Source organism: Tissierella sp., from assembly GCF_031460495.1.
Lineage (GTDB): Bacteria > Bacillota > Clostridia > Tissierellales > Tissierellaceae > JAVKTS01.
On record NZ_JAVKTS010000002.1, the window covers coordinates 1 to 57671 of the forward strand.

Genomic DNA, 57671 nt, shown 5'->3' on the forward strand with positions numbered 1-57671 from the left:
GAAGAGTTAGATGTATGGTAACAGCAGATCATACTAAAGAGCAATTAGACAGAGCAGTAGAAGTCTTTGAAGCAGTTGGAAAAGAGATGAATATATTAAAATAATCTAAAAGGGAGAAGATTCTCCCTTTTTCTTTTACATATTTGGGTCTAAAATATAAAAAAATGCTTAACCTATAATAGAGGTGGTATAGATGATAGTAGGAGCTTGTTCATTGAAATTGAGAATATATGAATCAAATTCTTTGAAGGATAAGAGACATGTAATAAAAAGTATAATAGGCAGGGTGCAATCAAGGTTTAATGTATCAATAGCTGAAATAGATTTAAATGATAGTTGGCAATCATCAGTAATTGGATTCGCTTGTGTTACTAATGACACAAATCATGCTAACCAAATCCTCTCAAATGTGATAAAATTTATAGATGAGGATGGTAGATTAGAAATAATAGACCATGAAATAGAGATATTATAGGTGGTGAAATAAAATGATGCTTTCAAAAGAAGAAACTAAAATAGTAATAAATAAGCTTTTAGAGAGGTTTCCAGATGCAAAAGCAGAGCTGGATTTTACGAATAATTTTGAACTATTAATTGCAACTATACTCTCAGCCCAATGTACAGATGTACAAGTAAATAAGACTACTAAGGTTTTATTTCAAGAATTGAAAAAGCCTGAAGATTATATAAAATTGTCTGTAGATGAATTGGGAGCAAAAATAAGGTCCTGTGGATTTTACAAGACTAAGAGTACAAATATACTAGAAACATGCAAACTACTACTAGAAAAATATAATGGTGAAGTGCCAAGTACTATGGAGGAGTTAACATCTTTACCTGGTGTAGGTAGAAAAACTGCCAATGTAGTATTGAGCAATGCCTTTAATACTCCAGCAATTGCAGTAGATACCCATGTTTTCAGGGTATCTAATAGGATAGGACTAGCTAATAGTACAAATGTCTTAGATACAGAAAAGGATTTAATGGATAATATAGAAAGAGAGATGTGGTCTAAGGCACATCATCTGCTAATTTTCCATGGAAGAAGAATATGCAAAGCAAGAAAACCATTATGTGATATTTGTCCAGTAACTGATTATTGTTTCTATTACAAAAAAGAGAGTAAATAATAGGGGGAAGGTGGTATTTTGAAGGGTGAACTAATATTTTCGCTAGATATTGGAACTAGAACTATTATAGGCATAGTAGGGGAGTATCTGGAGGATGAAAGTTTTAAGGTACTTGCATATACCGTAAAAGAACATAAAAAAAGAAATATGTTTGATGGACAGATCCATGATATTGAAGGAGTAGCCAAGGTAGTTAAGGATGTAGTAGTAGAACTGGAAGAAAAAACAGGCACTAAGCTAAGGGTTGTATCCATAGCTGCTGCTGGTCGAGCTCTTAAGACTCATAAAATAAGAGTGGAACAGACTATTGATGACTTAGAGATAACTAGAAATAAGGTAGAGGCTCTTGAATTAGAAGCTGTTCAAAGAGCCCAAGATGAGATGAACCAATTAGAGATAAATAAAATTCTTAAGTATTATAGTATAGGTTATACTGTAGTAGATTATTATTTAGATGAAAATAGAATGGAGTCTTTAGTTGGTCATAAGGGAGAGCGAATAGGAGTAGAGCTTTTGGCTACATTTTTGCCTCAAATAGTTATTGAAAGTTTATATACTGTAATATCAAGGGTTGGACTGGAAGTAGGTAGTATTACTCTTGAACCAATAGCTGCAATTAATGTGGCAATTAAGAAGGAGCTAAGATTATTGAATTTGGCCTTAGTGGATATTGGGGCAGGTACATCAGATATTGCCATCACAAAAGATGGTCAAATTATTTCATATGCCATGACATCTACTGCGGGAGATGAAATAACTGAAAGATTAGCTCAGGCCTATTTATTGGATTTTAATAATAGTGAAAAGCTAAAGGTAGAGCTTAGCAGAAAAGAAGAGCACGATTTTATTGATGTAATAGGGGTATCCCACAATCTAAGTACTAATGAAATTGTAAATACAATTTTTGATGTAATTGAAAAGATAGCTACAGAAATAGCAGATAAAATAATTGAGTATAATGGTAAAGCTCCCAGTGCAGTATTTCTAGTTGGAGGAAGTAGTCAAATGCCAATGCTAAAGGAGACCATAGCCGAAAAACTAGGACTGCCGAAAGAAAGAGTAGCAATAAGAGATACATCTGCGATTGAAAATATTGAAGGGTTAGAAGAGACTAATGGGCCTGATATGATAACGCCAATTGGTATTGCCATAGAAGGTGCTCAGGATAAATATAGAAACTTTATTAAAGTTACATTCAATGGAGAAGAAATTCGAGTATTTAACACTGAGGATATTAAAGTATCCGATGTTTTAGTATTGACTGGGTATAATCCAAGAGATTTAATGCCTAAGAGATCCGATGATTTTATATACTATATCAATGGCAAGAAAAGAATAATAAGGGGCAAAGAAGGTACCCATCCAGAGTTATTGGTAGATAAAAATTCAGGAAATTTAAAAACTAAATTAAGGGATGGAGCTGTTATAGATATTATTCCTAGCATAGTTGAACCTATTGAACCACCATACCTCTATGATATTGTATTAATGGACAAAACAATATTATTTGATAAAACAGAAATTGATCTTGTGGAAGAAATTAAAGTTAATGATAAGGTCATAGGTAGTAATATTAAGCTAAATAAAGAAGATAAAATTCAAGTTAATGAAATAAAATCATTTGGAAATCTAATAGATAGATATGGTAATGGATCAAGTACTGAAGAATACTTAATAAACGGAGAAAAACATCCATATTACTATGAGTTAAAGAAAGGCGATATAGTTTCAAGAATATCGATGGAAGAAGTCAATCATCATGTTGATAATACCATAGGAGATAATAAATTAATAAGATTAGTGATAAATGATAGCCAAATGGACATATACTATAAAAAAGACAAATTTGTCTTTGTAGATATTTTTGACCATATAGATTTTGATAGATCTTCATTAAAAGGGAAGTTAGTTTTGAAGGTAAATGGCAGAGATGCAGAATATATGGAAGACTTAAAGAATGGAGATAATATAAAAGTCTACTGGGAATAAAATAGCAATACTTTAGGCTGGAGGCTATAAATGAAAAAACCTATAATTGTTTCGATATTCATTGCTGTAGCAGTCTTAGCTACAGCATTAGGATCAGGATTTTATATTTACAAAACTATCCTCAATATAGATACTATATATAAAGGCATTTCAATTGATGGATATGATGTAAGTAATAAAACTATGGAACAAGCCTTAAAGTATATTAAAGAAAAAAAGGAAATGGAAATTCCCAATAAAAGCATGAATCTATTATATGAAGAAAAGATCTTTAATATAAAAATAACTCAACTGGGATTCTCATATAAATACGAAACTGCTGTAAAAACTGCATATAAACTTGGAAGGCAAGGAAATGTCCTTAAAAGATTAAGAGACATTATGAAGATTAAAAATGGAGTTGAAGTATCATTAAATTTTTCATACCAATATAGTAAGATAGAAGATGTAGTAAAAGATATTTCCCGACAAATAAATAGAGAGAAAACAGATGCTAGTATTGAGATACTTAATGGAAAAATTACAATAAATGATGAAATAGTCGGAAAGAAACTAATGTCAGATAAGCTGAGTAGAGATATTATAGAGAATATAAATCTACTTAAAGATATAGAAATTCCTGTAGAGGATATTCAGCCTAGAATTACAAAAGCATTTATATCTAGAATAGATGGCATAATAGGAGAATTTTCAACTTCATTTAAAGGTAGCAGTAGTGGAAGAATAGAAAATATTAAGTTATCCGCTAAAGCCATAAGCAATAAGTTGATTTCTCCAGGTGAAGAAGTATCATACAACAATACAACTGGACCGAGAGAATCGAAAAATGGTTATAAGGAAGCCAATGTAATCATAGGAGGCGAGCTTACACCTGGGCTAGGTGGAGGGGTTTGCCAGACATCCACAACTATGTATAATGCTTTATTACTTGCAGACATTACAATTCTTGAACGACATCCACATTCTATACCAGCAAATTATGTACCATATGGTCAGGATGCTGCAGTTGCTTATGGTTACTTAGATTTAAGATTTAGAAATGATTTTGATTTCCCTATTTATACTTATGCCAAAGTAGTAGGATCCAGTGTGCATATCTATATTTATGGAGATACCAAGGCAAAGGATTATCAGGTTAAGATTAATCCAGTGATAGTAGAAAAAATATATGCAAAGACTGAGGAAATATATGATGAAAAATTATCACCAGGTACTAAATTAGATATTCAAAAAGGTAGAACTGGGTATAAAGTTAATACCTTTAAATCCATAATAAAAAGCGGGAAAGTTGTATCAAAAGAGCAAATAACTACAGACCATTATAGAAAAAAAGATTATATTTATAAAGTAGGTCCCCTATTACAGAACACGATAAAAGATGATACAATAATAGATGAGAACATTAGATAAAGAAAGGAAGCAAATAAAATGGAAGAAATAAGTGCACTATATGATAAAACTATTGAGTGTCCTGTATGCTCAAAGGAGTTTACTACAAAAAAAGTACGGCTTTCAAAGCTAAGATTAGTTAAGAGAGATGAAGATTTTCTAAACTATTATAGTACTGAAAATCCAATAAAATATCACATATTTGTATGCCCTCACTGTGGGTATGCTGCAGCTGATAATAATTTTGAAGCTATTAAAAAGGATCAAAAAGGAATTATTATTGATAATATTACTTCAAGATGGAAACAACGAGATTTTGGTGGAGAGAGAGATTTAGATGAGGCAATTGAGTCATATAAATTGGCTTTAGTTTCAGGAACTTTATTAAATGATACAAAATTGGAGCAAGGAAATAATTGCCTAAATATAGGTTGGCTATATAGACTTAAAGAAGAAAAAGATCAAGAAATGAGATTTTTAAGATTAGCTAGAGATCAATTTATAGATGCATATAATAATGAATCCTTATCAGGAACTAATATGGATGATAGCAAATTGTCCTATTTAATAGGAGAATTATCAAGGAGATTAAATGAAGCAGAAGAATCTTTATCTTGGTTTAACACTTGCCTGGGGCTTGCATCAACTAAAATGAATCCAGCATTAAATGAAATGGCTAGGGAACAATGGAGATTGATAAGAGAGATGTAGAAAACAAGAGCTAACTTTATTATTATAAAGCTAGCTCTTATTTTATGTATTTATAGTAAAGTAGATAGTTGATTTCGAAAAATAGATATGGTATGATTTACAAAATGATAAAAAATAGATTAGTGTTATAAAGAGAAATGGAATCTAAAGTTAATAACTTGGAGGCGAATATGAATAGGCGGGGTAATTTAAATTTAGGTAATCAGATTAAGGATATAGTTCAGGACGCGTTGAACAATGGAGATTTCAAAACATTGAATCGCGAGATTGAGAGCGTTGTTAAAGGTGCACTTGATGAGGTAGGAAGGTCAATTAATAGGAAACAAGTGAATAATCATAATTTAAGCAATGGAAATAATCAAATAAATAGCAAGAATACTATTATTAATTACAGTAATGTTCCCCAAGGGAATATTCAGAGAAAGCCAGTTCCAAAGTTAACAAAGTTCACAGTTCCTATGGGACAGGTATCAAGTGTATTGCTTACTGTATTTGGGATTATAGGTAGTACAGCTTTCGGAATAGCTGTATTTGTATTGCTCATATTAGGTTCTGTCATGGGTGGAATATTTAATACCATTGCTATGGGACTATTACCTTGTTTTATTGGATCTGTAATTTTATCAATGAATGGCAGTAGGATTCGTAAAAGACTAAAGAGATTTCAACGATATGTGTCAAAGATGAATGGCCGCAATTATGCCCTGATTAAAGACCTTTCATCAGTAGCAGGTTGGAATGATAAAGCTACTGTGAAAGATTTGCAAAAGATGATTTCTATAGGTATGTTTCCAGAAGGGCATATTGATGATAAAAAAACCTGTTTTATGTTAAATAACGAATGCTACGAGCAATATCTTGAGCTACAAGAAGGTATGAAAATGAAGGAGTTGGAGAAGCAAGAAAGTCAGAAACAGGATGCTATACAGGGAGAAAATAATAAAGATGATAAGTTAAAACCTGAGATTAGAAAAGCAATTGATGAAGGACGACAATTCGTCACGGAAATTAAAAATGCAAATATCGCAATTCCAGGTGAAGAAATCTCACTTAAGTTAGATAGATTGGAAGAAATAACAGGAAAGATCTATGATTATGTGGAGATTCATCCAGAAAAGTTTAATGAAATAAAGAAGTTTACTGAGTATTTCCTTCCTACAACATTAAAACTGGTAGATGCTTATAGAAAATTCGATCACCAACCAGTACAAGGAGAGAATATTTCAAGCGCAAAGAAAGAAATAGAGGAAACAATGGATACCATTAATATTGCCTTTGAAAATTTATTGGATGGTCTCTTCGAGGATGCAGCAATGGATATATCAACTGACATATCTGTATTAGAAACTATGTTTGCACAAGAAGGATTAACAGAGAAGAATATGAGAGTTCAAAAATAAAATTATGGAGGATAAAAATGAATAATGAAATACCAACATTAACTTTTGAGCCTTTTAACGATGATGAATTAACTCAAGAAATACCAAGTGGAGACATAATCAGTAAGGATGATATCCAGATTAAAAAGCATGTATTTGATGAAAGCATCCTTTCACCTGAAGAGAAAAAGATTGTAGAGGATTTTGCAAATCAGATTGATTTAAATAAATCAAATCAAATCCTTCAATATGGAGTTGGAGCACAAAAGAAAATTGCAGATTTTTCCGAAACAGCTTTAGGCAATGTAAAAACTAAAGATTTAGGTGAAATCGGTGAAATGCTTTCTGGTGTTGTAACTGAGTTGAAAAGCTTTGATGTAGAAGAAGAGGAGAAAGGATTTTTAGGCTTCTTCAAAAAGACATCCAACAAACTTACAGCAATGAAGGCAAAATTTGATAAGGCAGAAGTTAATGTCAATAAAATCTGTGAAGCATTGGAAGCCAATCAAATACAGTTGCTGAAAGATATAGCTATGCTTGATAAAATGTACGATCTTAATAAAACATATTTTAAAGAACTATCTATGTATATATTGGCAGGTAAAAAGAAACTGGCTAAGGTTCAGGAGGAAGAACTACCTGCCCTAATAGAGAAGTCTGCTGCCAGTGGCTTGCCAGAGGATGCACAGGCTGTTAATGATTTAACCGCAATTTGTAACCGTTTTGAGAAAAAGATTCATGATTTAGAACTAACTAGAATGATTTCGATTCAAATGGCACCACAAATTCGTCTAGTTCAAGGCAATGATACTATAATGGCTGAAAAGATTCAGTCTACAATTGTAAATACAATTCCACTATGGAAAAGTCAGATGGTTTTAGCTTTGGGCGTTACTCATTCAGGACAGGCTGCAAGAGCTCAAAGAGAAGTAACAGATATGACAAATCAACTCTTAAGAAAAAATGCTGAAACACTTAAAATGGCAACTATTGAAACAGCAAAGGAATCAGAACGAGGCATTGTGGACATTGAGACACTTCGCATTACAAATGAGTCACTAATATCCACCCTTGATGAAGTTATGCGTATTCAAATAGAAGGTCATCAAAAGAGGAAGGAAGCAGAAGTCGAGCTAAATAGGATTGAAGAAGAACTGAAAACTAAGCTTTTAGCTATAAGAGGCTAATGGAAGTCTCAAATATGTATTAAAATTGAATAATTCAGATCTAATTTCTGATGCAAATAGAACAGCCACCTTTACTGATATAAAGGTGGCTGTTTTTTGTTTTATTGATTTAGATACAAAGTTCGACAAACTATTTAAGGAACTTATGATATATTGTTTTAGAAGTAAGTGAGCTAATGGCAATAACAATTGAACTATAATTTATTATATGTTTTATTTAGTCAAATGATTCAATTTAGTTTTACTAAGAAATATCGTTAACAGAATATGTAATAAATAATAAGTAGGAGGGATATCTTGGAAAAATATAAAGTTTCAAATAAGGATCTTATTTTATTTATAACAATTACTTTTGTTTTAACAATTCTAATGGGATTTGCAATGGGAGCCGCATATACTAGAGCTTCTGTAGACTCTTTCCCCTTAGTACAAATGTATTACCCTGCAATAGGTGCTATGGTTACTTTATTATTAAATAAAAGGTTAAGAAAAGAATTACCAAAGAATTTCTTTAGTATATTCTTGTTTTTTACAATAACATCTATTCTTTATCTTTTATTCTCTATATTTATATTACACAAAGACCCAAATGACCATTTAACATTTTGGTTATTTATAGGAAGCATTTCTTTAATTCTTGGCTACAATATGGATAGTGAGACATCAATAGAAAGCTTTGGTTTAAAATTCATGATAAACAACAAATCAGCACTTATTAATACTTTATTGTTTGTAGGGATATATATGATTTCTTTATTTATTGTGCCACTGTTCACTGGAGAAGTCAGTAGTTATATTGAACCATTTAAGACTTTGAAAACATGGTTTATGTTATGCTTGTTACCTCTTTCATTTCTAACTAACTTTCCACTATTCTTAGGTGAAGAATATGGATGGAGATATTTTCTACAACCAGCACTTCAAGAACGAATGGGAAAGGTCAAGGGAGTAATAATTCTAGGGATTATTTGGGGAATTTGGCATTTACCAATAAATATGTTCTATTATAGTCCAGAAACACCATTTCATTCTATTATAAATCAATTAATAGGTTGTATTGCCTATTCAGTTTTCTTGGGATATGTATATATGAAGACTGAAAATATATGGGCTATATCTATGATTCATTTTCTTAACAATAGTCTTGGTAATGTATTATATGGAGCAACAGGAACTAATCTAGTATATACATGGGATGCAGTTCTACTCAATCTAATTATTTTCTCCATATTGTATTTGCCATTCTTGTTAGCTAAGGAGTATAGAAAAGTGGATATGGAGGATAAGGAATTGGTTGAATAATTAACTTAAGACAGTCTTAAAGAGGTGTTGCATATGATGGGTAAAAGCAAATTTGAAAAATTAACAGATAGATTAGTAAAGATGTCAACATGGAAAGTAGTTTTATTAGGCTTTGCTATGGTAATGACTATTACTTTTCTTCAACAAGTTGCTTTTCATCTATGGGGTACAATAAAAGTTGAAGATTTAAGATATATGTTTACAGCTGAAGGGTTAGAAGAACAGGTACATTTTTCCAGGGCATTTCTTATAGGTGTAATATATGTACCACTAGTTGAAACATTAATTTATCAGGTATTAATATTGAAAATTTTCTTTTACTTAAACTACGAATTTGAATATAAAATTGGATTGCCAGTTATAGTATCTGCACTAATATTCGGTTTTGCGCATTGGCGAATTCCATCCACAATAATAGATAGTATTATTAAAACAATATGTAGCTCTTTAATTGGTTTAATCCTAGCTTATAGTTATGCTGTTTTCCATCTAAGCGATCGAAAAGCTATTATAAATACAGCTATAATTCATGGATTACTAAATTTATACTCAGCTACACCAGCACTGTTATTTATACGAATATATGATATGTTTAAAAGTTTACTTAATTAAAGTAAACATTGTATTGCCAATCCTCCTATGATAATATAAGGATGAAATATTAATTAATTCTTGCTATTAAAAGGAGATGTAAATAATGAATCCGAAATATTATTCTTTTGAAACACCTATGGGTAAAATGAAAGTATTCTTTATAGAGGATGGTATAATAGCCATTTCTTTAACTGAAGAAGAGGACAACCTTAGATATATTAACAAATATTATGGTAACCCAATTGAAGTAGATAAAGGGGATTATAATTATCATCAAGAAATAGTTAAATATTTAGAGGGAAAAATTAAAGAATTTACTGTAGCTTTTTCATTTAAAGGAACAGAATTTCAGGAAAAAGTCTGGAATGGGCTACTAAGTATTCCTTATGGTGAGACTAAAACCTATAAGGAACTTGCTGAAATAGTAGGTTCTCCAAAGGGGTCTAGGGCAGTAGGTGGTGCTTTAAATAAAAACCCAATTGCTATAATTGTACCTTGTCATAGGGTAATAGGTAGTAATGGCAAATTAGTAGGTTTTGCTGGTGGATTAGATATGAAGGATAAATTATTGTCTTTAGAAAAGAATAATCTTGATAATTAGATTCAAGTCTGATATTATGTAACTACAATAGAATAACTTTATAGGTGTTCCATATAAATGGAACTTAAAAGGGAAAGTGGTTAGATGCCACTACAGCCCCCGCTACTGTAAATGGGTACGAAACCAACAAATAGCCACTGGGAAACCGGGAAGGTGTTGGGATTAGGATGATCCATAAGTCAGGAGACCTGCCTGTATTTAAGCCTCGGAGGGAGGGATGAGAGAATTCATAAACTTATCCTTATTTAATAGGCATAAGTTTTTTTGTTATGTAGGAGACTAAAGTGAAAATTGGAGGAAAAAGATGAAGAAATTTAGAGGAATTACATTATTCTTATTATTGATGCTAGTAGCAGTAGTTATGGTTGGCTGTGTATCAAAGGACCAAAATAAAGAGGAATTAAAGGTTGAAGGAATAGAGAAAAATATAGATGATAATAGTGAAGACAAAAATGAAGAAGTTCAATCTTTCCCTGTAGAAGTTGAAGACAGTTTTGGCAATAAGGAAACAATAGAAGAAGAACCTATGAAAATAGTTTCCTTAGCTCCAAATAATACTGAAGTATTGTTTGCATTAGGCTTAGGAGATAAAGTAATTGGAGTAACTAGTTATTGTGATTACCCTGCAGAAGCTGCAACGAAAGAAATAATTGGAGATTACAGTGGAAATAATTTAGAGAAAATTGTAGAGTTAAATCCAGATTTAGTATTAGTTTATGGAGCAGGAAAAGAAGAAGAAGTAAAAATATTAAAAGATGCGGGGATTAAAGTACTTGGTTTTATGCCTGAAAACATAGATGCAGTTATAAAAGATATTGAGACAGTAGGAAAGGCAACAGGAAAGAGTAAGGAAGCAGCTGATCTTATTGAAGCAATGAATCAAAAGAAAAATGATATATTAGATAAAGTAAAAGGACAAGAAGAATTAAAGGTATTCTATGAAATATGGCACGACCCTCTTATGGCAGCTGGTAAGGGATCATTTATGGATGAACTTATAACTTTAGCAGGTGGAAAAAACATAGCTAATGATGCAGAAGGCGCTTATCCACAATATGATTTAGAGCAATTAGTTGAAAGGGATCCAGAAGTATATTTAACAGCTCAGGATATGCCTGATAAAACTGTAGAGTCTATAAAATCAAGAGTAGGGTACGAAAATATTTCAGCCATTAAAAATGATAGAGTATATTTATTTGAAGGAAATGAAGCAAATGTAGTATCTAGACCTGGACCTAGGATAATTGATGCTTTAGAAATTGTAGCAAAAGCTATTCATCCAGAATTATTTAAGTAAAGTTGGGATTTAGATGAAATTAAATATAAGCAAGTCCAGATATAGTTATATATTAATACTATTGTTTATTGTACTAGTATTATTAGTAGGATTTTTTTCAGTAATAGGTACTGCTAATATAAATATTGTTGATACTTTTAGAATTGTAGGTTCAAAATTACCTATTATTAAAAATTATGTAGATATTTCAGATATTGAAAAATCCCATCAAACTATAATCTGGGCGATTAGACTTCCTAGGGTACTATTAGGTGTCTTAGTGGGTTCAAGCTTATCCATTGCTGGTGCTGCTTTTCAAGGAATATTTAAAAACCCAATGGCTGATCCTTATGTAATAGGTATTTCATCTGGAGCAGCCCTTGGAGCTAGTATTGCAATAGTCCTAGGAATAAATATATCCTTTATAAACATATCCACTATATCAATTTTTGCATTTTTAGGTGCATTGGGAGCTGTATTTATAGTATATAATATTGCAAGGATAAAGAATAAGGTTCCAGTAACGACCTTGCTTTTAGCTGGTGTAGCCATAGGGCAATTTTTAACAGCTATTATGTCTTTTATTATGGTTATATACAGCAAGGATATGGCAAAGATTATTTATTGGACAATGGGTAGTTTAGCAGGTAAGGGCTGGGATCCATTGATAAAAATATCAATTCCAGTATTTATCTCAATGGTCTTAATTAACTTTCATGCCAGAGATTTAAATATTATGCTAACTGGAGAAGAATCAGCTCAGAGTATGGGAGTAAATGTAGAGAAGACTAAAATTTATGTATTAATATTAGGAACTTTTATGGTTTCAATGGTTGTATCCATAGCAGGTATTATTGGATTTGTTGGACTTATAATTCCTCATATAGTAAGGATTTTGCTTGGACCGGATAATAGAATACTACTTCCTGCGTCAGCGCTAGTAGGCGGAATATTTATGGTGGCAGCTGATACAATAGCTAGAACAGTTATCAGCCCTGTTGAAATTCCAGTAGGTATCATAACTGCACTATTTGGAGGGCCATTTTTCTTATATTTACTTAGAAAGAGTAAAAAACAATGATTTAATGTAAGCTTAACTGTTAATTGTTAACACCGGAGGTGTTAGTATGTATGCACTTGAAGTCAAAAACTTAAAATTTGGATATAGTAGAGAGTTAATCTTAAAAGATATTTCTTTTAATGTGGAAAAAGGAAAATTCATAAGCATTATAGGACCTAATGGTTCAGGTAAATCTACTCTTTTGAAAAACCTTAATCGTATTTATACTCCTAGAGGAGGAAAGGTTTTTTTAGATAATATCGATATTAAAAAGATAAGGACTAAGGAATTAGCAAAAAAAATTGCATTAGTGCCTCAAAATACCAATATTGATTATGAATTTACAGTAGAAGATATAGTACTAATGGGAAGGCATCCTTATAAGGGAAGATTCCAAAAAGAAGATGAAAGTGACTATGAAATAGTCAAGGAAGCTCTAGAATTAACTAACACTCTTCACTTAAAGGATAGGATTATTACTGAGTTATCTGGCGGGGAGAGGCAGAGAGTTATAATCGCTAAAGCTTTAGCTCAAAATCCTTCTATTATCTTATTAGACGAACCAACATCTCATTTAGATATAAATCATCAAATCGAGATACTGAACCTTTTAAGGAAATTAAATAAAGAAAAGGGAACTACTATAGTAGTCGTAATTCATGATATAAATTTAGGGGCAAGATACTCTGATAAAATAATTATGCTTAATGAAGGTGAAATCATAGGTATAGGAAGTCCAGAGGAAGTCATTACCAAAGAAAATATTGAGCATGCGTATAATCTAGAGGTTGCCATAGAGAAAAGTAAATATACAGATACTATTTATTTAACTGCCTTATAATAATTGTAAATAAAACCTTTCTATTAATAGAGAGGTTTTTTAAAGTCTTTTAACATTTTTTTGAAGCTTTTATTATTATTAAGTTTATGTTATATTAAGTAATTGAGGGAGTGAAATATATGACATATAAATTGATTGCTATTGATATGGATGGTACTTTATTAAATAGCAATAATGAAGTATCTGAAAGGTCGAGAAGAGCAATAGAAATGGCAAAGGAGAAGGGTGTTCATATAGTTATATCAACAGGTAGAATATTAAAATCAGCATTATTCTATTCAAATGCATTAAAATTAAACAACCCAATAATTGCGAGTAATGGAGCAATAATTGTAGATGAATCTGCTAATATTATTTATAAGAAGCCTATTGAAAAAGATTTGGTGAAACAAATAGTGAACATTGCTAGAGAAAAAAATATATACTATCATTTTTATGATGAATCTAGATTTTATTCACATCTAAAAGTTGAAGAGGTACTTGCATTTTATAGTGAAGGGAATGGCAAATTAAATATTGACATGACAGTATTTGAAGATGTGGAGGAAATACTACAAATAAAAGATATAAACATATATAAATTCTTATTCGTTGATAATGATAGAGATAAACTAAATAATCTTAGAATGGAGCTAAACAAATTAGAAAAAATAGGTACATCAAGCTCCTGGAATAATAATATCGAAGCGATGGGACTAAATGTTTCAAAGGGAGAGGCTTTAAAGGAACTATGTAATAGGTTGAATATTAAGCCAGATGAGGTTATAGCCATTGGAGACAGTGAAAACGATCTTTCTATGTTAAAATTTGCCAAGTTAGGTGTAGCTATGGGAAATGGTGATGAGAATATTAAGAAGCAAGCAGATTATATAACGGACTCAAACAATGAAGATGGAGTAGCTAAAGTAATAGAAAAATTTGCATTATAATGGGGGATGAAAATTAAATTATGGCATTACATATAGTACTGGTGGAACCAGAAATACCTCAAAATACAGGGAATATTGCTAGGACCTGTGCATTAACTGGTGCAGCACTTCATTTAGTTAGGCCCTTAGGATTCTCTGTAGATGATAAAGCATTAAAAAGAGCAGGGCTTGATTATTGGAATTTAGTTGAAATACATTATTATGATAGTTTTTCTGAAGTATTGGAGAAATATCCTAATGGAAGTTTTTATTTTGCTACAACAAAAGCAAAACATAGATATACTGATATAAATTATAAAGATGAATCGTTTTTTGTATTTGGAAAAGAAACTAAAGGTTTGCCAAAGGGATTATTAGATGATAATATTGACAAGGGAATTAGAATACCCATGAGGACAGACATAGCAAGATCTCTTAATTTAGCTAATTCTGTAAATATAATATTATTTGAAGCTTTGAGACAATTAAACTTTCCAAATATAGAATAATATTTTATTTAATTATCAATATAAAAAACTACAAAAATATGATATTATATGACTAGAATAAATAGGTCAACAAAAGATTAAATAGGTTAATAAATTATTTAGGAGGTTAGTTATGGATATTGCGCTACCAGTGCTTGGTGGACTTGGGCTATTTCTATATGGAATGAACATAATGGGAACAGGTTTGCAAAAAGCAGCAGGTGATAAACTAAAGAGATTAATAGAGGTACTTACTAACAATAGACTAATGGGGGTATTAGTAGGAACATTAGTAACTATGGTTATTCAAAGTAGTTCTGCCACTACAGTTATGGTAATAGGATTTGTAAATGCAGGAATTATGTCTTTAACCCAAGCGGTAGGAGTTATAATGGGTGCTAATGTTGGTACAACAATTACTGCTCAATTAATTGCATTTAAGTTAACAGATTATGCACCTTTAGCAGTAGCCATAGGTGTGGCGATTTGGCTTTCAGCTTCTAAGAAAAAATCTAAAAATATAGCTGAGATATTGATTGGATTTGGTATTCTTTTTATTGGGATGGAAATGATGGGAGATGGATTAAAACCATTAGCTAATAATCCAGTTTTTTCTGAAGTAATGAAAAAATTAAACAATCCAGTTTTGGGAATGTTAGTTGGCCTTGGAATGACTACACTTGTACAAAGTAGTAGTGCTTCTATAGGTTTATTGCAAGCATTGGCAGGACAAGGATTGCTGAACATCAATATGGCTTTTCCAATACTATTTGGAGATAATATTGGTACGACTACAACAGCTATGATATCATCAGTTGGAGCAAATAAAACTGCAAAGAGAGCTGCTGTTATCCACTTTCTATTTAACTTAATTGGTACAATTATATTTATGACTATCTTAAGGGTGCCAATACAAGCTTTAGTTCTAAAGATATCTCCAAATGATATTCAAAGGCAAATTGCTAATGCCCATACATTATTTAACCTAATCAATATAATTATACAATTACCATTTGCTAGTTTATTAGTTAAAGCAGCTACATTAATTGTTCCGGGAGATGATATAAGAGAAGTCAAAGAAGGTAAATTCCTTGATTTAAGAATTATCGAGACTCCTTCCATAGCATTGGGTCAAGCAAGAAAAGAAATTATTAGGATGGGAAAATTTGTAGAAGACAATCTAGTTAAATCTAGACAAGCCTTAGTAGAAGGGCAATATGAAAAAATAGAAACAGCATTGGATCAAGAGCAAAAAATAAACAAATTGCAAAAAGAAATAACCGAGTATTTGGTAGCACTATCAAATGCACCAATGACGGATGATGAACATAAGCAAGTTAATGTTTTCTTTAATAATATTAATGATATAGAAAGAGTAGGAGACCATGCTGAGAACATAATTGAACTAGCTGAAGAAAGAAAAGAAAATAATTACCAATTTACAGATGAAGCAATAGCTGAATTAAATGAAATGTTTGATAAATGTCAAGAAGGATTAAATAAAATAATAGAGGCTTATAATACTAATAATGAATCCTTAGCCAAAGAAGTATTAGCTATCGAAGAGGAAGTAGATGCACTAGAAACAAGGAATAGAACTAATCATATTGATAGACTAAACAGAGGAATGTGTTCTACAGGTCCTGGAATTTTATACTTAGATGTTATGTCTAATCTAGAAAGAGTATCAGATCATTGCCATAATATAGCATTATATGTTTTAGACAACTATAAATAAAAAATAATTAAACATTAAAAAAATCTATAATAAATGGGGTTGTATATTTATAGTTTATATTATATAATGTATATGACTGATAAATATCTATCAATATAAATTCATACACTGGATGATAAATACGGGAGAGACCATTTTATGGCGCCGAAGGAGTAAGTTAAAGAATTAACCGATTCTTAATGAAACTCTCAGGCAAAAGGACCGTATTTTGACAGCACTCTGGAAAGCGCTAGCACCGAAGGAGCAACCCAAGCAATTGGAGAATCTCTCAGGTAAATGAACAGAGTAAATAGGTTTATTAGACCTATTTATTCTGTTTTTTGTTTTTTATTTTATTAAATTGGGTAAAATGAAAAGGTAATAATTAAATTTATATTATAGCTACATAATAAATATTTACAAGGGAGGAAATTAAATGGTTTATGATGTAATAATCATAGGAGCAGGTCCAGCGGGTTTAGCAGCAGGACTATATGCATCAAGAGCAAGACTAAACACTTTAATCATCGAAAAGGAAGGTGACGGTGGACAAATTAAAACAACTGATGAAGTTGCTAATTATCCAGGGTCAATCGAAAATGCAAGTGGACCATCTTTAATAGCTAGAATGGTAGAACAAGTTAATGAATTTGGTGCAAAAAGAACAATTGATGAAATTAAATCCGTAGAATTAGAAGGTCAAATTAAAGTTTTAAAAGGTACTAAAGAAGAATATCAAGCAAAAACTGTTATCATTGCAACAGGTGCAACACCAAAACTAATAGGATGTCCAGGAGAAAAGGATTTAACAGGTAGAGGAGTTTCTTATTGCGCTACTTGTGACGCTGCTTTCTTTGAAGACCTTGAAGTGTTTGTAGTTGGTGGTGGAGACTCAGCTGTTGAAGAAGCAATGTATTTAACTAAATTTGCAAGAAAAGTAACTATCGTTCATAGAAGAGATGAGCTAAGAGCAGCTAAATCAATTCAAGAAAAAGCTTTTAGCAATGAAAAAATGAATTTCATGTGGGATAGCGTTATTACAGAAGTAAAAGGTGATGGAATTTTAGAGTCCATGATAGTTAAAAATGTTAAAACTAATGAAGAAACAGAAATATTTGCAGATGAAGATGACGGTACATTTGGAGTATTTGTATTCGTAGGATATAATCCAGCTACAAAATTATTTGATGGCTTAATTAATATGGAAAATGGGTATATTATAACAGATGATAATATGAAAACGAATATACCAGGAGTATTTGCAGCAGGAGATAACAGAGTTAAATCACTTAGACAAGTAGTTACTGCTACTGCTGATGGGGCAATTGCAGCTGTTCAAGCTGAAAAGTATATAGATGAAACATTTGAAGCTTAATAGCTTAAAAGCTAAAAAATATTAGGAGGTATTATAAATGATAGAACTAGATAAGGATAATTTTGAATCAGAGGTATTACAAGGAGAAGGATATATTTTAGTGGATTTTTGGGGACCTACTTGCGAACCTTGTAAAGCACTTATGCCACATGTTCATGAGTTTGAAAAGACTTATGGAGATAAAATCAAGTTTACATCTTTAGATATTACAAAAGCTAGAAGATTAGCTATTGGACAAAAAGTTATGGGACTACCTGTATTGGCTATATATAAAGACGGAGAAAGAATTGATGCAGTAGTAGCTGATGAAGCGACAATAGAATCCGTTGAAGAATTGTTAAAGAAGTATTACGCTTAATTAACCCAGTTTTTGATTCTGGGCCTAGTGCCCAGAATTGAGATATATAGATACTTGCTAAAAAAAAGAGGAGGTGAATTTATGCGTCTGGAATTAGGCCATGTGCTAATTAAAGATGTTCAATTTGGTGCTGAAACCAAAATTGAAAATGGTGTATTAACTGTTAATAAACAAGAATTAATCGACTTAATAAGAGAAGATGAACACCTTGCATCAGTAGACGTTGAAATCGCAAAACCTGGTGAAAGTATTAGAATTACACCTGTTAAGGACGTTGTAGAACCAAGAGTTAAGGTTGAAGGTCCAGGGGGAGTTTTCCCAGGAATTTTATCAAAGGTTGATGTTGTAGGTTCAGGAAAAACTAATGTTTTAAAAGGTTGTGCAGTTATGACAACTGGTAAAATAGTAGGTTTCCAAGAGGGTATTGTTGATATGACAGGACCTGGAGCTGAGTTTACTCCGTTCTCAAAGACAATAAACCTAGTAATGAAATGTGAACCTGTTGAAGGATTAAAACAACATGATCACGAAAGAGCAGTAAGATTTGCAGGATTTAAAGCTGCTGCATACCTTGCAGAAACTGCAAAATCATTAACACCTGATACAGTGGAAGTATATGAGACAGACACATTATTAGAAGGAATTAAGAAATATCCTAATCTTCCAAAGGTAGGATATGTTCAAATGCTTCAAACTCAAGGATTACTTCATGACACTTATGTTTATGGAGTAGACGCTAAGCAAATTGTACCAACTATAATGTATCCAACTGAAATCATGGATGGTGCTATTGTAAGTGGTAACTGTGTATCAGCTTGTGATAAAAACACAACTTATCATCAAATGAATAACCCAGTAATTCATGATCTTTTAGCAGCTCATGGTAAAACTGTTAACTTTGTTGGAGTTATCATTACAAACGAAAACGTTTACCTTGCAGATAAAGAAAGATCATCAAACTGGACAGCTAAACTTGCTGAATACCTTGAGCTTGACGGTGTTATAATTTCACAAGAAGGTTTTGGTAACCCAGATACCGACCTTATTATGAATACTAAAAAAATCGAAGCAAAAGGTATAAAAACAGTAATAATTACTGATGAATATGCTGGACGTGATGGCGCGAGTCAATCCCTAGCAGATGCTGATGCTTCAGCTAATGCAGTAGTTACAGGTGGAAACGCAAATGAAATAATCGTATTACCACCTATGGATAGAATAATTGGAACTTTGGATTATGTTGATATAATAGCTGGTGGTTTTGACGGAAGCTTACAAGCTGACGGAACTATCACTGTAGAAATTCAAGCTATTACAGGAGCAACAAATGAAGTAGGTTTCAATAAAATGTCCGCAAGAGGATTCTAGTAGGATATATATGTAGGAAAAATAATAGTTATTACAAAATAAAGAAAGGAAGTGGCAAGATGTCAATTTTTAACGAAAGTACAAAAGTTATTATTATTGGCGATAGAGATGGTATACCAGGACCAGCTATGGAAGAATGTGTAAAGACCACTCCTGCAGAAGTAGTGTTTTCATCTACTGAATGTTTCGTCTGAACGGCTGCAGGTGCAATGGACTTAGAAAATCAAAAGAGGGTTAAAGACTTAACTGAAAAATACGGAGCAGAAAACATGCTTGTATTAATCGGTGGAGCTGAAGCTGAAGCAGCAGGATTAGCAGCTGAAACAGTAACAGCAGGTGACCCTACATTTGCAGGTCCATTAGCAGGAGTCTCGTTGGGACTTAAAGTTTATCATGCAGTAGAACCAGATTTCAAAGAATCAGTTGATTCAGATGTATACGATGAGCAAATTGGTATGATGGAAATGGTTCTTGAAGTTGATGAAATAGTTGAAGAAGTAAAGGGTATAAGAGAAGAATTCAGCAAATTTTAATTAAACATAAAATCCCGATACGAAATATATGAGAGGAGGGGAACAAATGGGGAAAATTAAAGTAGTACATTATATAAATCAATTCTTTGCTGGAATTGGTGGAGAAGAAATGGCTGACCATAGACCAGAAGTTAGAGAAGGAGCAATGGGACCTGGTTTGGCTCTTCAAGCAGGATTCAAAGATGAAGCAGAAATAGTTGCTACAGTTATATGTGGTGATGGATATTTTGGTGAAAACTTAGAAGCTGCTGAAAAAGAAGTTCTTGAATTAATTAAACAATATAACCCAGACTTAGTAGTAGCAGGACCAGCATTTAATGCAGGTAGATATGGTGTTGCAGCAGGTACAGTTACTGAAGCTGTACAAAACAAATTAGGTATCCCAGCAGTAACTGGTATGTATGTTGAAAACCCAGGTGCTGATATGTTCAAAAAGGCAGTTTATGTTGTTTCTACTAAAAACTCAGCTGCTGGTATGAGAGATGCAGTTAAAAATTTAGTGCCATTAGCACTTAAGATAGCTAAAGGCGAGGAAATCGGTTCTCCAGAAGAAGAAGGATATTTACCAAGAGGAATTAGAAAGAATTATTTCACTGATAAGAGAGGTTCTGAAAGAGCAGTTGATATGCTTGTAAAGAAACTTGCTGGTGAAGAATTTGAAACTGAATTCCCAATGCCAAACTTCGATAGAGTAGATCCTAACCCAGCTGTATTAGATTTATCTAAGGCTACAATTGCTATAGTAACATCAGGCGGTATTGTACCCCATGGCAACCCAGATCGTATTGAATCATCATCCGCTCAAAAATATGGTAAATATGATATTGACGGTGTAGATGATTTAAAAGAAGGAGAATGGGAAACTGCACATGGTGGTCATGACCCAGTATATGCAAACATAGATGCAGATAGAGTTATTCCAGTTGATGTATTACGCGACATGGAAAAAGAAGGTAAAATTGGAAAACTACACAGATATTATTATTCAACAGTAGGTAATGGTACAGCTGTAGCAAGTTCCAAAAAATTCTCTGAAGAATTCAGTGCAGAAATGAAGAGAGACGGCGTAGACGCAGTTATCTTAACTTCTACCTGAGGCACTTGTACACGTTGCGGTGCAACAATGGTTAAAGAAGTTGAACGTGCTGGCATTCCAGTAGTTCATATATGTACTGTAGTTCCAATATCATTAACAGTAGGAGCTAATAGAATAGTTCCAGCAATAGCTATCCCTCATCCATTAGGAAATCCAGCATTGGATCCTAAGGAAGAAAAAGCTTTAAGAAGAAAAATAGTTGAAAGAGCATTAGAAGCTTTAACAACTGAAGTAACTGAACAAACTGTATTTGATGTAAAAAAATAATTAATATATAATATAAAAGGGTGATTTTATCACCCTTTTATAAAAAAACGGTACATACCAAAATTTATGGAGGTGGACATATGAATTATTCAGTAGTAAAAGGAACATCTTATGTATTGGTGCATGCGCCAGATATGATTATTCAAAATGGTACAACTCAGACAACGGAAAGATACTTACATCCAGACTCTGAGTATTTAAAAGAGTTACCAAAGTATATACGTAGCTTTGAAGCAGCAGTTAATTATCTTCCAAATCAAGTATATATTGGAAATCATAAGCCAGATGAATTAAAATTAGTTGAGCAACCATGGTTCGATAAAGATGTAGCTGATGCTAAAAGAGATGGTAAATTTGGTGAAATAATGCCACAAGATGAATTTTATGGACTAATTAAGATTGTAGACGTATTTGATCTTGTACTTCTTTCAAAGGAGTTTTCAGCAGAAATTAAGCCAAAACTAGAAAAACATCCATTAATTAAGGATGAATTTGTAGCTAAACTAAAAGAAGGTCACGATATAGCTGATATCGAAAAGTTTGTAAATGAGCAGGATGCAGAGGGACTTTACAATGGTGGTAAATTAGTTGGATGTGTAAAGAGAGCTCATGATGTAGACGTTAATTTAAATGCACATGTAATACTTGAAAACCTTGTATCAAAGGCTTCTGGTGTATTAGCCGCTTGGCACTTATTAGCTAAAAACAATCTACAACCTGAAGAGGTAGAGTATGTAATTGAGTGTTCAGAAGAAGCTTGTGGAGATATGAACCAAAGAGGTGGCGGAAACTTTGCAAAGGCAATAGCTGAAATGGCTGGTCTAACAAATGCTACTGGTTCTGACTTAAGAGGATTCTGTGCTGCACCAGCTCATGCTTTAATATCAGCTGCTTCACTAGTTCAATCAGGTACTTTCAAGAAAGTAATGATAGTATCAGGTGGATCAACAGCTAAGTTAGGTATGAATGGAAAAGACCATGTTAAAAAAGACATGCCTGTTTTAGAAGATGTAGTAGGAGGATTTGCAGTAATTGTTACAGAAAACGATGGTATTAATCCGATTTTTAGAAATGATTTAGTAGGAAGACATACAGTAGGTACTGGTTCATCACCACAAGCAGTAGTTACTTCATTGGTTACAGTGCCTCTTGATAAAGCAGGATTAAAAGTTACAGATATAGATAAATACTCAGTAGAAATGCAAAACCCAGATATTACAAAGCCAGCAGGAGCTGGAGATGTTCCAACAGCAAACTACAAGATGATAGCAGCAATAGGAGTTAAGAGAGGGGAACTTGAAAAAACAGCTATAAATGATTTTATTCAAAATCATGGTATGGAAGGCTGGGCACCAACTCAAGGACATATTCCTTCAGGAATTCCATTTATTGGATTTGCTAGAGAAGAAATGTTAGCAGGAACTATGAATAGAACAATGGTAGTAGGAAAAGGATCTTTATTCTTAGGTAGAATGACTAATCTATTTGATGGTGCTTCAATAGTTATAGAAAAAAATCCTGGAAAAGTAGATTCAAATAAAGGTGTATCCGAAGAAGAAATCAGAGGTTTTGTGGCAGAAGCTATGAGAGATTTCGCTGCTCATCTACTAAAGGATTAGAGGTGATATTATGGTAGAGAATAACATAAAGGGTATGATAGGAAAGGTATTTAATGATATTGCAGATGCTATGCAAACTGGCCAATTTGGTGGTAGGGTTAGAGTTGGAGTAACTGTAGCTGGATCTGAGCTAGGTATTGATAATATCGTGAAAGGAGCAGAACTTGCTCAAGCAAGAGACAATAGTATAGAAGTAGTTTTAATTGGACCAAAAGTAACTTCAACTCTAACTCAATATAATGTTGAAGGTGAAGATGCACAACATAAAAAGATGGAAGAGCTACTTGATAGCGGTGAAATAGGTGCTTGTGTTACTATGCATTACAATTTTCCTATAGGTGTTTCCACTGTAGGTAGAGTTGTAACTCCAGGTCATGGAAAAGAAATGTTCTTAGCTACGACTACTGGGACATCTTCTCCTCATAGAGTAGAAGGTATGGTTAAAAATGGTATCTACGGTATTATAGCCGCTAAGGCTATGGGTGTTTCTAATCCAACAGTAGGTATATTAAATTTAGACGGTGCTAGACAAGTTGAAAGAGCATTTAAAGAATTAGCATCTAAGGGTTACCCAATTAATTTTACAGAATCAGGCAGAGCAGATGGTGGTAATGTTATGAGAGGTAATGACCTTTTAACAGGTACTCCAGATGTAATGATTAATGATACTTTAACAGGAAATATTTTAATGAAAGTATTCTCCTCTTATACAACAGGTGGATCCTATGAATCACAAGGATATGGATATGGACCTGGTATTGGAGAAGATTATAATAGAACAATCCTTATACTTTCCAGAGCATCTGGTACTCCAGTAGTTGCAAATGCCCTTGGATATGCAGCTTCTTTAGTTAGAGGAAATGTAGCTGAAATTGCAAAGCAAGAATTTGGGTTAGCGAATAAAGCAGGTCTTAAAGATATCTTAGCAGGACTTACAAAGGATACAAAAAAAGCAGAATCAAAAGAAGAAAAAACTGTAGTTGCACCAGAAAAAGAAACTGTAACTGGTACAATAAATGGCATAGATATTATGGAATTAGAAGAGGCTGTAGAATCTCTATGGAAAGCAGGTATATACGCTGAATCCGGAATGGGATGTACAGGACCTATAGTAATGGTAAACGAAGCAAAGTTAAATGAAGCAATTAAAGCATTAGCAAAAGCTGGATATGATGTAGGAGAAGCTGATCCTTGCTAAATAATTACTCCAAGGAAACTTGGAGTTTTTTATTAGCACATATAGTAAAATTCCTTTGTGTAATTTATACAAAGATTTTTAGCAGTCGAAAATCTATTATTCAATATAATAGTTGTAATTTTTTTAGGTAAGAGTTATAATTAAGTCAAAGACGCTAGTCAAATGAATTATTAGGGGGGCATAAAATGAAAAAGGTATTAGTCATTACTTTAGCAATTATGTTAGTAGCTATGAGTTTAGTAGGGTGTTCAGGAGGGGCAGCACTTAATGGTCCAGATATTACATTAATTACAGACAAAGGGAACATAGATGATAAGTCATTTAACCAGGGTTCCTGGGAGGGTGTAGTAGAATTTGCTAAGAAAGAAAAGATACCACATACTTACATCAAACCTGAAGAGGCTTCAGATGATGGATATCTAGCAGCTATTGATCTTGCAGTAGAAGGCGGGGCTAAGGTAATAGTAACACCAGGATTTTTATTTGAAGTTGCAGTTTACCAAGCACAAACAAAATACCCAGAAGTTAAGTTTATTCTTCTAGATGGTACACCACATACTGCTGATTATTCAGATTTCCTAACCAAAGAAAATGTTGCATCTATATTATATGCTGAAGAAGAATCAGGATATCTTGCAGGATATGCTGCAGTTATGGATGGATTGACTAACCTTGGATTCATGGGCGGTATGGCTGTTCCTGCTGTTCAAGCATTTGGTTACGGATATCTTCAAGGAGCAGAAGATGCAGCTAAGGAGTTAGGGCTTGCAGATGGAGCAATAAAGACTACTTACCATTATACTGGTAACTTCGACGAAACTGATACAAATAAAGCAACTGCAAAAACAATGTATCAAGAAGGCGTAGAAGCAATATTTGCATGTGGTGGTTCAGTTGGTAAGTCAGTAATGTCAGCAGCTAGTGAAGAAGAAGCGAAAGTTATTGGTGTTGACGTAGACCAAAGATATGACAGTGAAACTGTAATGACTTCTGCTACAAAGGGTCTTGCAGCTTCTGTAATAGCTGTACTTGAATCTATTTACAAAACTAATAGCTGGGATACTTATGGTGCGAAAACAACATATTTCAACGCAGCTAATGATGGTGTTGGACTTCCAACTATAGTTATAGGAGACGACAAGGCAGATGCATTTGATAGATTTAATTCTTTTAACAAGGAAGCATATGAAGATGTATTTGCAAGACTTGCTAATGGCAGCATTAAACCTATCAGAACAATAGATGTTGAAGATGCATCAGGCTATGCTACTGCAGAAGAGCTTGTAAATTCATTAAGTCTTACAAAAATTTCAGTTACAACAAGATAGTTAGAGAAATTTAATTACCTGCAATATTGTTATAAACCTTATGCAAGTAAAAATAATACAATGGGGGAAGGCTAAAACTTTCCTCCATTTTCATACTGAAAAATTATATAAGTTTAGTTATTTGATGGGAAAAAATAAAAATAATAAGAAGAGGTTAACGTGGAAAATTATATTGTTGAAATGCTTAATATTACGAAAGAATTTCCAGGTATTATTGCTAACGATGATATTACCTTAAAATTAAAAAAGGGAGAAATACACGCTCTACTAGGAGAAAACGGTGCAGGTAAATCCACCTTGATGAGTGTGCTCTTCGGACTTTATCAACCTGAAAAAGGGGAAATAAGGAAGAACGGAGAGTTGGTAAAGATCAACAATCCCAATGATGCCAATGCATTGGGGATTGGAATGGTTCATCAGCACTTCAAACTAGTGGAGATCTTTACTGTCCTTGAAAATATTATTCTTGGTGTAGAACCCAATACATTAGGCTTTCTTGAAAAAAAAGAAGCTAAGAAGAAGGTTATTGAACTAAGTGAGAGATATGGACTTAAAGTAAACCCAGATGCCCATATTGAAAATATATCAGTAGGGATGCAACAAAGAGTTGAAATTTTAAAAATGCTATATAGGGATAATGAAATTTTGATTTTTGATGAGCCAACTGCTGTACTTACTCCACAGGAGATCAAAGAACTTTTACAGATTATGAAAGGATTTGCTAATGAAGGTAAATCAATTCTTTTCATTACCCACAAACTTAACGAAATCATGGATGTTGCAGATAGATGTACAGTTCTACGCAAGGGTAAGTTTATAGGAACTGTAGATATCAAAGATTCATCTAAAGAAGAGCTTTCAAGGATGATGGTAGGTAGAGATATTAATTTTAGTGTAGTCAAGGAAAAAATGCCTACTGGTGATGTAGTGCTTTCAGTAAATAATCTTACTGTTCCATCTAAAATTCACAAAAATAATGCAGTTAAAAATGTGTCTTTTCAAGTTAGAGCAGGTGAGATAGTATGCCTAGCAGGAATTGATGGCAATGGACAAACAGAATTTGTTAATGCACTAACGGGTCTAGATAAAGTTGCTTCAGGTAATATTAGTTTATGTGGTAAGGATATAACCAAAGCACCAATTAGAAATCGTTCCATATTGGGTATGAGTCATATTCCGGAAGATAGGCACAAGCATGGGCTTGTTCTAGATTATAAATTAGAGGAAAATTTAGTACTTCAAAAATATTGGCAACCTGAATTTCAAAAAAACGGGTTTATTAAATTTGATGCAGTGAGAAAATATGCAGAAAATCTCATAGAAAAATATGACATTAGATCTGGTCAAGGACCAGTTACCATAGCAAGAAGTATGTCTGGTGGAAATCAACAAAAGGCAATAATTGCAAGGGAAATTGATAAGGAACATGAATTGCTAGTGGCTGTACAACCAACAAGGGGTTTGGATGTAGGAGCTATAGAATATGTCCACAAACAACTTGTAGCAAGACGAGATGCAGGCAAAGCAGTATTATTAGTGTCTCTGGAATTAGACGAAGTAATGGATGTATCTGATCGTATTTTGGTAATATATGAAGGTGAAATCGTAGGGGAGCTTGATCCAAAGACAACTACTGTACAAGAACTTGGACTTTACATGTCAGGAGCAAAACGCGATACCATAAAGGAGATTAACGATGCAGGATAAAAATAATTCAATAAATAAAAATAAATTTAATCTGAGAAACATAACACATAGTGTTGGATTTTCCTCCCTATCATCTGCGCTAATGGCTATTTTTCTGGGCCTAGTTTTTGGATTTGTTGTAATGCTTGCCGCTGCACCAGGAAGTGCAATAGCAGGATTTAGACATATAGTTTTAGGAGGATTTAATCGTATAGGTAATGTTTTTTATTTTGCAACGCCAATTTTAATGACAGGTTTAGCTGTAGGTTTTGCATTTAAAATGGGATTATTTAATATAGGTGCCTCAGGACAATATACAATGGGTATGTTTTTTTCCCTTTATGTTGGTTTTATGTGGGATTTACCTAGTGGAATACATTGGATAGTGGCTATTTTAGCTGGAATGCTGGGAGGTATGCTCTGGGGTTTTATTCCTGGTTTTTTTAAAGCCTTTCTAAATGTAAATGAAGTAATTACATCAATTATGTTCAACTATATTGGTATGTATTTAGTTGATATGCTAGTTCAGGGAAATTCAATTATGTATAATTCTACTATGACTAGAACCAACTATTTGCCATTAAATGCGCAAATTCCATCTCTGGGTGTTGCTGGGTCCAATGTAAATCTAGGAATTATATTTGCAATAATAATTGGATTCATTTTATACATTATCTTGCAAAAAACCACTTTCGGATATGAATTAAAGGCAACAGGATTTAATAAGTATGCTAGTGAATATGCTGGGATGAAGGGAAAAACAAATATAATGATTACAATGGTAATAGCTGGTGGACTAGCGGGTCTAGGGGGTGCATTTGCAATACTTGCACCATCTGCCATAGCAGGAAGTAGTATGACCTATGAACCTATTAATATTATTGCTGCTGCTGGATTTAATGGTATTGCTGTTGCACTCCTTGGGAATTCTCATCCATTGGGAATCATTTTATCATCAATCTTTATCTCCCATATACAGCGTGGAGGTACACTGGCAAGCCTTGTTGGATATAAGCCGGAGATAATAGATGTTGTAATAGCTATAATTATTTATTTTTCTGCATTTGCTATGATAATGAATTCTGCACTAGCTAGTTTCTTTAAAAAACGTATTGAAAAGAGACATCCAGTTCTTGAAACTATAGAAGATAAATCTGTAGAGATGAAATCAGATAAGATGCCTGACAATAATACAAAGGAGGCAGAATAATGGAAACTGTATATTATTTAATACAAAACATGCTTCCTGTAGCTATTCCACTGCTCCTTGTAGCACTAGGTGGTATGTTTAGCGAAACATCTGGAGTAATAAACCTAGCACTTGAAGGAATTATGCTTTTTGGAGCTTTCTTTGGAGCCTTATTTGTTTATGCAGTTCAAGAATCAGGTATGGGTCCACAAACGATTTTACTTATAGGTATGATAATAGCCGCTATAGCAGGAATAATATACTCACTGTTATTATCCTTCGCTGCAGTAACTATGAAGGCAAATCAAACTATTACAGGAACTTCTCTAAACATGCTTATACCGGCAGCAATTTTGTTATTTTCAAAGATGTTCTTCAATAGTGATGGTATTACAACTAGGATGAATTTTTATATTCGAAAAATGCCTGTACTGGGTGATATTCCAGTATTAGGACAATTGTTTTTCCAAAAAACATATTTAACAGTTGGCATTGGTTTAATTTTTCTGATTATATCTGCTATTGTGTTTTATAAGACTAAGTTTGGACTTAGACTTCGTGCATGTGGAGAGCATCCCCATGCAGCTGATTCAGTAGGTATAAATGTTCATAGAATGAGATATGCAGGTGTTTGCATATCAGGTATATTAGGTGGCATCGGAGGATTCTTCTATTCTGTAGGAGTTATGGATGGTAATGTAAATGGGCATACTGGTGTTGCTGGATTTGGATTTCTAGCTTTAGCAGTAATGATATTCGGTCAATGGAAACCAGGCAGAATCTTTTTTGGAGCAATATTTTTTGCATTCCTTAGAACTTTAGCTTATTCAGTTTCTTTGATACCATTTCTTTATAATCTAGGTATCAATCAAACTTACTACAAGATGATGCCTTATATCGCTACAATGATAGTTCTTGCGTTTACATCTAAGAAATCAAGGGCTCCAAAAGCCGAAGGTATTCCATACGATAAAACTCAAAGATAATTTAAAAGAATGTAATATAAAGACAAGGTTAATAAAAATTCCTTGTCTTTTATTTTGTGCTTTTGTAAACATCTGATATAATAGAGGTATAGAAATTATATCTAGAGAGGATTGGAATAAATGAGACTTAGCTATGATTTAACCCTTGAACAATCACAAAAACTAGTGATGACACCAGAACTAAGACAAGCCATAGAACTACTTCAATTCAATAGCCTAGAATTAAAGGAATATCTAGCAAATGAATTAGAAGAAAATCCTATGCTTGAATCATTAAGTTCCACAGATGAGTTTGAGAATCTAGACAAATATACAGAAGATAAGGAAATAGATTGGAAGGAATACTTAGAAAAATATGATGATATTAGTTATAGACCACAAGTAGATAAAAATCTTAAGGATTATAATTATGAATCTTTTGTATCATACGAACCTACTTTAAATGAACATTTAATGTCTCAGCTTAATCTTGTATGTTTAGGGAATAAAGAATGGAAAATAGGCGAGAATATAATACATAATATAGATGAAAATGGATATTTAAAACTATCTGTAGCAGATATTTCAGATTATATGCAATGTAGTATAGAAGAAGTTGAAATTATATTAAAAGTAGTACAAACCTTTGAACCCCTAGGAGTTGGAGCTAGAGATCTAAGAGAATGTCTATTGATTCAAGTAAGAGAAAGAAAAGATTATGAGAGCTATGTAATACCAATAATCCAAGATTATTTAGAGGATCTTGGGCATAACAAAATACAGAAAATTGCTAAAGAACTTAATCTAGATTTAATGCAAGTTCAAGAAGCATGTGATTATATAAGAGGACTGGAGCCTAAACCTGGCAGAAGTTTTTATAATAATGATGAGATTAGATATGTAGCTCCAGATGCTAGTATTGAGTTAATAGAAGGGGAATTTGTAGTTGTTTTAAATGATACAGCAGGACCCAAATTAAATATTAATTCCTATTACAGAGAACTGATGAAAACAGGAAATGATAAGAATACTATAGAATTTCTTAACGAAAAGTTTAATTCAGCAATGTGGATAATCAGAAGTATAGAGCAAAGAAGATCTACAATTAAAAAAGTAATAGAATCAATATTAAAATTTCAAATAAATTTTTTTCTAGAGGGCGAAAAATCATTAAGACCATTAACTTTGAAAGATGTGGCTGAGGATATAGAAATGCATGAGTCAACCATATCAAGAGCAACTAATGGTAAGTATGTGCAGACCCCTAGAGGATTATTTGAATTAAAGTATTTCTTTTCATCAGGATTATTAGGGGATGATGGTGATATATCATCAACTAGTATTAAATCCACATTGAAGGAGTTAATTGATAGTGAGGATATTAAAAAACCTTATAGCGATCAGAAAATATCTGAAATATTAAAATCAAAAGGTATAAATATATCGAGAAGAACAGTAGCAAAATACAGAGATGAATTAAATATTATGTCCTCTTCCATGAGAAGAAGATATTAGAAATAAATTGTATTTTCGTATTGCATTAAAAACTATACTAATATATACTAAGGGTAGTGGAATTAATATTCTACTATTTCTTTATCATTTGCGGGACAAATAATACACGGAGTGGGACAAGAATAATCCCATGTCTTTGATTAAATTTTCTAATCAAGAGGTGATGAATTGGATACATTAGAATTACTGAAAATAATATCCCCAGAAATGATAGAAATAATCGAGAAAAGATACCAAATTCTTAGATCTGTTTCTTATAATCAACCAATTGGAAGAAGAACTTTAGCAAATGAATTAAACTTTAAGGAACGAGCAGTTAGGGATGAAGTGGATATGCTTAAATCCCTAGGATTATTAAGTGTTGATATAATGGGTATGTATATAACTGAAGATGGAAAAAAGATTTTATCAGATATTGATTCAATTTATTATAGACTAAAAGGCATACCAAAGCTTGAAGAGCAATTAAAAGATGTATTAGGGATTAAAAAAGCTATAATAGCCCCTGGGAACTTAAATGATAATCGGATGGTTCTCAAAGAAATGGGTAAAATTACTTCAAGGATGCTTAAAAGTATCATTCAGCCTAAAGATATTATTGGCATTACTGGTGGTAGTACAATGGCAGCTGTGGCAAAGGAAGTTACATTTGATAATAAACCTAGAGATATAATGGTTATACCAGCGAGAGGAGGTTTAGGATCTGAAGTAGAGACTCAGTCCAACTCAATAGCTGCAAAACTAGCCGAAAAGCTAGGTGGATCATATAGATTATTATATGTCCCTGATAGTATTGATGAAGAAACATTACAGCTAATGCTAAAAAACAAAGATATTAAGGAAACTATGGAAAAGATGGATAATATGAATATTCTAGTTTTTGGCATAGGTAGAGCTGATGTAATGGCCAAAAGAAGAAATATGCAAGATGAAAAAATAGGAGAATTAATTCATTGTGGAGCTGTAGCTGAATCATTAGGTCATTATTTTGATATAAATGGAGAAGAAGTCTTAGAATACAAGACAATTGGCTTACCCCTTGAAAAGTTTAAGCTATTGGATAATATTATTGGAGTAGCAGGTGGTGAGGATAAAGCAGAGGCAATACTGGCTGTATCTTCTTTAAATAAAAATATGACATTAATAACAGATGAATCATCTGCAAGAAAGATATTGGAAATCGTATAAAAAGCTAAATTATAGCTATTAATATAAAAAAATCTTAAGGAGGAATTTTTATGTCAATGAAAGTTGGATTAAGTGGATTTGGTAGAATTGGTAGAGATGTATTAAGATCTTATGCAGAAAATGGTGTAGACGAATTTGAGATAGTTGCAGTTAATGCATCTGGTAGTCTTGAAGATTTAGCACATTTATTTAAGTATGATACAATGTATGGAAAATTTGATGGTACTATAGAGGTAGCAGAAGATGGATTTATAATCAATGGTAAAAAAATCAAAGTAGTAGCTCATAGAGATCCAGTTGAAATTCCATGGAAAGAGCTTGGAGTAGAATTAGTTATAGACTCTACAGGTGCATTTAGAGACAGAGAAGGTCTATCTAAACATATAACTGCAGGTGCAAAGAAAGTAATAATTACTGCACCAGCTAAGGATGAAGATATTACAATTGTATTAGGAGTAAATGAAGATAAATATGAACCAGCAAAACATCATATTATTTCCAATGCTTCATGTACAACAAACTGTTTAGCACCAGTGGCTAAAGTTATATTAGAGAACTTTGGAATTAACAAAGGATTGATGACTACAATTCATGCATATACAAATGATCAACAAATACTAGATAAAAGACATAAAGATCTTAGACGCGCAAGAACTGCAGCACAAAATATAATCCCAACTACAACAGGAGCTGCAAAAGCTGTAGCATTAGTATTGCCAGAACTAAAAGGTAAATTGAATGGTTTCTCAGTTAGAGTTCCAGTACCTACAGTTTCAATGGTAGATGTAGTATTTGAAGTTGGAAAGGGAACTACAGCAGAAGAAGTTAATAGAGTATTAAAAGAAGCTAGTGAAGGAGAACTAAAAGGAATATTAGGTTATTCAGATGAACCACTAGTATCTTCAGATTATATAGCAGACCCTCGTTCCTCAATCGTAGACAGTCTATCAACTATGGTTATAGACAATATGGTTAAGGTAGTATCATGGTATGATAATGAGTGGGGATACTCAGAAAGAGTAGTTGACCTAGCAAAATTAGTAGCAAATAAATAGATTAACAAATAAGTTCGGTTTCTGGTGCCAGGCACCAAAAACCGAACTTATTCAAACATTTGTTATGGAGGGATGGGAATGCTCAATAAAAAATCATTAAAAGATTTAAATTTTTCAGGGAAAAAGGTTTTAGTAAGATGTGACTTTAATGTACCCATGGATGAAAATGGAAAAATTACAGATGATATAAGGATAACTAGTTCCTTGCCAACTATAAATTTTTTAACTGATAAAGGTGCTAAAGTAATACTTATGTCACATTTAGGTAGACCTAAAGGAGAGCCAAATAAGAAATATTCTTTAAAAGCAGTAGCAGATAGACTAACAGAATTACTTAATAAAGAAGTTATATTTGCAGAGGATGATAATGTTGTATCAGATATAGTAAAAAAGAAAATAGATACCATGAAAAATGGTGATGTTGCCTTACTTGAGAATACAAGATTTAGAAAAGAAGAGGAAAAGAATGAGGAAAACTTCTCAAAAGAATTAGCATCTCTTGGTGAATTATATGTGAATGATGCATTTGGAACTTCTCATAGGGCACATGCATCTAATGTAGGGGTTTCTACCTATTTACCGTCCGCTGTTGGCTATTTAGTTGAGAAAGAGATATCTATCATGGGTAAGGCTCTTGAAGCACCGGAAAGGCCATTTGTGGCTATTTTAGGTGGTGCTAAAGTATCAGATAAAATTGGGGTAATCGAAAACCTTATAAATAAAGTAGATACAATAATAGTTGGTGGAGGCATGGCTTATACCTTTTTAAAGGCACAGGGTCATGAAATAGGTAAATCACTATTGGAAGAAGATAAGATAGACTTGGCAAAGAGTTTATTGCAAAAGGCCAAGGAAAAAAATGTACAATTAGTTTTACCAGTAGATACTGTTGTTGCAAAGGAATTCAAGAATGATACTGAATATAAGACTGTTGAAATAGAAAAGATTCCAGAAGACATGATGGGATTAGATATTGGTGAAAAATCCATAAAACTATTCTCAGATGAAATATTGAAGGCGAAAACTATAATTTGGAATGGACCTATGGGAGTATTTGAAATGGACAACTTTGCAAAAGGAACTAACTCTATTGCAAAAGCAATGTCAGAAACAGATGGAATTACCATAGTAGGTGGTGGAGATTCTGCTTCTGCAGTGGAAAAGGCAGGCTATGGACAAAAGATGACCCATATATCCACAGGAGGAGGAGCTTCCTTAGAATTATTAGAAGGGAAGATTCTACTAGGAATTGAGGCAATATCTGAAAGATAAAGAGGAGGTAATATTAATGCGAACTCCTATAATCGCAGGAAATTGGAAAATGAATAATACTATAAAAGAAGGACTTCAATTAATTGAAGAGATAAAATCTCAAAAATTAATTGAAGAAGTTGAAGCAGTAATATGTTTACCCTTTACTATGCTTCAAGCTGGTAAAAAAGCCATAGAAAATACTAATATAAAATTAGGTGCACAAAATATGCATTGGGAAAATAATGGGGCTTTCACAGGAGAGGTATCTCCATTGATGTTAAAGGAACTAGGTGTTGAATATGTAATACTTGGTCACTCGGAAAGACGACAATACTTCAATGAAACCGATGACAATGTAAATAAGAAAATTAAATCTGCACTAATCCATGGTATTAAGCCAATAGTTTGCGTAGGTGAAACCCTAGAGCAAAGGGAAGAGGAAATTGAAAAAGATGTGGTAAAATCTCAAATCTTAAATGCCTTTGAGGGAATAGAAGGAAAAGATTTAGATAATATAGTAATTGCCTATGAACCAATTTGGGCAATTGGAACAGGTAAAACTGCTTCATCAGATGATGCCAATTATATGCTAGGTTTCATACGGGAGACCATTGGTAGCAAATATGGTGACAAGAAAGATATAATTAGGATACAATATGGAGGATCTGTAAAACCAAGCAATATAAAAGAATTGATGAATAAAAATGAAATAGATGGTGCTTTAGTTGGCGGGGCTAGTCTAAAGGCTGAAGACTTCGTTAGTTTAATAAATTATTAATGGAGGAAGATATGGTTAAAACACCAGTCATGCTAATAATACTTGATGGATTTGGTATAGGAAAGGAATATGCTGGGAATGCAGTAAAATTAGCTAGAACACCTAATATAGATAGATTGTTTGAAGAAAATCCAAATACTACTTTAGAAGCAGGTGGCTTATTAGTGGGATTACCAGCAGGACAGATGGGTAATTCTGAGGTAGGTCATTTAAATATTGGGGCAGGGCGAATAATATATCAAGACTTTACCAAAATATCTAAATCTATAGTAGATGGAGATTTCTTTGATAAAAAGGAATTTTTAGGTGCGATAGAAAATGCAAAGCAAAATAACTCAAAATTACATTTAATAGGTTTGTTATCAGAAGGAGGAGTCCATAGTCATAATACACATTTATACGCATTATTAGAATTGATGAAAAAACATGAATTTTATGATGTTTATGTACATGTAATACTAGATGGTAGAGATGTATCACCTACTTCTGGAAAAGAAGATATAAAAGCTCTAATGGATAAGATGGAAGAAATAGGAGTAGGTAAGATTGCCACAATATCTGGAAGATATTATGCAATGGATAGAGATAAAAGATGGGATAGAACAAAATTAGCTTATGATGCCATGGTACTTGGGATTGGCGATGAAAACAGTAACCCTTTGCTAGTTGTGGAAAAATCCTATGGTGAAGACATTACCGATGAGTTCATTATTCCTACTGTTATAAAAGAAAACAGTTTACCAGTAGCCACTATAGACACTTCTGATTCTATTATATTTTTTAATTTCAGATCAGATAGACCAAGGCAACTAACTAGAGCCTTTGTAGATGAGAATTTTGGTGGATTTGAAAGAGAAAAAAAGGTTGCAACATTTTTTGTTACTATGACACAATATGATGAAACTATAGGAAATGTTCATATAGCCTATACAAATGCTTCGCCTATTAATACATTAGGACAGTATATAAGTAATAAAGGTCTATATCAACTTAGAATTGCGGAAACTGAAAAATATGCCCATGTAACTTTCTTCTTCAATGGAGGTGTGGAGCCACCTTTTATCAATGAGGATAGAGCCCTTATCCCTTCTCCAAAAGTAGCAACTTATGATCTAAAGCCAGAGATGAGTGCTATAGCTGTAAAAGATGAGGTAATAGCTAGGTTGAAAATGGATAAATATGATTTAATTGTTTTGAATTTTGCAAATGCAGATATGGTTGGCCATACAGGAGTAGTAGAAGCAACAGTAAAAGCCATAGAGACAGTGGATAGTTGCTTAGGAGAAATAATAGAACTTTTATTAGAAAAAGGTGGAAAGGCTTTAATTACATCTGATCATGGGAATGCAGAAATGCTCATAGATGAAAATGATGGCAGTCCTATAACTTCACATACAAACAATAGAGTACCATTAATATTAGTTGGAGAGAAGAATGTTAAATTAAATGAAGGCATATTAGCAGACTTAGCTCCCACAATATTAGAATTAATGGGGCTGGAAAAACCAGAAGAAATGACAGGGAAATCATTAAAGAAAGGATGATAAATATGAGTATAATAACAGATATTTATGCAAGAGAGGTACTTGACTCAAGGGGTAATCCAACAATAGAGGTTGAAGTATGGACTGAAAATGATGCACATGGTAGAGCTTTAGTTCCTTCAGGAGCTTCTACAGGTATATTTGAAGCTGTTGAATTAAGAGATGGAGATAAAGGAAGATATTTAGGTAAAGGTGTTATGAAAGCGGTAGAAAATGTTAATAATATTATTGCAGAAGAAATAATAGGCATGAATGTATTTGAGCAATCCGATATAGATAAAATAATGATTGAATTAGATGGCACACCAAACAAAGGAAAGTTAGGAGCAAATGCTATACTTGGAGTATCATTAGCAGTAGCAAGAGCAGCAGCTGATGAATTAAACATGCCATTATATCAATATATAGGCGGAATAAATGCAAAAGTGCTTCCAGTTCCTATGATGAATATTTTAAATGGTGGGGAGCATGCAGACAATAATGTAGATATCCAAGAATTTATGGTAATGCCTGTTGGAGCAGTTAATTTTAGAGAAGCATTAAGAATGGGAGCAGAAATATTTCATAATCTAAGGATAGTTCTTAAATCAAAAGGATTGAATACAGCTGTAGGTGATGAGGGTGGATTCGCACCAAACTTATCAAGTAATGAAGAAGCATTAAAGACCATAGTTGAAGCTATTGAAAAAGCAGGATATAAACCTGGTGAAGAGATAATGCTAGCATTAGATGTAGCTGCTTCAGGAATGTATGATGAAGATAAAAAGGTTTATAATCTTCAAGGAGAAGGTAGAACCCTTACAGTAGAACAAATGATAGATTATTACGCAGACTTAGTAGATAAATATCCTATAATCTCCATAGAAGATGGCTTAGCAGAAGATGATTGGGATGGATGGAAATTGCTAACTGAAAGACTTGGGGATAAAATCCAGTTAGTAGGTGATGATTTATTTGTAACTAATACAGAAAGACTTGAAAAAGGTATAGATTTAAATATTTCAAACTCAGTATTGGTTAAATTAAATCAAATAGGTACCCTTACAGAAACATTAGATACTATAGAGATGGCAAGAATAAATGGATATACAGCAGTTGTATCTCATAGATCAGGTGAAACAGAAGATACTACAATAGCAGATTTGGTAGTAGCAACAAATGCAGGCCAAATAAAGACAGGAGCACCTTCTAGGACTGATAGAGTTGCAAAATACAATCAATTACTAAGAATAGAAGATATGCTAGGTAATAGCGCAGTATATAGAGGAAAAAATACATTTTATAATTTGAAAAAATAGTAGAATAAGGGGGCGTAGATCAATGATTTAATCTTTTACAGAGTTAATCTATCTATTGATTTTATGCTCCTTCTATGTTAAAATAGTAATGTTTATAGGGGATATGGTTATATCTACTTTATTTGTTGGAGGTGTAAATATGACAACATTATTTTCAGTATTAATTCTTGCATCAAGTTTATCTTTGATAGTTTCTGTAGTATTACAAGAAGGCAATGATGGTGGCCTAGGAACAGTAGGGGGAAATTCATCAGATTCATTATGGGGCAAATCAAGAGGTTCAAGCCGCCAAGACATGCTTAAAAGAGTAACAGTAATATCAGCTGTTATCTTTTTAATATCAGCTTTAATACTAGCAGCTAAATAACGAAGGAGGAGTAAAAAAATGAATATGGCATTAATTGCAGCGCCAGTAGTTGGTATATTGGCGTTATTATTTGCTTTTTATAAAGCAAAAGGTGTTGAGAAGGTTAAACCAGGAAATGCTAGAATGCAGGAAATAGCAAAATACATTCATGACGGTTCTATGGCTTTCCTTAGTAGACAATACAAATCATTAGCAATTTTCGTTGTAGTACTTTTTATTATTTTAACATTTGCACCAGGCCTTGGAATTAAAACTGCACTTTGTTTCTTACTTGGAGCGTTATTTTCAATTGCAGCAGGATATTTTGGTATGCAAGTGGCTACAAAAGCAAATGTAAGAACTGCAAATGCAGCGATGGAATCTGGTATGACAAAGGCATTAAATGTAGCATTCTCAGGTGGGGCGGTAATGGGAATGACTGTAGTAGGTTTAGGGCTTTTAGGAGTAGGAGTACTTTACATAATATTTGAGGATGCAAATATTATAACAGGCTTTGGATTAGGTGCTTCATCTATAGCATTATTTGCTAGAGTAGGTGGAGGGATCTATACTAAAGCAGCAGATGTAGGAGCAGACTTAGTAGGTAAAGTAGAAGCTGGAATTCCAGAAGACGATCCAAGAAACCCTGCTGTTATTGCAGATAACGTAGGAGATAATGTTGGAGATGTAGCAGGAATGGGAGCTGACTTATTTGAATCCTATGTTGGAGCAATTATTTCAGCTATTACTTTAGGTATTGTAGCTTATGGAGAAAAAGGAGTTTATTACGCTCTTGCACTTTCAGCTGTAGGTATTATTGCTTCAATAATTGGTGTTTACTTTGTTAGAGGTGACAAAGACCCTCAAAAAGCATTAAATAGTGGAACATTAGTAAGTTCATTGATTACTGTAGTAGCTGGTTTCTTTTTAAGTAATTATATATTAGAATCATATAAGCCATTTATAGCAATACTGTCTGGATTAGCAGTAGGACTTATTATAGCTAGAATAACAGAATATTACACATCTGGAGATTATGGTCCAGTTAAAAAGATAGCTAAAGAATCAGAAACAGGAGCCTCAACAAATATCATTGGTGGACTTTCAGTAGGTATGATGTCGACTGCTGGACCTATTATTGTAATAGCTATTGGTATCTTAGTAGCTTATTATGTATCAGGTGGATCAACTAATGCAGCTCAAGGGTTATATGGTATAGCTTTAGCAGCAGTAGGTATGTTATCAACAGCAGGTATGACTATAGCAGTAGATGCTTATGGTCCAATTGCTGATAATGCTGGTGGAATTGCAGAAATGTGTGAGTTACCAGAAAATGTTAGAGAAATTACAGACAAACTTGACTCAGTAGGAAATACTACAGCAGCAGTAGGTAAAGGATTTGCAATAGGATCAGCAGCTCTTACAGCTCTTGCACTATTTGCTTCTTATACTCAAGCTGTGGGATTAACTAGTATAGATTTAACAAAACCAACTGTTATTGCAGGTATGTTTATAGGTGGTATGTTACCATTCCTATTCTCAGCAATGACTATGGATGCAGTAGGTAAAGCAGCTTTTGCCATGATTGAAGAAGTTAGAAGACAATTTAGGGAAATGCCAGGTATCATGGAAGGAACAACAACTCCTGATTATGCTAATTGTGTAGATATAAGTACAAAAGCAGCTCTTAGGGAAATGATAATTCCTGGATTATTAGCAGTAGTTGTTCCAGTAGCAATAGGTTTATTATTAGGTGCAGAAGCATTAGGTGGACTTTTAGGAGGTTCATTGGTTACAGGTGTATTGATGGCTATATTCATGTCAAATGCTGGTGGAGCATGGGATAATGCTAAGAAATATATTGAAGCAGGAGCTCACGGTGGTAAAGGTAGCGAGGCTCACAAAGCTGCAGTTACTGGAGATACTGTAGGAGATCCATTCAAAGATACTTCTGGACCATCACTAAATATCTTAATAAAACTTATGACAATAGTAGCATTAGTATTTGCTGGATTATTTGGTAACGGTTTGTTATTCTAAAATAAAATCCCTCGAAAGAGGGATTTTTTTAATTCTGTAATAATATGCTATAGTATGTTATAATTATATAGATATAGGACATTATGACTATAAAAAAGGTTGGTTATTTATGGAGATTGTAATTGATAATTTAAAGTTAAATTACATAATAGAAGGTACAGGAAATGACATAATTGTATTGCATGGTTGGGGTGCCAATATAGATACTGTTATGCCCATAGTAAATATACTAAAAGATAAGTTCAGAGTACATGCTCTAGACCTACCTGGATTTGGTAAGAGTGAGGAACCAGATAAGCCTATAGACTCTTTTAAGTATGCAGAAATAGTAAAAAATTATATAGATAAGATGGGGATAATGAAAGTTACTTTAATAGGTCATTCCTTTGGAGGGAAACTATCTATTATTTTAGGTAGTAAGTACCCAGAGTTAGTGGATAAAATTGTGCTTGTAAATAGTGCAGGATTAAAACCTAAGAGAGGTCCTAAATATTATGTAAAAGTTTACAGCTTTAAGACATTAAGATTTATATATAAAAGGCTTTTTTTCTGGTTAAATAACCAAGAGAAAATGGAGAAATTCTACAGTAAGTTTGGATCAACAGATTATAAAGATGCTTCAGGTGTTATGAGAAAGATATTGGTTATTGCAGTAAATGAAAATTTGCTACCATTACTAGAGAAAATAAAAGCTCCTACATTACTTATATGGGGAGATAAAGATACAGCTACACCATTGTATTTTGGAAAGACAATGGAAAAGCATATACCAGACTCAGGTCTAGTAGTATTTGAAGGAGCAGGTCATTTTTCATATTTAGATGATTATCAAAGATTTACAGTAATAATTAAAAGCTTTTTGGAGTATGATAAAGGCAGTGAATAGTTAAGAGAGAATAGTTATTAGTTATTCACAATATTTTGGGGGGATTAATTTGTTAATTATAGTCATTATATTAGGTGTTATAGCATTAATTTTAATGGCAGATAGATCAAAAGACTTTTTGCATATACTTCAACTTGAAGGATATGATTCAGAACAATATCAAAAATGGTTAATAGCTAATAAATCAAAACTATTTTCATTTAAAAAAAACAAACAGCCTTTGAAGAAGCCCTTAGTGTTTACAGATAGAGCTAAAAGACTATTTGCAACTAATATGGCACTAAATGCTATAATCGTCATATTTTTCATATTTAGAGCTCGTAATTTTCTAATACCTTCACCTTTTTGGTCTTTTCCTATGGCTTTGATAATTTTAGTTCTTTTATTCAGTATTTTGTATTGTGCTCAGTCCTTTTTAATACGAGGAACTAATGAGATAACAAAACACTGGGAAGAAAGAATTAATATGGGATATTATCTAAAGGCTCAAGAAAAAATAAAAAACAGACAAGATTTAGATGTAGTAGGTGTCACTGGAAGTTTTGGGAAAACCAGTACTAAATTTATTTTAGGTACTATATTAGAAGAAAAATTCAAAGTATTAAATACACCAGAATCATATAATACCCCAATGGGCCTATCCAAAGTAATTAACAATGAATTAACTGAAGAACACCAAGTATTTATTGCAGAGTTGGGGGCAAGAAATATAGGGGATATTAAAGAAGTATCTGAATTGGTAAAGCCTAGAATCGGTGTTCTCACATCAATAGGTCCAACTCATATAGAGACATTTAAAAATATAGACAACATAATGAAAACAAAGTATGAGATGATTGAAGAATTACCTACTGATGGCATAGCAATATTTAACTATGATAATGAATACATAAGAAAATTAGCAGATAAAACATTTAAAGAGAAAGTATTATATGGACTAGAGGATGTTGAAAAATTAGATATTTATGCAGAAAACATCCAAGTTTCTCATTCTGGATCAACTTTTACAATAAAAGATAATGAAGGATATACTATGGATTGTACTACAAAGCTACTAGGTAAGCATAATATCTATAATATCTTGGCTGGAGTAGCTGTAGCCAAGTCTTTAGGTTTATCCTATGATGAAATAAAAACTGGTATAGAAAAAATTGAACCAATACCTCATAGACTAAACATAATAGATCCAGGAACAGGAATAACGATCATAGATGATGCTTTTAATTCTAACCCTATAGGCTCTAAGGCAGCTTTAGAAGTATTATCACAATTTAAAGAAGGAAGAAAGATAATTATTACTCCTGGTATGGTTGAATTAGGTGCCATGGAAGAAGAGGTAAACAGAGAGTTTGGTAGAAATATTGGGAAAGTATGTGATTATGTAATATTAGTTGGGGAAAACAGAACTAAACCAATATATAAGGGATTAATGGAGGCCAATTATAATAAAGATAATATTTTTGTAGTAAACACTCTTGACGAAGGAACAGCAACTATTCAAAAGTTAGCAAGACCAAAAGATATTATATTATTTGAAAATGACTTACCAGATAATTATAGTGAATAATCATATCTTTAAAGGAGAGAGGGATGACAATTGAAAAAAGTAGGTGTAATTTTTGGAGGGCGAAGTGTAGAACATGAGGTATCTGTCATTACTGGAATGCAGATAATTGAGAACATTGATAAAACTAAGTATGAAATAGTTCCTATTTATATAGACAAAGATGGCAAATGGTTTACAGGAACTTGTCTACTAGAATTCAATAATTATAAAGATAATAACTTTAAAGATGCTAAGGAAATTACTCTACTACCCAAGTGTGGTGACAAAAATGTATACGCAAATCCAGAAAAGCTAGGTCTATTTGGGAAAAAAATATTAGGAGAGATAGATATAGTTTTTCCAGCTATTCATGGTATGAATGGAGAAGATGGAACTATTCAGGGATTGTTTGAGCTAATGGATATACCATATGTAGGATGTGGCGTACTAGGTGCTAGTGTTGGCATGGATAAAATCTTGATGAAAGATGTATATAAAGCCAACGGACTGCCAATAGTTGATTACACTTGGTTCTATAGATCTAAATGGACAAAAGAAAAAGATATCGTTATCAAAGAAATTGAAGATAAAATATCCTATCCAATGTTTGTAAAACCTGCAAATCTTGGATCAAGCATAGGTATTTCAAAGGCTAAGGATAGAGATGAATTAATATTTGCTGTAGAGATTGCTATTAGGTATGATAGGAAAATTATTATTGAAAAAGCAGTGGAAAGCTCAAGGGAAATAAATTGTGCGGTCATGGGCTATGATGATAAAGTAATTACATCCTTATGCGAAGAACCTCTTGGATGGGAAGAAATCTTAACTTTTGAAGATAAGTATGTGAAATCAAACGAAAAAGGCGGAAAATCATCTGGTGAAAGAAGAATAATACCAGCAGAGATTGAAGAACATATTATAGTGGAAGTAGAAGAGCTTGCGAAAAAAGCATTCATTACTATAGATGGTAGAGGGGTTTCAAGAATAGATTTTTTGATAGATGCAAACAATAAGGTGTATATAAATGAAATAAACACTTTACCAGGGTCTATATCTTTTTATTTATGGGAAGGAAGAGGATATTCTTTCTCAAAACTAATAGATGAATTAATATCTATTGCAATAAGAGTCCATGAAGAGAAGAAAGAAAATATCTATTCATATGAGGCGAATTTATTTAACAGAGTACAATTTGGATCTAAAATAAAATAGAGTGAGCATTATTTACCCCTAGTGATAATAGTTCCAAAAGAGGAGGAATATTGATGACTATAAGAGAAACGATCATTGAATTTATGGAAGAAAAAAAATATAAACCAATGCTCAAAGAAGAACTAGCAGTGCATTTTAATTTGGAACGGAAAGATATGGAGAGTTTCTATAATGTATTAAAAGCTTTAGAAAAAGAAGGAGTAATAATTAAAGCTAAGAATGAAAGATATGGTTTGATAGATAATGATTATTTAATTACAGGAACTTTAGATGGAAATGAAAGAGGTTTTGGTTTTGTTGTAGTTAAAGACAGGACCAGAGGAGACATTTTTATTCCTGCAGAAAATATGAATGGTGCAATGCATGGTGATAAGGTTATAGCAACTATTACAAGAAGACAAGAGGAAGGAAAGAGAGAAGAAGGGGAGATTATTAGGATTTTAGAAAGATCCAACAAGACGATTGTTGGTACTTTTGAAGACAATAAAAGCTTTGGATTTGTAGTGCCTGATAATCACAAGATTGGTTATGATATTTTTATACCTAAATCTCGCACAAATAATGCTAAAACAAATCAAAAAGTAGTAGTGGAGATAACTACATGGCCTGAAGCAAGAAGAAATCCAGAGGGTAAAGTAGTAGAAGTCCTAGGATATTTAAGTGATAAGGGTACAGATATCTTATCGATTATTAGACAATTTGGATTACCAGAGGAGTTTCCAGATAAAGTACAGGAAGCAGCAAAGAATATAGAACAAGAAATTGATCCAGTTGAAGCTGTCAAAAGAGTAGACCTTAGACATTTAAACACCTTTACAATTGATGGTTTTGATGCGAAGGATATAGATGATGCTGTATCCATTGAAGTCAAGGAAAATGGCAATTACTATCTTGGGGTTCATATTGCAGATGTATGCCATTATGTTAGAGAAAAATCCACTTTAGACAAGGAAGCTTTGGAAAGAGGTAACTCCGTATATTTAATTGATAGGGTAATACCAATGTTACCAAAAGAATTATCCAATGGTATATGCTCTTTAAATCCTAATGTAGACAGATTTACTTTATCTGTAATGATGGAAATAGATAAAAGTGGAAAAGTAGTTGATCATGAAATAGTTGAAGGAATAATAAATAGTAAGCAAAGGCTAGTATATGATCATGTATCGGATTTCTTAGAGAATGATGACGAAGAAGCCAAGGTAAAGTTATCTGCAGTATCAAAGGAACTAAAGCTAATGGAAGAACTATGCCATATACTACATGAGAAAAGAGAGAGAAGAGGTAGTATAGATTTTGAATTTCCAGAGACTAAGATTATCCTTGACGAGAAGGGGATACCTGTAGAGATAAGAAAAGAAGACAGACGAATAGCGAATAGATTAATAGAAGAATTTATGCTAGTTTGCAATGAAACAGTAGCTGAAAGATTCTTCTGGGCAGAAGTCCCATTCTTATATAGAACACATGATGAACCATCTTCAGAAAAGATAGAAGCTTTTAGTAAATTAATTCACAATTTTGGATATAGCTTAAAAGGACAAAATGAAGTTCATCCTAAAGAACTGCAACTATTGACTAAGGAAATAAAAGGGAAAAAGGAAGAGACATTAATTAGCACATTAATGTTGAGATCACTAAAGAAGGCAATATATAGTAGTGAATCAGGTATTCACTTCGGTCTTGCAGCTCAGTATTATTCTCACTTTACAGCACCTATTAGAAGATATCCAGATTTGGTTATACACAGAATAATAAAGGCTTATATAAATGGAAAGCTTAGTAGCAAGCTCCAAGAAAAACTAGAAGTGACTTTGCCTGACATAGCAGAACATACTTCTATGACTGAAAGGCGAGCAGAAGAGGCTGAAAGAGAAGTTGAAGATATGAAAAAGGCCCAGTATATGACTAAACATATAGGTGAAGAGTTTGATGGTATAATATCTTCCCTAACAAACTTTGGATTATTTGTCCAACTTGAAAACACAATAGAAGGTTTAGTTCATTTTAACAATATGTTAGATGACTATTATCACTTTGATGAAGAAAAATATTATATAATTGGTGAGAGAACAAACAGGCAGTACAGACTAGGAGATTCCGTAAGGATAAGAGTACTAGACGCTGATGTAGTCAAGAGAAATATTGATTTTGAATTAATTTAGTAGATTGACATCACCATGTATATTTGTTAAACTTAATTACAGAAAACTATAAGTGGTGATGATATGAAAAAGATAGGTACTAAGGTAGTTGCAACTAATAGAAAAGCTAGATATGAATTCTTCATAGAGGAAACCATTGAAGCAGGATTAGTGCTAACTGGTACAGAAGTTAAATCAATTAGGCAAGCTAAACTTAATATAAAGGATAGCTATGCATCTATTGAAAATGGAGAAATATATTTAAATAATCTACACATAAGTCCTTACGAACAAGGGAATATTTATAATGTAGATCCAATTAGAAAAAGAAAGCTGCTATTGCACAAAAGGGAAATAAGGAAGCTTTTTATTGCCATAACACAAAAAGGCTATACCTTAGTTCCCCTATCCGTATATATTAAAGATGGATTAGTTAAAGTAGAATTGGCTACTGCAAAGGGTAAGAAACTCTACGATAAAAGAGATGATATAGCCAAGAAGGATGCAGCTAGAAGAGTAGAACAACATAGTTCTGAGAAATACAAGTAGGTTGACATAATACTATTAATCTGTTATACTAATTAAGCTAAACAATAATAATTTATGGGGGCGAATTAGGTTTCGACGGGGATGTGGAATCAAGGGTAGCGAGTCGTTGTCGCCAAACAACGCTAAAAGTGGCACAAACAATAAACGCAAACGATAATTACGCATTCGCAGCTTAGTAGCCGCGCATCTTAACCGAGAATCCTACGACTTGGATTAAGGTGTCAACTTAGTAGGGAACCGCATTTAGCAAAGCTTTGAGCTAAAGACGGAAATTATGAAGCTACTGAAACTGGAATTCTGTCAGTAGAAGTCCAGTAGAGGGAAAGTCAAATTACTGAATGCACTCGGAGAAGCTCTTGTGGAAATGTTTTCGGACGTGGGTTCGATTCAAGTAGGGAGTCGCCCTATAGAGTAATCTATAGGTGAAAACTTGGCTTTATCGGTGAAGGCTGTAAAATGCTGATACCGAGGGGTATGTGGAGAAATCCAACAGCCCTGTATCGACTTATAGGCTGCTAAGTCATTTGATATGCAGTACTAGGATGGAAGAGGCAAACTATAATTTACTTCCATAATACGCCAGGGAACTTTGAGAAAAGTTTAAGATATAGTCAGTGCCTTTAGGAAACTATTGGATAGCATGTCCCACCGCCTCCACCATACATAAGGTGGATAAAGCCTTGATTAGGAAACTAATCAAGGCTTTTATAATGCAATAAAATCAATATAAAATTGCTCTTTAGCTAATTTTTGAATATCGTTATAGCTACCATTTCTTATGGTAACTTCCTTGTATTTTGTAATAATGTGCCTTGCCCTAGCTTTCTTTTTCTCTATTACTAAATATGGTTCGATACTTTGTAGAAACTGTATTGCTTCATCATAAATTATTGTATATGTATAAGAATCTTTATGTCTTTCTTCATTATAATTTTTCTTATTAGTAATCTTTCCAGATTTAATAGTATTTTTAATCCATTCTAATAGCTCCAAATCTGTAGAAGAAATCGAAACACATGGAGAATGATATTGATTTTTATGAAATCTTGTAAGCATAATACTACCTTCTCCATCTACAATACCAGCTATATAAGCTTTTTCAGTATTAGTCATTTGTATTACCCTCCCAAAACAAGTGTTCTTAATTATATTATAAATTAGATTAAAGGATTTGTCTATGACCGATTTAATTTTCTTGAATATATTCAGGACATAATACATTATTGAAACATATCCAGAAGTAAATAATTATAATGATATTTTTAGATGTGAGTAGTTAATTAAGAAAAGATTATAATAAAGAAGGATTTTAGAAATTAATGTCGAACTTATAATATAAGTGAATTTTGGTGAGGTGACTTTATGGAATTAAAAGATATTATTAACCTATCCCCTAATGATTTTGAGATGCTTATAAGTAACTTGGTTGAAGAACAAGGATACAAAGTTAAGCGTTTTGCTCCTGGGGAAGATATAGGAATTGATATAGTAGCTAGGGATGAAGAAGAATCCATAGCAAAGGATAAATAACTTGAGAAGACATTAATAGAAAATGAAAACTTCTAAGGGTATATGATATAAATTAATAATATTCATAATAAATGAAAGATTTAAATTGCCTATTAATTTTAATATTACAATAGGAAAGAAAGGAGAACAATTAAATGCAGGATAGATATGCAGGTGATGTAGGTGATTTTGGGAAGATTGGATTGTTACAAAAAATTTCTGAATCAGGTCTAAGTATTGGTGTAAATTGGTATCTTACATATAAACCAGAAGAACACAATAAGGCAGATGGAAAACATATCGGATATTTAACTAATAGTCAATTCAAAGACTGTGATGATAAACTATTAAAGTCTCTATATACAATTACAAATGGGACAAGGAGTGTAGAAGCATTGGAAAAGGCAAATTTAATTCCAAATGCAAATTATTATAATAAACTACTGAAACCGGGTAATGATAAAAATTTTGATAGATTGGAATGGTTTAGATCTTCTTTGGAAGAGTTATCGGAGTCAGATATAATATTTTGTGATCCAGATAATGGTTTGATTGTAAAAAGTGTCTCACAAAAATCAGTTAATAGTGATAAATACATTTTGCACGATGAATTGGTTTCTTATTATCAGGTTGGAAAAAGTATTATTTTTTATAATCATCGATGTAGAGAAAAAGAAAATGTATATTTGCAGCGATTTCAACCCTTAATGCAACGAAGTGAACTTATGGGTGCAGAATGGAGAGGATTAAAATATGTTCGCGGAACAATACGGGACTATATTTTTATATTACAAGATAAGCATACAGCTGCAGTGGATATTGTAATAAAGAATATGATGAAAACGAATTGGAACAAGCATTTTTCAGTACTTAATATCTAGTAGTCTTATTTATTGTTTGAGAGATAGATGTAACTAGTAGTAACAAACTAACAATGAAGGTTGTTAGGCAGATATCATCAGTTTTGTGACAGATATCAGATAAAAATTTGTAAGGGGTGTAATAGTGTCTAGAAGTTTTTCTGATGTACAAAATGCATATAATAAAATCAAAGGAACGAAGGTTCGATATGGTGTTTACCATAAAAGTCTGTTTCATATCCATACTCCTCAATCATATGACTATAAACTAAAAAAAAGTTGGACTGCAGATATGTATAAGTCAATACCTACAAGTACTGTAGTTCAACTTTGTAAAGATAATAAAATACTTCCCGAAGGTTTTAATTTAGACGACTTTGAGCTTAATGGTGAATTATCGGTATATAAATCAAAAAAGGAATGGCTATCATTTATTTTACTAGCTGAAGAGCTAATAAACAATGATATAGAGATAGCAGTAGTTTCAGATCATAATACTATACAAGGTATAGATAAATTAAGAGTTGCCATTAAACATTTACATAAAATGAAACAAAGAAAAGTATACCCGGAGATAATTTCCTCTTTAGAAATTTCTTGTGCTGATAGAGTTCATGTTGTTGTATTATTTAACGACTCTCATGAAACTAAAAGACAAATATCAGAGTGGCTTAGTGAAAGTCTTCTAAACGAAGAAGATGGCACTTTTAGGACAAGTCTTGAAGTAATGGATTATTTTAATAATATTGGATGCATACCTTATATTGCTCATATAAATTCATCATATATTTATAATGAAAAAAAGTATCTAAGTGGTGGATACAAGGCGAAATTACTAGGTTCAAAGTATCTTAGCATGGTGGGGATATCAGATTATAATCAGAGGAATAAGATAAATAAATTTTTATATCAGTTTCAAAAAAGAGATATTAATTTTATAATTGATAGCGACATTCACGATATAGATTCTGTAAATGAGAAATATTTTTGGTTAAAAGGTAGTCAAATTGATTTTAATATGATTCAAGAGGCATTATTAGATTTTGATATTTCAGTTAGTTACAAAAAAGAGCCGAGACTAAAGCAAAATATAATAGGTATGTACGTAGAGCAGGGTGGATTTTTGAATAATAAAGATAAGGACGAAGGATTCTGTATAAGGTTCTCTGAATCTTTGAATTGTTTTATCGGTGGTAGAGGAACTGGTAAAAGTACGGTTTTGCATCTGATTGACTTTATTTTAGGACAAAGATGTGGATCTATAGAATTATTAGATTTTATTTGTAACCATGGGAATACATGGATTCTGTATGAGTATGAGAAGACAGAATATCTTATTGAGATGGCTATGCCCAATAAAACGCGTTATGATGATAATATCATGCGGTGTTTCGGACAAAACGCTGAGGATCGATATAATTATAGGTATCAGTTTGATACTGCTCAAGTTGAGTCTATTGCAAGAGATTTATATTTATCAATTTTTATTGTGAAAGAAAAAAATGGTATGGTTTTTTTTGAAACTGCACCAAATAAAAAGAAATTATTAGAACTATTATATGATAGTAGATATTCAGTTAATGAGTTAGTAAGTACTGCCAGTGGGGTAGAAATTAATGACTTTATATATAACATGATGTTTAAGAATAAAATGGTATCTAGTCCTGAAAAGTTGATTAGTATAAGAAAAAAATCAGGGTTGTTAACGCTAATAAAAGATATCAATATAATTTTGGAGAACAGGAAAAAGGAAGTAATTGAAGTAATTGATTCATTTAACGCGACGCAGAACAATATCTTAAAAATTAACTATTCTCAAGATGAATGCGCAAAGGATCCTGATGTTAAAAATTGGTTATTTTTTAATGATTATAGTGCAAAAAACTATTACAAGCATTATAACATCACTGAACAGAATATTGTTGATTTTATATTAGGAATATATTATGAAGTAGGGATTTTTGAATTGCTAAAATTATCTATTGATGCTGATTATTATGAAAAGAGAAGGGATTATTCTTTAACAGAGTATTCAATTGAATTAACTCAAGATATGATTAATTCAGATATACAAGAGTTAAACAATTTAAATGAACTAGCGATTATAAATGAAATATTTGATAACTTAGTTACTGAAGGTAATGTTAAAAAAATTATAGATTATTTGAAAAAATATATCCATCAAATAGAGCAATTTTCACTGTTATTTAATATTAATAGCAATGAATCAAATAGAGGAAATAGTTTAAATTTTAAAGATGTACGTAAACTATCATTGGGGCAAAAAGTAGTTGCTATGTTAGATTTTATTCTAGGATATAGTGACTATGCAGAAGATTATAGACCACTATTGATTGATCAACCTGAAGATAATCTTGATAGCCAATATATTTATAAAAACTTAGTTTTTCAACTTAGGAAGGCAAAAACAACACGACAAATAATAATAGCAACTCATAATGCCACTATTGTTACTAATGCCATGGCAGATCAGGTGTGCGTTATGAAATCAGATGGGGAATTTGGTTGGGTTGAAGCATTAGGATATCCTAGTGAAAAGAAAATAAAAATTAACATTCTTAATTATTTAGAGGGAGGTATAGATTCATTCAAACATAAAAAGAGTATATATCAAGATATATTAGAATAACAAGATTGTAGTTGTAGTCTTAATTGGAATTTACCATTGCGGAAGTTAAATCCTAATAGGAAATATATGATAATCTACCATTGTATTTAATCAAATATGTGGAATCAAGGGTAGCGAGTCGTTGTCGCCAAACAACGCTAAAAGTGGCACAAACAATAAACGCAAACGATAATTACGCATTCGCAGCTTAGTAGCCGCGCATCTTAACCGAGAATCCTACGACTTGGATTAAGGTGTCAACTTAGTAGGGAACCGCATTTAGCAAAGCTTTGAGCTAAAGACGGAAATTATGAAGCTACTGAAACTGGAATTTCGTCAGTAGAAGTCCAGTAGAGGGAATGTTAAATTACTGAATGCACTCGGAGAAGCTCTTGTGGAAATGTTTTCGGATGTGGGTTCGATTCAAGTAGGGAGTCGCCCTATAGAGTAATCTATAGGTGAAAACTTGGCTTTATCGGTGAAGGCTGTAAAATGCTAATACCGAGGGGTATGTGGAGAAATCCAACAGCCTAGTATCGACTTATAGGCTGCTAAGTCATTAGATATGCAGTACTAGGATGGAAGGTGAAAACTATAATAACCTTTCATATTACGCCAGGGAAATTTGAGAAAAGTTTAAGATATAGTCAGTGCCTTTAGGAAACTATAGGATAGCATGTCCCACCGCCTCCACCATACATGTAAATATTGATACATTTAATTCTATTAAAATTAGAATTCTTTTAATATCTCTTCAGTTACTAATTTACTTGAGTTCAAAACTAAAGACACTCCAGGTCCAGGATGTAAAGAGTTACCTACGAAGAATAAGTTATTAGCTTTATCTGATTTAAAATGTGGCCTAAAATAATTTGTTTGAGTTAGTGTAGTGCTAAGTCCAAATGCCGTACCTCCATAAGCATTAAATCTACTCTCCATATCAAGAGGAGTAAGATAACTTTTATATACAATATTCTCTTCTAGATCCTCTAAACCTTCAATTTTCTTCAACTCCATAATAATCCTATTTGTTAATTTATCAATTGTAATATCATCCCAATTTATTTTTTTAAAAAATAAATTAGGAACCCTTAGCATAATATTTAAGCATTCACCTTCATTTTTGGCCATACTATCATCAATTCTACTAGGACAGTAAATATAAAGAGTAGGGCTTTCAGGTAAACTACCTTCAAAAGCTGATTCTATATTCTTTTTAAAGTTTTCACCCAGGTATATATTATGAACTGATAATTGAGGATATTTTTTTCTAAGTCCTAAGTAAATTATAAAAGTAGAACAGGAATATTTTAACTTAGATAGTTTTTTATCAGTATAATCTTTCTTGAAGTATTCGTTCTTTATTAAGTTTTTCATAGCATATGGAAAATCTGCATTGCATACGATGATGTCTGCATTTTCTATGCCCTTAGATGTTTTTATTCCAATAGCTTTATCTTCAGAAAATATTATCTCTTCAACAGTTAATCCAGTTTTTATAATACCTCCAAATTCAGCAATTAATTGAGATATGGCATCAACAAATGAATACATTCCTCCTTTTAAGTGCCATAGTCCATACATCTGAGATACTACTGGTATAAGAGTATATATATTGGGTCCTTCATAAGGAGATATACCTACATACATGGATTGAAAAGCCAAATATTCTCTTATTTTATCATTTCTAATATAATCTGAGATAAAATCATAAGGGGTAGTAAGAGTATGGATTTTAAATGCTTTAGATAGAGTTTTTAAATTAAAGAAATCTTTAGGATCATCTTGTGATCTTTCCAGGAAATATTTATTAGCTATTAGATATTTTTCATAAACATCAGATATAAATTTAAAATAACCTAGAGAGTCATCCTTTGATATTGCTTCTAGATTTTGAATTAATTTAGAGATGCTTGTATTGAAATCCATAAAATGGTCACCATTGGAAAAGACTCTGTAAATAGGATCAATCTCTTTAAACTCGAGATAATCTTTATAATTCTTATTAACATATGAAAAAAGCTCTTTATAAACATCAGGCATCATTAAGATTGAAGCTGTTAAATCAAAAGTGTAGTCTTCTGTTTCTAAAATGTTGACTCTTCCACCGATTGAAGTGTCCTTTTCATAAATCTCTACATTATATCCATTATGTAAAAGTCTTAAAGCAGTAGACAACCCACCAATTCCAGCACCAATAACAATCACCTTTTTACTCATAAATAAATCTCCTTTCAAAAATACAATATATACTAGTATTTGCAGAGATTATATTATTAATCCCATAAATAAGATATAAAGATTTCTTCAACAAGTGATATTAAAAATATCTGGCTATTTAGAATAAGTTTATTTGATAGTAAAAACTTTGGACAAGGAATAGGGGCTAAAGGTGAAAACATTATAGCGTTAACAGGATATCTTATATATTTATATTATGGTAGAAATTAGTTAATATATTTGATAGTATAAAGAAAATAGTTGATTTGTAATTTTAGATAAGCAATAATATAGAAAAAAGAAGGTAGGGAGTGATCATATGGAAAACATCATAACTCAAGCAAAAAATAGACTAGGAAGTCTATCTAGAGTTAACGGGATAACAACAGGTGAGGTCAGGAGGATATCTTTAGAATTATATAAAATAATGGGAGATAAAAGTATAAATACAATTCTTATGCATTGTGAACACTTACTTAATGAACGTAAATGGGCATTAAATATTATTGCATACGACTGGGCATATAGGGTCAGAAAGCAATATAATAATAATACCTTTTATATCTTTGAAAGATGGCTTAAGGAATATATTACTGGCTGGAGTGATTGTGATGATTTTTGCACTCATGCCTTTGGTGAATTACTTAGTCAAAAGAATGAACTGTTTACTAACATTTTAGAATGGACTAAAGACCCAAATTATTGTGTAAGACGTGCAGCTGCAGTTGTTTTAATATATCCAATTAAGCAAAATAAATATGAAGATATTAACCCATTTTTGATTTCGGACTCTCTAATGTATGATGATCATTATCTAGTACTAAAGGGCTATGGCTGGATGTTAAAGGTTTTGTCTCAAGTTGAAAGAGATAATGTCATTAATTATTTAATAAATAATAAAGATAATATGCCAAGAACTGCATTTAGGTATGCTTTAGAGAAAATGGATAAGGATGCAAAGTTAACTTTGATGGGAAATTAAAAATATAAGTGGTTTAATATCAAAGATAAATCTAAATATAGCCCAATATTATATGATGAAGATATATGTTTGTTTATTCATGGATTAGAAAAAAGGATAAATAATAAAATTGTCGTAAAATTGAATAAAGTTGACCAGAGTGAGTAGGTGGTATAGTAATTACCTGTCCAAATTTGGGGTGATATCATGATTCAAAACAGACCTATTTCAGATTTGAGAAATAAGTTTCCTGAGATTGAGGATTTAGTTGTTAGAGGAGGTAAACTGGCTCTATGGTTGTGTTAAGTTTAGAAAAGCGTGCTGAATTAATGGATGGTGTAGAACTTAAATTAGATGAAGTAGATAAAGAATCAGCTTTAACTGATATTAGATATAGACATGACGAAGTTTTTTCAAGGGTGAGGTCAAGAATCAATAGAATAATTTGATGACCCGTTCGTACCGCCTTCACAATATATTGACTAAAATATTGATACAATACAACCTCTTGATTTCAAGAGGTTTTGTTAGTTTTTGGAATATATGTAAGATGAAGTCTCTACATTTGCACATTCCATCTCTAAATTGGGTCTGTATTTCTGGTTAGGGTAGGTGGAACCTTTGCAAATTACACCTTTTCATGCTATAATAATTATGTAAACTAAATGAAGGGAGGTGATTTTTTAATGGAGAAGAGAAGATCCCTAGAAGGTTACCTTCTTGTTTTTATTTCTGGAGTTTTATGGGGTCTTGGAGGATATTTCGTAACTAAAATGAATAATATTGGTGTGTCTTCACTGATGACTGCATTTCCCGGACACTTTTTAGCACTTTTACCTTTGCTCATTTACTTATTAGTAAAGAAAGGTAAGAATGGCTTAAAAATTTCGAAGAAGGGCTTACTATATAGTATTTTACTAGGTGCTTTAACTAAAGGTATTTTCAAATTGGCTAATGACACTGCCGTAACTTTAGTAGGGGTAGCAACAGCATCAATTCTTATGTATTTAGCTCCTGTTTTCACTGCAATAATGTCCATGATCTTTTTCAAAGAGAAGTTACGTGGATATCAACACTTCGCGCTAGTTCTAAATCTTTTCGGATGTATCCTAATGGTAACAGGTGGAAATTTCGCAGAATTAAATATTTCGGGATTAGGTTTAACTCTGGGAGCTCTTGCAGGGTTCTTATATGCGCTTACTACTATCATAGGTAAGGTTGCAACCAGCGGAGATGATCCTGAGACAATGACTTTTTATATGTTATTGTTCAGTGCTATAACTATGGGTATATTTGCTAAGCCATGGCAACATTTAGATTTGTTTACGAATAGCACATTCCTATTCTGGGCAATTTTGAATTCTATGACTACTGGTTTAATGGCAAATCTTTTATATCTGAAGGGGTTATCAATGAATGTAGATGCTTCTAAGGCAACTATCATTACTTCAGCTGAAGTTGTTGTAGCTACACTTTCTGGAGTATTTTTGTTAAACGAAAAAATCAATTTAGTTGGATACATCGGTATAGCTATTATGCTAGTATCTATCATTCTAATGAATATAACTATTCCAATAAAACAAAAAGAAATTACTGAGAAACAAGTAGTCTCAGAGAATACGATTTAATATTAAGGGGGTAATTATGAAAAAATTTACGAATGCAGTTATATATGGGCATGATGATGCGAATGAGATTTTAGTAGACAATGGAGTTATCAAGGCAATTGGTAAGGAACTGGGCTCAGCAGATGAAATTATTGATTTAGATGGGAAACTGGTCACTGCTCCTTATGTAGATCCCCATTTACATTTAGATTATGTTTACACATTATCTGAACTTGGACAAGAAGGCGCTGGCTCTGGAACCCTTTTTGAAGCAATTGAAATGTGGCCAAAATTCAAAGAGAATTTAACTATAGAAAGTGTTAAAAAACTTGCTCTTAAGGGAATTAAAGATGAGGTTTCACAAGGAGTACAATATATTCGTACACATATAGATGTTACAGATCCAAAATTCACAGCTCTAAAGGCTATGTTGGAAATGAGAGAAGAATTAAAAGATATAGTTGAAATCCAAATTGTTGCATTCCCACAAGAAGGGATGTACACATATAAGGGTGGACTTGATTTAGTAGAAGAAGCTCTTAAGATGGGTGCTGATGTTGTTGGAGGAATTCCACATTATGAGCCTGCTAGAGAGTTCGGTGAAAAATCTGTTCACGACATAGTTAAACTTGCTTTGAAATATGAAAAGCTTATAGATGTTCACTGTGATGAGACAGATGATCCTCAATCACGTTTTGTTGAGTTGCTAAATGCACTTGTCCTTATGGAGGATTATGGTAGGAAAACTACAGCGAGCCATACTTGCTCATTTGGTTCAGCAGATAACTCATATGCATATAGAATGATGGACTTGTTCAAAAAGAGCAAGATGAACTTCATTTCTTGTCCAACTGAAAATGCCTATCTTCAAGGTCGTCAGGATACATATCCTAAACGCCGTGGATTGACTAGAGTAAAAGAATTCTTAGAATCAGGAATCAATATTGCATTTGCACAAGATTCAATAAATGAC

The 57671-nt window shown here is 32.5% G+C and carries 51 protein-coding genes, 2 other RNA genes and 2 riboswitches (1 of these 55 running past the window's edge); of the genes, 51 read left to right on the forward strand and 2 right to left on the reverse strand.

Annotated elements, in window-relative coordinates:
• Positions 1-193: 193 nt before the first annotated feature.
• The 43 genes from RIN63_RS03760 (at position 194) to ssrA (RIN63_RS03970) (ending at position 47302) form a co-directional block, all read left to right on the forward strand.
• Positions 194-475: a DUF503 domain-containing protein gene (locus RIN63_RS03760; RefSeq protein ID WP_310443340.1), complete on the forward strand. Its 282-nt coding sequence runs from the start codon at positions 194-196 to the stop codon at positions 473-475.
• A gap of 13 nt (positions 476-488) precedes the next feature.
• Positions 489-1130, forward strand: coding sequence for an endonuclease III (nth, locus tag RIN63_RS03765; RefSeq protein WP_310443341.1), 642 nt, complete (start codon positions 489-491; stop codon positions 1128-1130).
• An 18-nt stretch (positions 1131-1148) separates the two neighbouring features.
• On the forward strand, positions 1149-3119 hold the full coding sequence (locus tag RIN63_RS03770) for a cell division FtsA domain-containing protein (protein ID WP_310443342.1): 1971 nt from the start codon (positions 1149-1151) through the stop codon (positions 3117-3119).
• Between the two features lie 30 nt (positions 3120-3149).
• Positions 3150-4529 (forward strand): VanW family protein, encoded by a 1380-nt coding sequence (locus RIN63_RS03775; RefSeq protein ID WP_310443343.1) that lies wholly within the window; start codon positions 3150-3152, stop codon positions 4527-4529.
• A gap of 18 nt (positions 4530-4547) precedes the next feature.
• Entirely contained in the window at positions 4548-5219 is a 672-nt protein-coding gene (locus tag RIN63_RS03780) for a DUF2225 domain-containing protein (protein ID WP_310443344.1), read from the forward strand.
• 170 nt (positions 5220-5389) lie between these two features.
• Positions 5390-6619, forward strand: a complete 1230-nt coding sequence (locus RIN63_RS03785) for a 5-bromo-4-chloroindolyl phosphate hydrolysis family protein (protein WP_310443345.1) — start codon at positions 5390-5392, stop codon at positions 6617-6619.
• Between the two features lie 17 nt (positions 6620-6636).
• On the forward strand, positions 6637-7785 hold the full coding sequence (locus tag RIN63_RS03790; protein WP_310443346.1) for a toxic anion resistance protein: 1149 nt from the start codon (positions 6637-6639) through the stop codon (positions 7783-7785).
• Positions 7786-7810: 25 nt separating this feature from the next.
• The gene (locus tag RIN63_RS03795; RefSeq protein WP_310443347.1) at positions 7811-7957 is read left to right on the forward strand and encodes a hypothetical protein; all 147 of its coding nucleotides are present in this window, start codon (positions 7811-7813) and stop codon (positions 7955-7957) included.
• A 125-nt stretch (positions 7958-8082) separates the two neighbouring features.
• Positions 8083-9087, forward strand: coding sequence for a type II CAAX endopeptidase family protein (locus RIN63_RS03800; RefSeq protein ID WP_310443348.1), 1005 nt, complete (start codon positions 8083-8085; stop codon positions 9085-9087).
• A gap of 33 nt (positions 9088-9120) precedes the next feature.
• Positions 9121-9699: a type II CAAX prenyl endopeptidase Rce1 family protein gene (locus RIN63_RS03805; RefSeq protein WP_310443349.1), complete on the forward strand. Its 579-nt coding sequence runs from the start codon at positions 9121-9123 to the stop codon at positions 9697-9699.
• 85 nt (positions 9700-9784) lie between these two features.
• Positions 9785-10282, forward strand: a complete 498-nt coding sequence (locus RIN63_RS03810; protein WP_310443350.1) for a methylated-DNA--[protein]-cysteine S-methyltransferase — start codon at positions 9785-9787, stop codon at positions 10280-10282.
• A gap of 25 nt (positions 10283-10307) precedes the next feature.
• A riboswitch (cobalamin riboswitch) is annotated at positions 10308-10493 on the forward strand.
• A gap of 93 nt (positions 10494-10586) precedes the next feature.
• Positions 10587-11579, forward strand: a complete 993-nt coding sequence (locus RIN63_RS03815) for a cobalamin-binding protein (RefSeq protein WP_310443351.1) — start codon at positions 10587-10589, stop codon at positions 11577-11579.
• A gap of 13 nt (positions 11580-11592) precedes the next feature.
• Positions 11593-12639: an iron chelate uptake ABC transporter family permease subunit gene (locus RIN63_RS03820; RefSeq protein ID WP_310443352.1), complete on the forward strand. Its 1047-nt coding sequence runs from the start codon at positions 11593-11595 to the stop codon at positions 12637-12639.
• A gap of 46 nt (positions 12640-12685) precedes the next feature.
• Positions 12686-13459, forward strand: a complete 774-nt coding sequence (locus tag RIN63_RS03825; RefSeq protein WP_310443353.1) for an ABC transporter ATP-binding protein — start codon at positions 12686-12688, stop codon at positions 13457-13459.
• 119 nt (positions 13460-13578) lie between these two features.
• Positions 13579-14388 (forward strand): Cof-type HAD-IIB family hydrolase, encoded by an 810-nt coding sequence (locus RIN63_RS03830; protein ID WP_310443354.1) that lies wholly within the window; start codon positions 13579-13581, stop codon positions 14386-14388.
• A gap of 20 nt (positions 14389-14408) precedes the next feature.
• On the forward strand, positions 14409-14876 hold the full coding sequence (gene trmL, locus RIN63_RS03835) for a tRNA (uridine(34)/cytosine(34)/5-carboxymethylaminomethyluridine(34)-2'-O)-methyltransferase TrmL (protein WP_310443355.1): 468 nt from the start codon (positions 14409-14411) through the stop codon (positions 14874-14876).
• Between the two features lie 112 nt (positions 14877-14988).
• Complete coding sequence (locus RIN63_RS03840) at positions 14989-16593, forward strand: Na/Pi cotransporter family protein (protein WP_310443356.1); 1605 nt, start codon at positions 14989-14991, stop codon at positions 16591-16593.
• Positions 16594-16705: 112 nt separating this feature from the next.
• A riboswitch (glycine riboswitch) is annotated at positions 16706-16807 on the forward strand.
• Positions 16808-17008: 201 nt separating this feature from the next.
• The gene (gene trxB / locus RIN63_RS03845; RefSeq protein WP_310443357.1) at positions 17009-17947 is read left to right on the forward strand and encodes a thioredoxin-disulfide reductase; all 939 of its coding nucleotides are present in this window, start codon (positions 17009-17011) and stop codon (positions 17945-17947) included.
• Positions 17948-17984: 37 nt separating this feature from the next.
• Entirely contained in the window at positions 17985-18305 is a 321-nt protein-coding gene (locus RIN63_RS03850) for a thioredoxin TrxA (RefSeq protein ID WP_310443358.1), read from the forward strand.
• Between the two features lie 81 nt (positions 18306-18386).
• On the forward strand, positions 18387-19673 hold the full coding sequence (locus RIN63_RS03855; protein ID WP_310443359.1) for a glycine/sarcosine/betaine reductase component B subunit: 1287 nt from the start codon (positions 18387-18389) through the stop codon (positions 19671-19673).
• Positions 19674-19732: 59 nt separating this feature from the next.
• Entirely contained in the window at positions 19733-20206 is a 474-nt protein-coding gene (gene grdA, locus RIN63_RS03860; protein ID WP_310443360.1) for a glycine/sarcosine/betaine reductase complex selenoprotein A, read from the forward strand.
• 46 nt (positions 20207-20252) lie between these two features.
• Entirely contained in the window at positions 20253-21569 is a 1317-nt protein-coding gene (gene grdB, locus RIN63_RS03865) for a glycine reductase complex selenoprotein B (protein WP_310443361.1), read from the forward strand.
• Positions 21570-21649: 80 nt separating this feature from the next.
• Positions 21650-23188, forward strand: coding sequence for a glycine/sarcosine/betaine reductase complex component C subunit beta (grdC, locus tag RIN63_RS03870; protein WP_310443362.1), 1539 nt, complete (start codon positions 21650-21652; stop codon positions 23186-23188).
• 10 nt (positions 23189-23198) lie between these two features.
• Positions 23199-24386, forward strand: a complete 1188-nt coding sequence (grdD, locus tag RIN63_RS03875) for a glycine/sarcosine/betaine reductase complex component C subunit alpha (RefSeq protein ID WP_310443363.1) — start codon at positions 23199-23201, stop codon at positions 24384-24386.
• A gap of 185 nt (positions 24387-24571) precedes the next feature.
• On the forward strand, positions 24572-25714 hold the full coding sequence (locus RIN63_RS03880; RefSeq protein ID WP_310443364.1) for a BMP family ABC transporter substrate-binding protein: 1143 nt from the start codon (positions 24572-24574) through the stop codon (positions 25712-25714).
• Between the two features lie 180 nt (positions 25715-25894).
• Positions 25895-27421 carry an ABC transporter ATP-binding protein gene (locus tag RIN63_RS03885; protein WP_310443365.1) on the forward strand — a complete coding sequence of 509 codons (1527 nt, stop codon included), beginning with the start codon at positions 25895-25897 and terminating at the stop codon, positions 27419-27421.
• An 82-nt stretch (positions 27422-27503) separates the two neighbouring features.
• Complete coding sequence (locus RIN63_RS03890) at positions 27504-28610, forward strand: ABC transporter permease (protein ID WP_310443366.1); 1107 nt, start codon at positions 27504-27506, stop codon at positions 28608-28610.
• Positions 28610-29575 (forward strand): ABC transporter permease, encoded by a 966-nt coding sequence (locus RIN63_RS03895; RefSeq protein ID WP_310443367.1) that lies wholly within the window; start codon positions 28610-28612, stop codon positions 29573-29575. The genes RIN63_RS03890 and RIN63_RS03895 overlap by 1 nt, the downstream gene beginning before the upstream one ends.
• 120 nt (positions 29576-29695) lie before the next feature.
• Positions 29696-31069: an RNA polymerase factor sigma-54 gene (gene rpoN / locus RIN63_RS03900; protein WP_310443368.1), complete on the forward strand. Its 1374-nt coding sequence runs from the start codon at positions 29696-29698 to the stop codon at positions 31067-31069.
• 168 nt (positions 31070-31237) lie between these two features.
• Positions 31238-32257: a sugar-binding domain-containing protein gene (locus tag RIN63_RS03905; protein WP_310443369.1), complete on the forward strand. Its 1020-nt coding sequence runs from the start codon at positions 31238-31240 to the stop codon at positions 32255-32257.
• Between the two features lie 50 nt (positions 32258-32307).
• The gene (gene gap / locus RIN63_RS03910) at positions 32308-33312 is read left to right on the forward strand and encodes a type I glyceraldehyde-3-phosphate dehydrogenase (RefSeq protein WP_310443370.1); all 1005 of its coding nucleotides are present in this window, start codon (positions 32308-32310) and stop codon (positions 33310-33312) included.
• A gap of 78 nt (positions 33313-33390) precedes the next feature.
• Complete coding sequence (locus RIN63_RS03915; RefSeq protein WP_310443371.1) at positions 33391-34584, forward strand: phosphoglycerate kinase; 1194 nt, start codon at positions 33391-33393, stop codon at positions 34582-34584.
• Between the two features lie 16 nt (positions 34585-34600).
• Entirely contained in the window at positions 34601-35344 is a 744-nt protein-coding gene (tpiA, locus tag RIN63_RS03920; protein ID WP_310443372.1) for a triose-phosphate isomerase, read from the forward strand.
• A gap of 11 nt (positions 35345-35355) precedes the next feature.
• Positions 35356-36888 carry a 2,3-bisphosphoglycerate-independent phosphoglycerate mutase gene (gene gpmI, locus RIN63_RS03925; RefSeq protein WP_310443373.1) on the forward strand — a complete coding sequence of 511 codons (1533 nt, stop codon included), beginning with the start codon at positions 35356-35358 and terminating at the stop codon, positions 36886-36888.
• Positions 36889-36893: 5 nt separating this feature from the next.
• Positions 36894-38186, forward strand: coding sequence for a phosphopyruvate hydratase (gene eno / locus RIN63_RS03930; protein ID WP_310443374.1), 1293 nt, complete (start codon positions 36894-36896; stop codon positions 38184-38186).
• A gap of 139 nt (positions 38187-38325) precedes the next feature.
• Positions 38326-38553, forward strand: a complete 228-nt coding sequence (gene secG, locus RIN63_RS03935) for a preprotein translocase subunit SecG (RefSeq protein WP_310443375.1) — start codon at positions 38326-38328, stop codon at positions 38551-38553.
• Between the two features lie 18 nt (positions 38554-38571).
• Positions 38572-40572, forward strand: coding sequence for a sodium-translocating pyrophosphatase (locus RIN63_RS03940; RefSeq protein WP_310443376.1), 2001 nt, complete (start codon positions 38572-38574; stop codon positions 40570-40572).
• A 109-nt stretch (positions 40573-40681) separates the two neighbouring features.
• Entirely contained in the window at positions 40682-41458 is a 777-nt protein-coding gene (locus tag RIN63_RS03945; RefSeq protein WP_310443377.1) for an alpha/beta hydrolase, read from the forward strand.
• A gap of 49 nt (positions 41459-41507) precedes the next feature.
• The gene (locus RIN63_RS03950; protein WP_310443378.1) at positions 41508-43025 is read left to right on the forward strand and encodes a Mur ligase family protein; all 1518 of its coding nucleotides are present in this window, start codon (positions 41508-41510) and stop codon (positions 43023-43025) included.
• Positions 43026-43055: 30 nt separating this feature from the next.
• Positions 43056-44219 (forward strand): D-alanine--D-alanine ligase family protein, encoded by a 1164-nt coding sequence (locus RIN63_RS03955; RefSeq protein WP_310443379.1) that lies wholly within the window; start codon positions 43056-43058, stop codon positions 44217-44219.
• A gap of 53 nt (positions 44220-44272) precedes the next feature.
• Complete coding sequence (rnr, locus tag RIN63_RS03960; protein WP_310443380.1) at positions 44273-46384, forward strand: ribonuclease R; 2112 nt, start codon at positions 44273-44275, stop codon at positions 46382-46384.
• A gap of 63 nt (positions 46385-46447) precedes the next feature.
• Positions 46448-46912: an SsrA-binding protein SmpB gene (gene smpB, locus RIN63_RS03965; protein WP_310443381.1), complete on the forward strand. Its 465-nt coding sequence runs from the start codon at positions 46448-46450 to the stop codon at positions 46910-46912.
• 65 nt (positions 46913-46977) lie between these two features.
• Positions 46978-47302: a transfer-messenger RNA gene (gene ssrA, locus RIN63_RS03970) on the forward strand.
• A gap of 315 nt (positions 47303-47617) precedes the next feature.
• On the opposite strand, the gene RIN63_RS03975 is transcribed toward ssrA (RIN63_RS03970), so the two are convergent.
• Entirely contained in the window at positions 47618-48025 is a 408-nt protein-coding gene (locus RIN63_RS03975; RefSeq protein WP_310443382.1) for an LAGLIDADG family homing endonuclease, read from the reverse strand.
• 249 nt (positions 48026-48274) lie between these two features.
• Between RIN63_RS03975 and RIN63_RS03980 the strand changes: the two genes are divergently transcribed.
• From RIN63_RS03980 to ssrA (RIN63_RS03995), 4 genes are all read left to right on the forward strand, one after another.
• Complete coding sequence (locus RIN63_RS03980; RefSeq protein ID WP_310443383.1) at positions 48275-48442, forward strand: restriction endonuclease; 168 nt, start codon at positions 48275-48277, stop codon at positions 48440-48442.
• 134 nt (positions 48443-48576) lie between these two features.
• Positions 48577-49302, forward strand: coding sequence for a hypothetical protein (locus tag RIN63_RS03985; protein ID WP_310443384.1), 726 nt, complete (start codon positions 48577-48579; stop codon positions 49300-49302).
• 124 nt (positions 49303-49426) lie between these two features.
• On the forward strand, positions 49427-51931 hold the full coding sequence (locus RIN63_RS03990; RefSeq protein WP_310443385.1) for a Spaf_1101 family AAA-like ATPase: 2505 nt from the start codon (positions 49427-49429) through the stop codon (positions 51929-51931).
• Between the two features lie 90 nt (positions 51932-52021).
• Positions 52022-52336: a transfer-messenger RNA gene (gene ssrA, locus RIN63_RS03995) on the forward strand.
• Between the two features lie 306 nt (positions 52337-52642).
• Here the strand turns inward: ssrA (RIN63_RS03995) and RIN63_RS04000 are convergent.
• On the reverse strand, positions 52643-54130 hold the full coding sequence (locus tag RIN63_RS04000; protein WP_310443386.1) for a phytoene desaturase family protein: 1488 nt from the start codon (positions 54128-54130) through the stop codon (positions 52643-52645).
• A 319-nt stretch (positions 54131-54449) separates the two neighbouring features.
• On the opposite strand from RIN63_RS04000, the gene RIN63_RS04005 reads away from it, so the two are divergent.
• The 4 genes from RIN63_RS04005 to RIN63_RS04020 form a co-directional block, all read left to right on the forward strand.
• Positions 54450-55112, forward strand: a complete 663-nt coding sequence (locus RIN63_RS04005; protein ID WP_310443387.1) for a DNA alkylation repair protein — start codon at positions 54450-54452, stop codon at positions 55110-55112.
• Positions 55113-55384: 272 nt separating this feature from the next.
• Positions 55385-55540, forward strand: coding sequence for a hypothetical protein (locus tag RIN63_RS04010; RefSeq protein ID WP_310443388.1), 156 nt, complete (start codon positions 55385-55387; stop codon positions 55538-55540).
• Between the two features lie 237 nt (positions 55541-55777).
• Positions 55778-56719: a DMT family transporter gene (locus RIN63_RS04015; RefSeq protein ID WP_310443389.1), complete on the forward strand. Its 942-nt coding sequence runs from the start codon at positions 55778-55780 to the stop codon at positions 56717-56719.
• Positions 56720-56735: 16 nt separating this feature from the next.
• On the forward strand, positions 56736-57671 hold the 5' portion of the coding sequence (locus RIN63_RS04020; protein ID WP_310443390.1) for an amidohydrolase family protein. 321 nt of this gene lie beyond the right edge of the window; the window shows 936 of its 1257 coding nt (coding positions 1-936); the start codon lies at positions 56736-56738; its stop codon lies off the right edge, out of view.

Bases quoted from the DNA above. Each gene is read 5' to 3' on its own strand.
- trmL (WP_310443355.1), top strand. From the start codon at position 14,409: ATGGCATTACATATAGTACTGGTGGAACCAGAAATACCTCAAAATACA.
- RIN63_RS03820 (WP_310443352.1), top strand. From the start codon at position 11,593: ATGAAATTAAATATAAGCAAGTCCAGATATAGTTATATATTAATACTA.
- RIN63_RS03885 (WP_310443365.1), top strand. From the start codon at position 25,895: ATGCTTAATATTACGAAAGAATTTCCAGGTATTATTGCTAACGATGAT.
- nth (WP_310443341.1), top strand. From the start codon at position 489: ATGATGCTTTCAAAAGAAGAAACTAAAATAGTAATAAATAAGCTTTTA.
- secG (WP_310443375.1), top strand. From the start codon at position 38,326: ATGACAACATTATTTTCAGTATTAATTCTTGCATCAAGTTTATCTTTG.
- gpmI (WP_310443373.1), top strand. From the start codon at position 35,356: ATGGTTAAAACACCAGTCATGCTAATAATACTTGATGGATTTGGTATA.
- RIN63_RS03855 (WP_310443359.1), top strand. From the start codon at position 18,387: ATGCGTCTGGAATTAGGCCATGTGCTAATTAAAGATGTTCAATTTGGT.
- RIN63_RS03985 (WP_310443384.1), top strand. From the start codon at position 48,577: ATGCAGGATAGATATGCAGGTGATGTAGGTGATTTTGGGAAGATTGGA.
- trxB (WP_310443357.1), top strand. From the start codon at position 17,009: ATGGTTTATGATGTAATAATCATAGGAGCAGGTCCAGCGGGTTTAGCA.
- RIN63_RS03915 (WP_310443371.1), top strand. From the start codon at position 33,391: ATGCTCAATAAAAAATCATTAAAAGATTTAAATTTTTCAGGGAAAAAG.
- RIN63_RS03890 (WP_310443366.1), top strand. From the start codon at position 27,504: ATGGCTATTTTTCTGGGCCTAGTTTTTGGATTTGTTGTAATGCTTGCC.
- RIN63_RS03810 (WP_310443350.1), top strand. From the start codon at position 9,785: ATGAATCCGAAATATTATTCTTTTGAAACACCTATGGGTAAAATGAAA.
- RIN63_RS04015 (WP_310443389.1), top strand. From the start codon at position 55,778: ATGGAGAAGAGAAGATCCCTAGAAGGTTACCTTCTTGTTTTTATTTCT.
- RIN63_RS03825 (WP_310443353.1), top strand. From the start codon at position 12,686: ATGTATGCACTTGAAGTCAAAAACTTAAAATTTGGATATAGTAGAGAG.
- RIN63_RS03945 (WP_310443377.1), top strand. From the start codon at position 40,682: ATGGAGATTGTAATTGATAATTTAAAGTTAAATTACATAATAGAAGGT.
- rpoN (WP_310443368.1), top strand. From the start codon at position 29,696: ATGAGACTTAGCTATGATTTAACCCTTGAACAATCACAAAAACTAGTG.
- RIN63_RS03840 (WP_310443356.1), top strand. From the start codon at position 14,989: ATGGATATTGCGCTACCAGTGCTTGGTGGACTTGGGCTATTTCTATAT.
- gap (WP_310443370.1), top strand. From the start codon at position 32,308: ATGTCAATGAAAGTTGGATTAAGTGGATTTGGTAGAATTGGTAGAGAT.
- RIN63_RS04000 (WP_310443386.1), bottom strand. From the start codon at position 54,130: ATGAGTAAAAAGGTGATTGTTATTGGTGCTGGAATTGGTGGGTTGTCT.
- RIN63_RS03980 (WP_310443383.1), top strand. From the start codon at position 48,275: ATGGAATTAAAAGATATTATTAACCTATCCCCTAATGATTTTGAGATG.
- eno (WP_310443374.1), top strand. From the start codon at position 36,894: ATGAGTATAATAACAGATATTTATGCAAGAGAGGTACTTGACTCAAGG.
- smpB (WP_310443381.1), top strand. From the start codon at position 46,448: ATGAAAAAGATAGGTACTAAGGTAGTTGCAACTAATAGAAAAGCTAGA.
- RIN63_RS03850 (WP_310443358.1), top strand. From the start codon at position 17,985: ATGATAGAACTAGATAAGGATAATTTTGAATCAGAGGTATTACAAGGA.
- RIN63_RS03940 (WP_310443376.1), top strand. From the start codon at position 38,572: ATGAATATGGCATTAATTGCAGCGCCAGTAGTTGGTATATTGGCGTTA.
- RIN63_RS03805 (WP_310443349.1), top strand. From the start codon at position 9,121: ATGATGGGTAAAAGCAAATTTGAAAAATTAACAGATAGATTAGTAAAG.
- RIN63_RS03815 (WP_310443351.1), top strand. From the start codon at position 10,587: ATGAAGAAATTTAGAGGAATTACATTATTCTTATTATTGATGCTAGTA.
- RIN63_RS03830 (WP_310443354.1), top strand. From the start codon at position 13,579: ATGACATATAAATTGATTGCTATTGATATGGATGGTACTTTATTAAAT.
- RIN63_RS03790 (WP_310443346.1), top strand. From the start codon at position 6,637: ATGAATAATGAAATACCAACATTAACTTTTGAGCCTTTTAACGATGAT.
- RIN63_RS03895 (WP_310443367.1), top strand. From the start codon at position 28,610: ATGGAAACTGTATATTATTTAATACAAAACATGCTTCCTGTAGCTATT.
- tpiA (WP_310443372.1), top strand. From the start codon at position 34,601: ATGCGAACTCCTATAATCGCAGGAAATTGGAAAATGAATAATACTATA.
- grdC (WP_310443362.1), top strand. From the start codon at position 21,650: ATGAATTATTCAGTAGTAAAAGGAACATCTTATGTATTGGTGCATGCG.
- RIN63_RS04005 (WP_310443387.1), top strand. From the start codon at position 54,450: ATGGAAAACATCATAACTCAAGCAAAAAATAGACTAGGAAGTCTATCT.
- rnr (WP_310443380.1), top strand. From the start codon at position 44,273: ATGACTATAAGAGAAACGATCATTGAATTTATGGAAGAAAAAAAATAT.
- RIN63_RS04010 (WP_310443388.1), top strand. From the start codon at position 55,385: ATGGTTGTGTTAAGTTTAGAAAAGCGTGCTGAATTAATGGATGGTGTA.
- RIN63_RS03785 (WP_310443345.1), top strand. From the start codon at position 5,390: ATGAATAGGCGGGGTAATTTAAATTTAGGTAATCAGATTAAGGATATA.
- RIN63_RS03775 (WP_310443343.1), top strand. From the start codon at position 3,150: ATGAAAAAACCTATAATTGTTTCGATATTCATTGCTGTAGCAGTCTTA.
- RIN63_RS03760 (WP_310443340.1), top strand. From the start codon at position 194: ATGATAGTAGGAGCTTGTTCATTGAAATTGAGAATATATGAATCAAAT.
- grdD (WP_310443363.1), top strand. From the start codon at position 23,199: ATGGTAGAGAATAACATAAAGGGTATGATAGGAAAGGTATTTAATGAT.
- RIN63_RS03780 (WP_310443344.1), top strand. From the start codon at position 4,548: ATGGAAGAAATAAGTGCACTATATGATAAAACTATTGAGTGTCCTGTA.
- RIN63_RS03880 (WP_310443364.1), top strand. From the start codon at position 24,572: ATGAAAAAGGTATTAGTCATTACTTTAGCAATTATGTTAGTAGCTATG.
- RIN63_RS03975 (WP_310443382.1), bottom strand. From the start codon at position 48,025: ATGACTAATACTGAAAAAGCTTATATAGCTGGTATTGTAGATGGAGAA.